At 30.3% G+C, this 57,671-nt stretch carries 45 protein-coding genes and 1 pseudogene (2 of these 46 cut by a window edge); 44 read left to right on the top strand and 2 right to left on the bottom strand.

Annotation, left to right across the window (positions count from 1 at the left end):
• The 3 genes from L1S46_RS01260 to rsmI all read left to right on the top strand — a co-directional run.
• Window positions 1–1,218, top strand: the 3' portion of a protein-coding gene (locus L1S46_RS01260; protein ID WP_012061038.1) for a C40 family peptidase. Its footprint begins 21 nt before the window's first position; only the last 1,218 of its 1,239 coding nucleotides appear in the window; its start codon lies beyond the left edge, outside the window; the stop codon is at window positions 1,216–1,218.
• A gap of 191 nt (window positions 1,219–1,409) precedes the next feature.
• Window positions 1,410–2,159, top strand: coding sequence for a tRNA1(Val) (adenine(37)-N6)-methyltransferase (locus tag L1S46_RS01255; protein ID WP_238898928.1), 750 nt, complete (start codon window positions 1,410–1,412; stop codon window positions 2,157–2,159).
• Between the two features lies 1 nt (window position 2,160).
• Window positions 2,161–3,006, top strand: a complete 846-nt coding sequence (gene rsmI / locus L1S46_RS01250; RefSeq protein ID WP_077829048.1) for a 16S rRNA (cytidine(1402)-2'-O)-methyltransferase — start codon at window positions 2,161–2,163, stop codon at window positions 3,004–3,006.
• A gap of 103 nt (window positions 3,007–3,109) precedes the next feature.
• Here the strand turns inward: rsmI and L1S46_RS01245 are convergent, their stop codons facing one another.
• Complete coding sequence (locus L1S46_RS01245; RefSeq protein ID WP_012061035.1) at window positions 3,110–3,355, bottom strand: AbrB/MazE/SpoVT family DNA-binding domain-containing protein; 246 nt, start codon at window positions 3,353–3,355, stop codon at window positions 3,110–3,112.
• A gap of 550 nt (window positions 3,356–3,905) precedes the next feature.
• Here L1S46_RS01245 and L1S46_RS01240 point away from each other — a divergent pair.
• From L1S46_RS01240 to rlmD, 35 genes are all read left to right on the top strand, one after another.
• The gene (locus L1S46_RS01240) at window positions 3,906–4,496 is read left to right on the top strand and encodes a DUF1836 domain-containing protein (protein WP_012061034.1); all 591 of its coding nucleotides are present in this window, start codon (window positions 3,906–3,908) and stop codon (window positions 4,494–4,496) included.
• 156 nt (window positions 4,497–4,652) lie between these two features.
• A complete protein-coding gene (locus L1S46_RS01235) occupies window positions 4,653–6,938 on the top strand; it encodes an ATP-dependent DNA helicase (RefSeq protein ID WP_238898926.1) in 2,286 nt (761 codons plus the stop codon).
• A 236-nt stretch (window positions 6,939–7,174) separates the two neighbouring features.
• Complete coding sequence (locus tag L1S46_RS01230) at window positions 7,175–8,356, top strand: DegT/DnrJ/EryC1/StrS family aminotransferase (protein ID WP_039773083.1); 1,182 nt, start codon at window positions 7,175–7,177, stop codon at window positions 8,354–8,356.
• 85 nt (window positions 8,357–8,441) lie between these two features.
• Window positions 8,442–9,017, top strand: coding sequence for an acyltransferase (locus L1S46_RS01225; protein ID WP_012061031.1), 576 nt, complete (start codon window positions 8,442–8,444; stop codon window positions 9,015–9,017).
• 112 nt (window positions 9,018–9,129) lie between these two features.
• Entirely contained in the window at window positions 9,130–10,446 is a 1,317-nt protein-coding gene (locus L1S46_RS01220; protein WP_012061030.1) for a nucleotide sugar dehydrogenase, read from the top strand.
• Between the two features lie 231 nt (window positions 10,447–10,677).
• The gene (locus L1S46_RS01215; RefSeq protein WP_012061029.1) at window positions 10,678–11,532 is read left to right on the top strand and encodes a YihY/virulence factor BrkB family protein; all 855 of its coding nucleotides are present in this window, start codon (window positions 10,678–10,680) and stop codon (window positions 11,530–11,532) included.
• A gap of 99 nt (window positions 11,533–11,631) precedes the next feature.
• Complete coding sequence (locus tag L1S46_RS01210) at window positions 11,632–11,973, top strand: single-stranded DNA-binding protein (protein WP_012061028.1); 342 nt, start codon at window positions 11,632–11,634, stop codon at window positions 11,971–11,973.
• Window positions 11,974–12,737: 764 nt separating this feature from the next.
• Window positions 12,738–13,067, top strand: coding sequence for a DUF6514 family protein (locus L1S46_RS01205; protein WP_017212238.1), 330 nt, complete (start codon window positions 12,738–12,740; stop codon window positions 13,065–13,067).
• 72 nt (window positions 13,068–13,139) lie between these two features.
• On the top strand, window positions 13,140–13,511 hold the full coding sequence (gene acpS / locus L1S46_RS01200; protein WP_012061026.1) for a holo-ACP synthase: 372 nt from the start codon (window positions 13,140–13,142) through the stop codon (window positions 13,509–13,511).
• Window positions 13,511–15,019 carry an NAD(P)H-hydrate dehydratase gene (locus tag L1S46_RS01195; RefSeq protein WP_238898924.1) on the top strand — a complete coding sequence of 503 codons (1,509 nt, stop codon included), beginning with the start codon at window positions 13,511–13,513 and terminating at the stop codon, window positions 15,017–15,019. The genes acpS and L1S46_RS01195 overlap by 1 nt, the downstream gene beginning before the upstream one ends.
• A 65-nt stretch (window positions 15,020–15,084) precedes the next feature.
• Complete coding sequence (locus tag L1S46_RS01190) at window positions 15,085–15,717, top strand: germination lipoprotein GerS-related protein (protein ID WP_012061024.1); 633 nt, start codon at window positions 15,085–15,087, stop codon at window positions 15,715–15,717.
• A gap of 226 nt (window positions 15,718–15,943) precedes the next feature.
• A complete protein-coding gene (locus L1S46_RS01185) occupies window positions 15,944–16,201 on the top strand; it encodes a hypothetical protein (protein WP_012061023.1) in 258 nt (85 codons plus the stop codon).
• Window positions 16,202–16,210: 9 nt separating this feature from the next.
• Window positions 16,211–16,564: a type II toxin-antitoxin system PemK/MazF family toxin gene (locus L1S46_RS01180; RefSeq protein WP_009172938.1), complete on the top strand. Its 354-nt coding sequence runs from the start codon at window positions 16,211–16,213 to the stop codon at window positions 16,562–16,564.
• Between the two features lie 228 nt (window positions 16,565–16,792).
• Entirely contained in the window at window positions 16,793–17,614 is an 822-nt protein-coding gene (locus L1S46_RS01175) for a transketolase (RefSeq protein WP_012061022.1), read from the top strand.
• Window positions 17,614–18,558 carry a transketolase family protein gene (locus tag L1S46_RS01170; protein ID WP_012061021.1) on the top strand — a complete coding sequence of 315 codons (945 nt, stop codon included), beginning with the start codon at window positions 17,614–17,616 and terminating at the stop codon, window positions 18,556–18,558. The genes L1S46_RS01175 and L1S46_RS01170 overlap by 1 nt, the downstream gene beginning before the upstream one ends.
• Window positions 18,559–18,720: 162 nt before the next feature.
• Window positions 18,721–19,575, top strand: a complete 855-nt coding sequence (locus tag L1S46_RS01165) for a YitT family protein (RefSeq protein ID WP_238898922.1) — start codon at window positions 18,721–18,723, stop codon at window positions 19,573–19,575.
• A 126-nt stretch (window positions 19,576–19,701) separates the two neighbouring features.
• Complete coding sequence (gene ftsE, locus L1S46_RS01160; RefSeq protein ID WP_012061019.1) at window positions 19,702–20,388, top strand: cell division ATP-binding protein FtsE; 687 nt, start codon at window positions 19,702–19,704, stop codon at window positions 20,386–20,388.
• Window positions 20,378–21,268: a permease-like cell division protein FtsX gene (gene ftsX / locus L1S46_RS01155; RefSeq protein WP_012061018.1), complete on the top strand. Its 891-nt coding sequence runs from the start codon at window positions 20,378–20,380 to the stop codon at window positions 21,266–21,268. Before ftsE ends, ftsX begins: the two co-directional genes overlap by 11 nt.
• A 161-nt stretch (window positions 21,269–21,429) precedes the next feature.
• Window positions 21,430–22,692, top strand: coding sequence for a S41 family peptidase (locus L1S46_RS01150; protein WP_012061017.1), 1,263 nt, complete (start codon window positions 21,430–21,432; stop codon window positions 22,690–22,692).
• Window positions 22,693–22,703: 11 nt separating this feature from the next.
• A complete protein-coding gene (locus L1S46_RS01145; protein ID WP_238898920.1) occupies window positions 22,704–24,062 on the top strand; it encodes a signal protein PDZ in 1,359 nt (452 codons plus the stop codon).
• A 276-nt stretch (window positions 24,063–24,338) separates the two neighbouring features.
• Window positions 24,339–26,312, top strand: a complete 1,974-nt coding sequence (gene uvrB, locus L1S46_RS01140; protein WP_238898918.1) for an excinuclease ABC subunit UvrB — start codon at window positions 24,339–24,341, stop codon at window positions 26,310–26,312.
• A gap of 76 nt (window positions 26,313–26,388) precedes the next feature.
• Window positions 26,389–29,214, top strand: a complete 2,826-nt coding sequence (uvrA, locus tag L1S46_RS01135) for an excinuclease ABC subunit UvrA (RefSeq protein WP_238898916.1) — start codon at window positions 26,389–26,391, stop codon at window positions 29,212–29,214.
• Between the two features lie 366 nt (window positions 29,215–29,580).
• Complete coding sequence (locus L1S46_RS01130; protein ID WP_238858660.1) at window positions 29,581–30,024, top strand: FHA domain-containing protein; 444 nt, start codon at window positions 29,581–29,583, stop codon at window positions 30,022–30,024.
• Between the two features lie 152 nt (window positions 30,025–30,176).
• Complete coding sequence (locus tag L1S46_RS01125) at window positions 30,177–31,397, top strand: FtsW/RodA/SpoVE family cell cycle protein (protein WP_012061012.1); 1,221 nt, start codon at window positions 30,177–30,179, stop codon at window positions 31,395–31,397.
• 3 nt (window positions 31,398–31,400) lie between these two features.
• On the top strand, window positions 31,401–32,870 hold the full coding sequence (locus tag L1S46_RS01120; RefSeq protein WP_012061011.1) for a penicillin-binding transpeptidase domain-containing protein: 1,470 nt from the start codon (window positions 31,401–31,403) through the stop codon (window positions 32,868–32,870).
• Between the two features lie 143 nt (window positions 32,871–33,013).
• Window positions 33,014–34,879 carry an excinuclease ABC subunit UvrC gene (uvrC, locus tag L1S46_RS01115; protein WP_017212229.1) on the top strand — a complete coding sequence of 622 codons (1,866 nt, stop codon included), beginning with the start codon at window positions 33,014–33,016 and terminating at the stop codon, window positions 34,877–34,879.
• Window positions 34,880–35,116: 237 nt separating this feature from the next.
• Entirely contained in the window at window positions 35,117–36,031 is a 915-nt protein-coding gene (gene murB / locus L1S46_RS01110) for a UDP-N-acetylmuramate dehydrogenase (protein ID WP_012061009.1), read from the top strand.
• A 226-nt stretch (window positions 36,032–36,257) separates the two neighbouring features.
• On the top strand, window positions 36,258–37,142 hold the full coding sequence (gene rapZ / locus L1S46_RS01105) for an RNase adapter RapZ (protein ID WP_012061008.1): 885 nt from the start codon (window positions 36,258–36,260) through the stop codon (window positions 37,140–37,142).
• Window positions 37,139–38,491 (top strand): YvcK family protein, encoded by a 1,353-nt coding sequence (locus L1S46_RS01100; protein WP_012061007.1) that lies wholly within the window; start codon window positions 37,139–37,141, stop codon window positions 38,489–38,491. Before rapZ ends, L1S46_RS01100 begins: the two co-directional genes overlap by 4 nt.
• 42 nt (window positions 38,492–38,533) lie before the next feature.
• Entirely contained in the window at window positions 38,534–39,481 is a 948-nt protein-coding gene (gene whiA / locus L1S46_RS01095) for a DNA-binding protein WhiA (RefSeq protein ID WP_017212227.1), read from the top strand.
• 23 nt (window positions 39,482–39,504) lie between these two features.
• Window positions 39,505–39,789, top strand: a complete 285-nt coding sequence (locus L1S46_RS01090; protein WP_238898914.1) for a Dabb family protein — start codon at window positions 39,505–39,507, stop codon at window positions 39,787–39,789.
• Between the two features lie 103 nt (window positions 39,790–39,892).
• Window positions 39,893–43,468, top strand: a complete 3,576-nt coding sequence (locus tag L1S46_RS01085; protein WP_238898913.1) for a DNA polymerase III subunit alpha — start codon at window positions 39,893–39,895, stop codon at window positions 43,466–43,468.
• A gap of 456 nt (window positions 43,469–43,924) precedes the next feature.
• The gene (pfkA, locus tag L1S46_RS01080) at window positions 43,925–44,881 is read left to right on the top strand and encodes a 6-phosphofructokinase (protein ID WP_012061003.1); all 957 of its coding nucleotides are present in this window, start codon (window positions 43,925–43,927) and stop codon (window positions 44,879–44,881) included.
• Between the two features lie 144 nt (window positions 44,882–45,025).
• A complete protein-coding gene (gene pyk / locus L1S46_RS01075) occupies window positions 45,026–46,447 on the top strand; it encodes a pyruvate kinase (RefSeq protein WP_017212224.1) in 1,422 nt (473 codons plus the stop codon).
• 636 nt (window positions 46,448–47,083) lie between these two features.
• Window positions 47,084–48,448 carry a 23S rRNA (uracil(1939)-C(5))-methyltransferase RlmD gene (gene rlmD, locus L1S46_RS01070; protein ID WP_238898911.1) on the top strand — a complete coding sequence of 455 codons (1,365 nt, stop codon included), beginning with the start codon at window positions 47,084–47,086 and terminating at the stop codon, window positions 48,446–48,448.
• Window positions 48,449–48,821: 373 nt separating this feature from the next.
• On the opposite strand, the gene L1S46_RS01065 is transcribed toward rlmD, so the two are convergent.
• Window positions 48,822–49,880, bottom strand: coding sequence for a galactose ABC transporter substrate-binding protein (locus L1S46_RS01065; RefSeq protein WP_238898910.1), 1,059 nt, complete (start codon window positions 49,878–49,880; stop codon window positions 48,822–48,824).
• 601 nt (window positions 49,881–50,481) lie between these two features.
• Here L1S46_RS01065 and L1S46_RS01060 point away from each other — a divergent pair.
• From L1S46_RS01060 to L1S46_RS01035, 6 genes and pseudogenes are all read left to right on the top strand, one after another.
• The gene (locus L1S46_RS01060; protein WP_238898909.1) at window positions 50,482–51,342 is read left to right on the top strand and encodes a MurR/RpiR family transcriptional regulator; all 861 of its coding nucleotides are present in this window, start codon (window positions 50,482–50,484) and stop codon (window positions 51,340–51,342) included.
• 195 nt (window positions 51,343–51,537) lie between these two features.
• On the top strand, window positions 51,538–52,926 hold the full coding sequence (locus L1S46_RS01055; RefSeq protein ID WP_238898908.1) for a 6-phospho-beta-glucosidase: 1,389 nt from the start codon (window positions 51,538–51,540) through the stop codon (window positions 52,924–52,926).
• 73 nt (window positions 52,927–52,999) lie between these two features.
• The gene (locus L1S46_RS01050) at window positions 53,000–54,835 is read left to right on the top strand and encodes a beta-glucoside-specific PTS transporter subunit IIABC (protein ID WP_238898906.1); all 1,836 of its coding nucleotides are present in this window, start codon (window positions 53,000–53,002) and stop codon (window positions 54,833–54,835) included.
• Window positions 54,836–54,851: 16 nt separating this feature from the next.
• Window positions 54,852–56,024, top strand: coding sequence for a mandelate racemase/muconate lactonizing enzyme family protein (locus L1S46_RS01045; protein ID WP_238898904.1), 1,173 nt, complete (start codon window positions 54,852–54,854; stop codon window positions 56,022–56,024).
• Between the two features lie 528 nt (window positions 56,025–56,552).
• Window positions 56,553–56,684: pseudogene (locus tag L1S46_RS01040) on the top strand (hypothetical protein); the annotation flags it as partial.
• 721 nt (window positions 56,685–57,405) lie between these two features.
• On the top strand, window positions 57,406–57,671 hold the start of the coding sequence (locus L1S46_RS01035; RefSeq protein ID WP_238898902.1) for a Gfo/Idh/MocA family oxidoreductase. It continues 835 nt past the right edge of the window; the window shows 266 of its 1,101 coding nt (coding positions 1–266); its start codon is at window positions 57,406–57,408; the stop codon falls past the right edge of the window.

The following is a 57,671-nucleotide window of genomic DNA, read 5'->3' as shown; positions in this document are numbered from 1 at the left end:
ATTATGTTAGCAACCGTAATCGTTGTAGGTAGCTCGATACCAGCGTTTGCGACGCCAGATAATCAACAGTTGAGTGATTCAAGACAGAAATATGCAGAAATTGAAAGCAAGATAACAGATATTCAGAATAAAATTGATGATTTAAATATGCAGATAGAGCCGCTACAATTAACAGTAGATAAGAATAAAAAAGAAATAACTACTATCAATAAAGTTATTGATAGTAGTACAAAAGACATTGAACAATATAAGAAAGAGATTAATACATTAGATTTAGCTTTAGGACAAAGAGTTAAAGCTATGTACATGTCAGGTGATTTAGAATTTGGTTACTTGAATTTTATACTTGAATCAGAATCAACAAGTGATTTCTTTTCTAGAGCAGAGGCAGTTAGTAAAATTATAGGAAAAGATAAATCTGCCATAGAAGATGTTACAAGTAAAAAGGAAGAATTAAATAACAAAATAAAATCCTTAGAAGATAAGAAAGATGAAATAGATAAACTTAATAAAGAAATACAAGTTAGCTTAAGTGAACTCGATGGAAAGAAAAAAGAAGCAGAAACTTTATCAAGTCAAGCTAAGGATGAAAAAAGTAAATTTGACTCACAATACTTATCACAATTAGAAAGAGAACTTGTAAAATCTCAATTTGATGTTATAGGTAACTCTAATAGTTCAGCTACTGATCTTCAAGGAGCAATTAATCAATTAAGAAATATTAGAGATAATCAAATTAAGAGTGAGATTGTTACTTCAGAGATAAATGATAAAATTGAAAAGGCTAAAACAATGGTAGCAGATAAAAAAGCAGCTGAAGTAAAAGTGGCAACGCCAAGTAGAGGCGGAGGCGGAAGAGTAGCTGTACCATCAGCAGGAAATGCTCAATCTATTCTAAATGAGGCATATGCACAGTTAGGAAAGCCTTATGTATGGGGTGCAACTGGAGATGCAAGTTTTGACTGTTCAGGATTTACTCAATATGTTTATGAGCATGCTGCAGGAGTAGATATAACAAGAACAACTTATTCTCAAATTGGAGTTGGACAACCAGTTAGCCAAGATCAGCTTCAACCTGGAGATTTGGTATTTACTCATCCAGGTCACGTTGGGATATATGTTGGTAATGGCCAAATGATTAACGCACCTCAAACAGGTGATGTGGTTAAAGTTGCGCCAGTTTATAGTTTTTATGCTGCAAGAAGAGTTCTTAAGTAGTTAACATAAGAAATTAGTTGTTAATATCTGATTTCAAATTATTGTCCTTCTGTAAAAGATCAGAAGGACTTTTTTTATTTTACTTGTATGATATAATGTGGAATATATACTTTAGAGATTAGGTATATACAAATATTGATATTAGATATTTTAAAGTAGAATATTGTAAAGTTAAGTAGAGGAAGAATAATATGAATAATAAATTGCAATATGTGAGAGATGATGAGACAGTAGATGATTTGCAACTTAAGGGATTAAATTTAATTCAAAAGAAGGAGGGATTTAAATTTGGTATAGATGCTGTTTTATTATCTGATTTTGCTTATATAAAAAACAAACATAAGGTGATGGATTTATGTACAGGAACTGGAATAATTCCATTTTTGATATATGGCAAATATAAGCCTGAGCGTGTATATGGATTAGAAATTCAAGAAGATATGGTAGATATGGCTAAAAGGAGCGTAAAATTAAATGAGCTTGAAGGAAATGTATGTTTTATAAATGAAGATTTAAAAAACATAGATTATCTAAAGACACTTGATAAGTTTGATGCGGTGACAGTAAATCCACCTTATAAACTAAACAATTCAGGAATTATAAATCCAAATGATAAGCTTGCTATAGCTAGGCATGAAATACTATGTAATTTAGAAGATGTGATTTCGGCAGCAAGAATTTTATTAAAGGATAATGGAAGACTCTTTATGATACATAGACCTGAAAGATTAGCGGATATTTTTGTTTTAATGAGAAAATATAAAATAGAACCGAAAAGAGTAAAAATGATTCATCCTAAGGTAGGAAAAGCTCCTAATATTGTATTGGTTGAAGGACAAAGAGATGGGGGAGCCTATTTGAAGTGGGAAGCACCATTGTATGTCTATGATGAAGATGGAAAATATACTAAAGAAATAGATTCAATATATTGGAGGTTATGATATGGAAAATGGAAAGTTGTATTTAGTACCAACTCCTATTGGAAACTTAAAAGATATAACATTGAGGGCTCTAGAAACTTTAAGAGATGTTGATATTATAGCGGCTGAAGATACAAGACAAACGTTGAAATTATTAAATCATTTTGAGATAAAAAAACCATTAATAAGTTATCACAAATTTAATGAGCAAATAAAAAGTGATAAAATTATAGATCTACTAATGGAAGGTAATAATGTTGCTTTAGTTTCAGATGCTGGAACACCTGGAATATCAGATCCAGGAAGTGTTATTGTTGGACGTTGCATAGAAAAAAAGATAAATTTCGAAGTACTTCCAGGAGCGACAGCTATAACTACGGCATTAGTTTATTCTGGATTAGACACAACTAAATTTTTATTCAGGGGTTTCTTACCAAGAGAAAATAAAGAACGTAAGATAGTCACAAATGACTTATTGCAAAGTCAGGAAACTATTATCTTTTACGAAGCACCGCATAGACTGATAGATACGCTTGAATTCTTATTAGATACGTTCGGAGATAGAAAAATTGCTGTATGTAGAGAATTAACTAAGATTTATCAAGAAATATATAGGGGGACGTTAAAAGAGGCTGCTCAATATTTTCTAGAGAATAAACCAAGAGGAGAATTTGTTCTTGTTCTAGAAGGAAAAAGACTTGAAGAGATAAAGGAAGAGCAAAGGGAAGAGTGGATTCATTTATCTATTGAAGAGCATATAGTTAAATATATTAATGGTGGTGCGAGTAAGAAAGAGGCAATAAAGCTTGTAGCCAAGGAAAGAGAATTACCTAAAAGTGAAGTATATAAATTCTCAACTAATATATAATTAAGTTAAGAAAATAGACTATCTCAAATTAACTCTTGAGATAGTCTATTATTTATTGACTATATAATTAATTATATAATAGGAAATTAGAATACATCAAATACTATCTGTTTGTTTTAATTTCATCTAAACATTTAGTACAGATATTCTTACCTTTATAGTTAATTACGTCTCTTGCATCTCCACAGAAGATACAAGCTGGTTCGTATTTCTTTAAGATTATTTGCTCTCCGTCTACATAAATTTCTAATGCATCTTTTTCAGCAATATCTAATGTTCTTCTAAGTTCTATAGGAATAACTATTCTTCCTAATTCATCTACTCTTCTAACTACACCTGTTGATTTCATAAAAAATTCCTCCTAATTCCATGATTCGACATTCTACTATGATATATTACCAAGTATGTAATATAAAGTCAATGTATATTTTTAAATATTTATAAGAAATTACAAATTTCAACTTTAATAAACATCTTATATAAAATATACTACCATATTTTAGAAAAGTCAAGAGGGTTTATTTGTAAAATTATCATATTAATCCAAATTAATAAATTTGAGGAATCTAGATGTACCAATGGTTAGAGAAATGTATATGAATTATATTCATGATTATATAATAGTGAATTTACAAATAAAGTAATATAAGGCATATGTCCGCTTTTTTTGTAGAAATGCAAATACTATAAATAATAATGTCGATTGATTACATAAATTAGATATTTTTTATCAATACTATATTTAAAAAAAATTAGATATGTCGTATAATACTATTATTATACTAAGAGTATAAACTAGTAGAAAAATTTTTATATTACAATGTTTATAATAACTTGTAACAAGTTCATGATTACTATATAATATATAATATAGATTGAGAAAGAATAGGTGCATGATAATGGCAGGAAAATTTGATTCAGATTATATAAAAGAATTGGCTAAAGAAATGTCTAAAAGTACTTCCGTTTCATATGAAGATATTCCTAAATATGATTTGTTTTTATCCCAAGTAATCGATTATTTGAACGATAAGTTTGTTGATGAGAAGTTTACTAACAATATAGTTCAAAATTATACTAAAAGCGAAGTTATAACTAAGCCGGAAGATGGAAAAAAAAGAGGATATACAAAAATGCATTTAGTACAATTAGTACTGCTTAGCCATATGAGGCCCTTATTAACGACGGAAGAAATAAAGAAAGTTTTTCGGCTTGCATTTAATGAAATCAATGACAGAAGCGATGATATACTGTCATGGGAAGAGACATATAAAACTTTCACACAAATACAAAAGGAAAGTTTGGATAACTATTTAGATACGTTTATATCAAATGATGATAAATTAGAAGATATAATAAAGAATTTTGACTTGAAAGATAATGATAAGGAAAGAATTAAAATTTTCCTATTAGTTCTTTCTTTAATAGCAGAAGCAAGTGTTATTAAAAAGTTAGTTCAAAAAATAGTTAAAGAGTATGAAGAAGAATAAATTATATGAGATAAAATATTTACAATAGCAATAAACTAAAAAACACTTACTTAATTAGAACTTGAATTTTGTTAGGCTAATTAAGTAAGTGTTTTATGACTATGTTTATGATTTAATATTGAAAATGTGATTTTAACTATAGTGAGGAATTAATTTATGGATAAAATTCTTATACGAGAGTCTGTGAGAAATTTAGTAGAATTTTGCTTGAAAAAAGGTGATATAGATAATAGGTTTTCTGGAAGTGCTAGGGCAGTAGAGGGAGTAAGAGCACATCAAAAGCTTCAGGAAGATAACGGAAGGGTTTATGAGAACTATGAAAAGGAAGTATATTTAACTCATGAATTCGAGACGAATAAAAGCTTGATCTATATTGAAGGAAGAGCAGATGGAATTATAACAGAAAAAGATAAAGTTATAATTGAAGAAATAAAATCAACTTATAAGAATTTTGCATACATTGATGATTTGAATGAGGTCCATTGGGCTCAGGCAAAGGTGTATGCTTTTATTTATGGAAATCAAAATAATCTTGAAGAAATTTATGTACGATTATCCTACATGCAGTTAGAAACGAATGAGGTTAAGAGTTTTGAAAAAAAATTTACTATAGGAGAATTAGAAGAATTTATATCTGATTTATTAAGAGAATATGAAAGATTTAGTGTTCTAATATTTAAATGGAAAAACATTAGAGATGAAACTATAAAAGTACTAAATTTTCCTTTTGAAAAATACAGAGAAGGTCAAAGGAAACTTATTAATGTTTCATATCAAACTATAAAAGAGGAAGAAATATTATTTGTTCAGGCACCGACAGGCATAGGAAAAACTATATCAACCATATTCCCAGCTGTAAAGGCTATAAGCGAAGGAATTGGAGAAAAAATTATATATTTGACGGCAAAGACGATAAATAGGGAAGTTGCAGAAGAAACTTTTGAAAGATTGCGTCAAGAAGGATTGAAATTTAGGACTATCACAATTACGGCAAAAGAGAAAACATGTATTAATGATGATTTTGATTGCAATCCAGAGAAGTGCATATATGCGAAAGACTATTATGGTAAAGTAAAAAAAGTAATTACAAATGTTATCGAAAAGGAAGAAAGAATTTCCACGGAAATATTGAAGGAATATGCCGAAAAATATCAGGTATGCCCATTTGAGCTATCTTTAGATATAAGTACTTATTGTGATGGAATTATAGGTGATTATAATTACATCTTTGATCCAAGAGTATCTTTGAGTAGAGTTCTAGAAAGCAAAGGAAATATAGTTTTGGTGGATGAAGCACATAATTTAATTGATAGGTCAAGGAATATGTATTCGGCATCCTTATATAAAAGTCAAATTCTAAATTGCAAAAAGATAACTAAGGGTAAATTAAATAAACTACATTCTTTATTGGGAAAGATTAATGATTATTTCATTGATTTAAGAAATGAATGCGACCATAGAGAAGTGAAATCATTTTATGAAGAGGAATATCCTAAGGAATTGAGTAAATATTTGCAGTTATACTTAAAAGAAAGTGAAGAAGTGCTAGTAAGAGGGAATAGATTTGATGGTTATGAAGATATATTGAAATTATATTTTGATATGAATGCTTTTACTTCTACGACACAGCTCTATGATGAAAATTATAGGACTTGTATAGAAAAGGATTCTCAAGAAATCAAGTTGACTTTATATTGTGTAAATCCAGCTAAGAATTTAAGAGAATACTTAGGGAAATGCTACTCAGTAATATTTTTTTCTGCAACTATATCACCAATAAAATACTATGTAAATATGCTGGGCGGAGATGATAATACATATAGGCTAAAGCTTCCATCTCCTTTCAATAAAGAAAACTTAAAAGTTCATATTAGTCCTATTAATATTAGATATTCATATAGAAAAAGGACCTTATCATCAGTGAAAGATAAAATTTGTGGCTTTATAAAGCAGCAAATTGGAAACTACATGATTTTTTCACCATCATATGCATATATGGAAGAGTTATATAGCCATATGGAGGAGTCGAAGCTAGAAGAATTTAATCTTATGAAACAGAAACCTAATATGACGGAGGAAGAAAAAAGTGAATTTTTAAGAAGATTTAAGAATAGCAATAATTTATTAATGTTTTGTGTGCTTGGAGGGATGTTTTCAGAAGGAATAGATTTGCCTGGTGATCAGTTAATTGGAAGCATAATAATTGGAGTAGGATATCCTATGGTAGATATGACAAATGAAGTTATAAAGGATTTTTATAAAGAAGATGGTTATGACTATGCGTATGTATTTCCAGGAATAAATAAAATTCAGCAGGCTGTAGGAAGAGTTATAAGAACTGAGACGGACAAAGGAAGAGTTCTGCTTATTGATGATAGATATATAAATAATAAATATAGTGTTCTTTTACCAAATGAGTGGTATCCTATAAATAAATATTAAATTATCTATAGTTGTATGAAATAAGCTACTAGATTGTATTGTGCATTGTGAATTAAAAATAAGTATGTTAAAATATTCATGGTAGTTTTATGAAATAGTATATCTACATATAATTTTAGTATTTACACTACAATTTAAAAATATTTAGTTATTGATATCGTCAGTCAGAAGTTTGAATCGGAGATATATTGGTGATGATTAATAACATATTAAAGTAGAATTAAGGAGCGAGGATAATGAATATTCCATTAATTGATTTAAAAGCTCAATATAAGTCTATTGCTGAAGATTTAGATAGAGTAACTAAAGAAGTGCTTTCTTCTGCGAATTATATTATGGGCAAGAATGTAATTGAATTTGAGAGAGAATTTGCAGAATATATAGGAGTTAAACATGCGATATCAGTGGCGAATGGAACTGATGCATTGGTTATTGCATTAAAATCTTTAGGAATAGGGAATGGAGATGAAGTAATAACTTCGACATTTACTTATTTTGCTTCAGCTGAAGCTATTTCAGCAGTAGGTGCAACGCCTGTTTTTGTTGATGTTGAAAAAGAAACATTTAATATAGATCCAACTAAAATAGAAGAAAAAATTACAAATAAAACAAAGGCTATTATACCAGTTCATATATTTGGACAATGTGCTAAGATGGATGAAATAAATGAAATAGCTAAGAAGCACAATTTAAAGATCGTAGAGGATGCTGCTCAAGCATCAGGTTCTAAATATAAAGGAAAGATGGCGGGAACTTTAGGTGATGCAGCATGTTTCTCATTCTTCCCAACTAAGAATCTTTCGTGTGCTGGCGATGGCGGCATGATAGTGACAAATGATGATAATATAGCAACAATAGCAAAAGCTTTAAGAACACATGGAAGTGGAGAAACTGGACAAAAAGCTTATAATTTGCTAAATAATATAAATGATGAGATAGAGACGTCTAAAGATGGTGACGATACTGTATATAATGCTTTAAAATACTATAATTATTTAATCGGGTTCAACTCTAGGTTAGATGCTATTCAAGCAGCAATTCTAAGAGTAAAATTACCACATTTAGATGATTGGAATAGTAGAAGAAGAGAAGTAGCCAAAATATATAATGAAAAATTAAAAGATTCTAATGTAGTTGTACCTACTGTTGATGAAGAAAATGAAACTATATATCATCAATATGTGTTACAATGCGAAAATAGAGAAGATATGATAAATAAACTTAAAGAAAATGGCATAGCAACTGGAGTTTATTATCCAGTCCCATTACATTTACAAAAAGTATATAAAGATCTAGGATATAAAGAAGGGGATATGCCGGTTGCAGAATATTTATCACATAGAACATTTGCAATACCAGTTTATCCAGAATTAACAGAAAATGAAATAAATTATATAGTTGAAAATATAAAGGCATAATATTAATATTGTAATATGCAAATTCCTATATATTTTGAACTTGAAGTTTACTTAAGGAAAATATTGATAAGTGCGAGGATTAATTATGGATAAGAATTATTTTGTACATGAATCAAGTTACATTGATAACGACGTAGTGATAGGTGACGGAACGAAGATTTGGCACTTCTCTCATATAATGAGTAATTCTGTAATTGGAGAAAAGTGTAATATAGGTCAAAACGTTGTAATATCGCCTGGTGTAAAAATTGGAGATGGGGTAAAGATACAAAATAATGTGTCTGTATATACAGGAGTTATTTGCGAAGATTATGTATTCTTAGGACCGTCTTGTGTGTTTACTAATGTAGTAAATCCAAGAAGCTTTATTGAAAGAAAAAGCGAGTATAAAGAAACTATAATTGGAAAAGGGGCTTCTATAGGTGCTAATGTAACAATTGTGTGCGGTCATAATATAGGGAAATATGCATTAGTAGGTGCTGGAGCAGTAGTTACTAAACACATACCTGATTATGCCTTAGTAGTAGGCAATCCGGCAAGTATCATAGGATATGTATGTGAATGTGGAGAAAAGTTGAACTTTAAAGATGAGCATGCAACTTGTAAAGCTTGTGGGAAAAAGTATAGCAAAGATAAAGAAAAAGTAGAATGTATAGATTAGAAAAACAGATTTTTATTTATTAACATTTCATTGTATAATTTGTTAATAAAACTTTTTAGTAAATTATGTTCTGTGGATAAAATTTTAGGCCGTAAATTACAGGAGGTATAAGATGTCATTATTAAAACAACAATTATTAGATAAAATAAATAATAAAACTGCAAAAGTTGGTGTGGTTGGTCTTGGATATGTTGGATTACCATTAGCTGTGGAAAAGGCTAATGCTGGTTATCAAACTATTGGATTTGATGTTCAAGATCAAAAGGTAAATATGGTTAATGAAGGAAAGAACTATATTGGGGATGTAGTGGATGAAAATTTAAAGAAGATAGTAGAAGAAAATACTTTAAGAGCTACTACTGACTTTAGTTTTGTTAAAGATGTAGACACTATTTGTATTTGCGTTCCTACACCATTAGATTTATATAAGCAACCAGATTTATCATATGTTGTAGATTCAACAAAAAGTGTTGCACAATATCTACATAAAGGTATGCTTGTTATTCTTGAAAGTACTACATATCCAGGAACAACTGAAGAGGTTCTTAAGCCAATACTAGAAGAAAGTGGACTTAAATGTGGAGAAGACTTTTTCTTAGCCTTTTCACCAGAAAGAGTTGATCCAGGTAATAAGGACTTTAATACTAAAAATACTCCTAAAGTTGTTGGGGGGTGTACACCTGATTGTACAGAAGTTGCAGCAGCATTATATAGAAATATATTAGAGGGAGATATCCATACTGTATCATCTCCAGCCGTAGCTGAAATGGAAAAAATATTGGAAAATACATTTAGAAATATAAATATTGGATTAGCTAACGAAATGGCTATTTTATGTAATAGAATGGGAATAGATGTATGGGAAGTTATAGATGCAGCTAAGACCAAGCCATACGGATTTATGCCGTTTTATCCAGGTCCAGGCTTAGGTGGACATTGTATTCCTCTTGATCCATTTTACTTAGAGTGGAAAGCAAAAGAATATGATTATCATACAAGATTAATAGAAACTTCAGGAGAAATAAATGATTCTATGCCTGAATTTGTATTAGATAATGTAATGAAGATTTTGAATAAGAATAAAAAGGCATTAAATGGTGCGAAAGTTCTTTTATTAGGAGTTGCATATAAGAATGATATCGATGATTATAGAGAATCTCCAGCATTCAAGGTAATAGAGCTATTAGAAAAGAATGGCGCTGACTTAATGGTAAATGATCCGTATTGTCCGATTTCTAAATATAAGGGTAAGGTTTATAATTCTGTTGATTGGAAAGAGGTTATAGACGAGTCTGATATAGTAATTATAACTACAAATCATAGTTGTTACGATTACGAATCAATTGTGTCTAGAGCTAAAGTTATTTATGATACTAGAAATGCAACTAAAAATGTTGTTAATAATAGAGAGAAAATTTATAAATTATAAGTTTTTCAAGGTGTATATAAGCTGATTCTATGCAAGAATGGTATATTAATTCCAATGAGTTACTATTAGTTAGAATATACTGTTTATAAAAAGAGCACCTCCATAATTTTATGGAGGTGTTCTTTTATTTACATTTATTAATAGTACATATAATTTCTGAAAAGCGAATAAAATAAGTACTGCATAAAATAAATAGATATTTAATTAATATAAATAGAAATTGGTGATTAAATGAAATATATAAAATTAAGTAGCAAAGTTAATTTAATTATACATCTTATAGTAAAAATTAAGAGGGACGATGTGTTTGCATTAGCATCTCAGTTAGCATATTATTTAATATTATCATTTTTCCCATTTATGTTATTTTTGATGACTTTAGCTGGATTTAGCAGCATAAGCTCTAAACAAATACTGGGACAATTAAATGTTATGCTTCCTAGGAGTGTATTGGAATTAACTCAGTCAACTGTTGTAGAGATATTTGACAATCAATATACTGGATTGTTAGGAATATCTATATTGTTAACGCTATGGACAGCGTCATCTGCATTTAAGGCTATAATAAAAAGCATAAATAAGGCGTACAACTTTAAAGAAGAAAGGTCATTTATTAAACTTTCAATTATTTCTATGTTAGGAATATTAGCATTAGCTGTAACTATAATTCTAGCTTTAACAGCGTTAGTATTTGGAAATGTAATAGGCGATTATATTAAAAGTATCAATCCATTTTATGAAATAATATTGATTATTTGGAATATATTCAGATATACTTTTATATTAGCGATAATGATATCTATATTTATTTGCGTTTATAAATTTGCTCCTGCTAAAAAGTTGGTATGGAAAGAGGTGATCGCAGGGTCCATATTTAGCACAGTGGGCTGGGTGCTAGTGTCCTTTGTTTTTTCATTTTATATCGATAATTTTAATAATTATTCTAGGTTTTATGGAAGTCTTGGTGCAGTATTTATACTTATGACATGGTTATTTTTAATATCAATAATATTCATCTTAGGAGTAGAGATAAATTTTGTTACATCTGAGTTAAGAGGTAGAAATCGAATGATTAGAAACAGGTAGACAATGATATTAAATTTTATTATAAAGTTTGATTTTTTATTGAATAGAAATTACCGAAGTGGGTATAACTTTAGAAGAAAAATATTCAGGAGGTAAAAGATGAATAAGATAATATTATTAGGAAGATTAGTTAAAGACCCTGAACTTAGGCACACTGAAAATGGAGAAAAAATTTATACCAAGTTTACAATTGCTGTGCAACGAAATTTTAGATTACCTGATGGAATTAGAGAAGCGGATTTTATACCTATAAAAGTTTGGGGAAAAAAAGCTGAAGTTATAGTAAAATATATGAAAAAGGGAAGCCTTATTACTTTAAGCGGTAGATTAAGAACTGGTAGTTATGAGGATAAGGAGGGAAATAGAAAGTATATAGCAGAGGTTATAGCAGAAGATTTTAAGTTTCTTGAGAATAAGAAAAGTCAAACTGAGGCGTTGTAAAAATATTAGCCTAGTTGATTTTAATAATATAAGCTATATGGATAGATAAGTATATAACTATAAATATACTTATTTATAGAAGAGGTTATCTAATTGTTAGATATTATCAATGCGTTTAGATAACCTTTGTGATAACATAAAAAGTATATTTTTACTTACAAATAAAAGTATACTTAAAATAAATATTCTTTTAATAAAATGCTTGATTATAAAAAACGCTGATGATATTAGTTTAATTTAATAGAACTAAAAATGAATACTAAAGTCATTAAAGTAAGATAAGTAGTATTTATATAGAAATGAAAAAAATGTTTTTTATATTGTAATAATAAATGAAAAATATTTGTAGAAAAAGTGTTGTATTTATGTGGATATGTGTTATAATAATATTGTAAACGATATCTATTATATATTTTTCAATTATGGTGAAACAAAAAAAGAGATTATGAGGTGAAAAAAGAGCTATTGGCTCTTTTTTTATTTCTTTATGATAATTAATAAGGTTTCAATTGTAAATAAAAGCCATATTAGGTTTTTAAAAAATATATACAGTACATTATTCGTCTGATTTCGACAAAAGACTTTTTTTATATGAAAATTTAAAGAATGTATATGTTGTAAAAAATAAAGGAAGAAGTTTTATTGTCAATAAAAAAAATATAAATCTTGAAAAAGAGGACATGCTTTGACAATTTATTGATACATTATGTGATACTATAGGTTTGTAAACAAGGAATTACTATCTTGAGGGAGTTGAAAGGGTTATGAATTTGGTTGAGGAATATACATCAATTAATAGTGATGCTGATGTAGAGTATAGATATGCATATAGGCTTATAAAAAAGGATTATAAGGGGATAACTGCATATGGAATTGAAGTTGAAAGAAAAGATTATATTGGTTTAAAAAATGTAAATTTAGAGAGAGAAAAGATAGATATAATATCAATTCATAGGTACAAAGTAAAACAGTTACTTATGAAATTGTTTAATAATCAGGTATCACCACTTCACTTAATTGATATTATAGGGACGTATGTGGATGAGCATGCTTATGAGTTTGATATTGGTATGGGAGAGAAAGTTATAAATTAATATTAAGGTATAGAAATAATTAAATATTTACGCTAGTATATGGTAAGAGATTACTAAGAAAGGCGATAAATCATGATTATTGGAATTGGAACAGATATAATAGAGATAAGTAGAATAGAGCGTGCGATACAAAGAACAAATACTTTTATTGAAAGATCATTTACTTGTAATGAGATTGCATATTTCAAATTAAAAGGATTTAAGGGGAATGTAGTAGCAGGAAATTTTGCTGCTAAGGAAGCGATTAGTAAAGCAATAGGAACTGGATTTAGAGGATTTGGATTAAAAGATATTGAAATATTGAGAAATGAGTTGGGAAAGCCAATAGTGAATTTAAGTGATAAAATATATAACCTATTGGAGATAAAAGAATTTAATATGCATGTTAGTATTTCACATAGTAATGAAAATGCGATAGCTTATGCAGTTATGGAGGCAATATAATGTTAGAAATTTTTTCGGCTAAACAATGTAGAGAAATTGATAGAGAATGCATTGATTATATTGGAATTCCTAGTATCGTATTGATGGAAAATGCTGCGATAAGTTTATTTGGGGAGATTTCAGATAAAGGTGAATCGTTTTTAATATTATGTGGAAAAGGTAATAATGGGGGGGACGCCCTTGCATTAGCTAGACATTTGATATTAGATGGGAAAAAGGTAAGGGTTTATATTCTAAGTAAAGACGAAAATTACAGTCAAGATTTTAAAATTAACTTTGGGATATTAGAAAAAATAATTGAAAAGAATGACATATTATTTATAAAGTCAGAGAACGATATAGATGAAAACGTAATAAGTGATATTAAAGACTATGACCTATTAATAGATGGAATTTTTGGTGTCGGCCTTAACAAAGATTTAGTGGGAATGTTTAAAAGTATTATAGAATGTATAAATTTATATGCAAAATTTGTGGTGGCGATTGATACGCCATCGGGTTTAGACTGTGACTTAGGTATTGAGAGAGGAATCGCGGTTCATGCTAATATAACTTATACATTTGAGGTCGTCAAACAGGGCTTTTTAGATTATAAAGCTATTGATTGCGTCGGAAAAATTAAAATATTAAAAATAGGCATTCCAGAGTATATAAAAAAGAAAAACTCTAATAATTTTTATATACTAGAAAAAAAGGAATATAGTAAGATGCTTTTAAAAAGGCAGGTTTATGGTCATAAAGGAGATTACGGTAGAGGAGTAGTTGTAGCTGGAAGAATCGGATTTACTGGAGCAGCCTTTATAACTACGGAATGTACGGTTAGAGCAGGTGCGGGATTGACTACACTAGCATGCAGCAGTGAGGTGCAAAAGATACTATCAAGCAGATTAACAGAAGCTATGACATTAGACTATGAAGATAATGATAACTTTATAGAACTTATAAAAAGAGCAAGTTCTATTGCTTTTGGTCCTGGAATTGGGGCTGGAGAAAGAGAAAAAAGCTTGTTGGAAAAGATAGTAAGTAACAGTAAATGTCCTATTGTGATTGATGCGGACGGGATATCTATTATAGGGGAAAATAAGTACTTGCTAAATAATTTAAAGGGTAGGGCAATTATTACTCCACATCCAGGTGAAATGGCACGGTTTCTAGGAATGAGTATTGAAGACGTGGAGGCTAATAGAGTCAGCATAGCAAAATCAGTTGCCATGCAGTATGGAATAATTGTTTTATTAAAAGGGTATAATACCGTAATTTCGAACGGAAAAGAAGTTTATATAAATCCTACTGGCAACAGTAAGATGGCATCAGGAGGCATGGGAGATGCATTGACCGGAATAATAAATGCATTTCTGTCACAAGGAGCTAGCATAAATCAGGCTGCTCTTTTAAGTGCATATATTCATGGGAATATAGCTGATAAATTAAGCAAACAAGTTTACATAGTAAATGCAAGAGATATTATAGCCGAATTACCTAAAGAAATTAACAGTATTATTGATTAATTAAGAATAAAGTCACTAAGATTTTCATAAATAGTAATATGTAGTAATAAATCTTAGGAGGCCTTATGGATTTTAGAAAAGTATTGTTCAATAAAAAAATAATTATAGGTATTTTGGTGCTTATTCCAGTACTTATGATTTTGTTAGTTATTTTATGTAGAGACGTAATTACCCCTTCAAATGAAGATATAATTAGTGAACTGAAAGATACAAAGTATTACAGTAGTAAAGTTGATTATTTGTTTAAGAATTCTAAGTCGGAATTCGAGGAAAATACAATGCAATACTATAGTTTTGATAAGGGGTCAAGAATAGAATTCGGAAATGACTATAACAGAGTTAAGGTTTATAACGGTTCAGAGATAAAAGTTGAGGGTGACGAAGATAAAGAGGGATATACACTTGATAAGGATATAGACGTAATTTATCCTTTGGCATTCATAGAAAATATACTATCTAATAAGCAAGCTGATGAAATAAAAGAGGTTAAAGCAGATTGGGGACCAGGAGTATATTTACAAATAGATATAGAATTTAACAGCAAGAATAAGCATTTAAATAAAGCTGAATTCTATGTAGATAAGGATAAGAAGGTTCCAGTATTATTAAAGATTTTAGATGATGATAATAAAGAGAGAGTAATAGTAAAGTATAGTGATTTTAAAAAAGAAAAAACATTAAGTGATGATTTATTTTGATTTAAATAAATTTATTAATTAGAAATCAAGCCAACATTAATATTAAAAAACGATATACTAAATCTAAATATAAATTAAAGTACATATTAGAAATTTTGTAGAGAAAACATTTAATAAGAATTATCTAGAGAATGGTAAAGAAGTAATACAAATCCTTTGACAAATTGACATAATTTGCAATATAATCATAGTTATAAGAACTTTTTACTGCTATGGAGGCGAAAAGATGTCAATAATTAATCTAAATAACATGAAAAATAAAAAAATAGTTAACTCAGGGAATAATAAAATTAAAAAAAATAGTGGAATTATGGAGAAATCGTTAATACAATATATTAACGAAGGATTTTCAGCTGATTTTGAAAAACTAATGAAAAATGGTTATCAAGAAATGGCTGAAATAAACTTGGAATATTCTAAATTAGGTTTTGAATATATGTTAGATGATGTTAATGAGTATGAGGCATGGATTTGCGGAGTGTGATTATTTAGAATGGCAAACATTGTGGTAAAAAGAGGGGAAATTTTCTATGCGGATTTAAGTCCAGTTATAGGATCCGAACAGGGCGGGATAAGACCTGTTATTATAATACAAAATGATATTGGAAATAGATATAGTCCTACTGTTATTGTAGCTGCAATAACATCTCAAATAAATAAGGCTAAGCTTCCTATTCATGTTGAAATTTCATCAGAAGAGTATGGATTAAATAGAGATTCTGTTGTCTTATTAGAACAGATAAGAACATTAGATAAGAGAAGACTTAAAGAAAAAATTGGACATATGACTGAAGCAGACATGAAAAAGGTTGATAAAGCATTAGCGGTTAGCTTGAATTTAAGCTAAAGAGAAAACAAAAGGGTTTTATATCTATTAATATTAGGAGTGGTATAGATAATTTTTTTTATTTGTACTACTCTTTTTGTGCGTGAGAATACTCTATATTATATGAATATGCTTAAAAGTATATCACATTAATGAATGAGGTATACAAAATATATTTTGTATGCTAGAATAAATATGTTAAAATAAAACATAATATAAATGAATAAATTAATAATAGGGGGTTGTATAATGAATAATGAATACAAACTTGAAGAAATCTCAAAGTTAATGAGAAAAGATATAGTTTCTATGCTTACAGAATCATCATCAGGTCATCCAGGAGGTTCTTTGTCAATAGCTGATATTATGTCTGTATTATTCTTTAAAGAAATGAACATAGATGTATCTAACGCAAAAGATCCAAATAGAGACAGATTTGTTTTATCAAAAGGCCATGCGGCACCAGCATTATATAGTGCTTTAGCTAGAAAGGGATATTTTGAAGTAGAAGAGTTAAAGAGCCTAAGAAAAACAGGTTCAAGATTACAAGGACATCCTAATATGAATGATTTACCAGGAATTGATATGTCTACGGGCTCGCTAGGACAAGGAATTTCTGCGGCAGTTGGAATGGCATTAGCGGGAAAGCTTGATAAGAAGGATTATAGAGTATACGCAATTTTAGGAGACGGAGAGCTTGAAGAAGGCCAAGTTTGGGAAGCATCAATGTCTGCAGCTCATTACAAATTAGATAATTTAACTGCATTTATAGATAATAATGGACTACAAATAGATGGAAACATAGAAGATGTTATGAATCCTGGTCCTATAGATAAAAAATTTGAAGCTTTTGGATGGAACGTTTTGACTATAAATGGTCATGATTATGATGAAATCATAAATGCTATCGCAAAAGCAAAGGAAGTTAAAGGAAAACCAACTGCAATTATATGCAACACAGTAAAAGGTAAGGGTGTTTCATTTATGGAAAATCAAGCAGGATGGCATGGAACTGCTCCAAATAAAGAACAATGTGAGCAAGCATTAAAGGAAATTGGAGGGGAAAACTAATGGGAAATAAAGTAGCAACTAGAGAAGCTTATGGTAAAGCGTTAGTAAAACTTTCAAATTTAAATAAAGATGTTGTAGTACTAGATGCTGATTTATCAAAATCAACTAAAACAGCTGATTTTAAAGCTGTTTCACCAGAAAGATTTATAAATATGGGAATAGCAGAATCAAACATGATGGGAGTTGCAGCAGGGCTTTCAACTTGTGGGAAGATTCCGTTTGCTAGTACTTTCGCAATGTTTGCAGCGGGAAGAGCTTTTGAACAGATAAGAAATTCTATATGTTATCCAAAGTTGAATGTTAAAATTTGTGCAACCCATGCAGGATTAACAGTTGGAGAAGATGGAGCGACTCATCAATCCATCGAAGATATATCGCTAATGAGAAGTATTCCCAATATGACTGTAATTAATCCGGCAGATGATATAGAAACTGAAGCAGCAATATTAGCCATAGCAGAATACAATGGACCTTGCTATGTTAGATTAGGAAGGTTAGCTGTTAGTACTGTAAATAACATAGATAATTATAAGTTTGAAATTGGAAAAGGTGTGACATTAGCACAAGGTAACGATGTTACTATAGTTGCAACAGGACTAATGGTTGAATTAGCGTTAGAGGCTAAAAAAGAGTTGGCTAAAGATGGAATTGATGCTAGAATAATAAATATACATACAATAAAACCAATTGATAAAGAACTATTAGCTACTGCAGCGAGAGAAACAGGAGCAATAGTTACAGCAGAAGAACATAGTATAATTGGTGGTTTAGGTTCAGCAGTCGCTGAAGTTTTAACAGAAGAATGTCCAGTACCAGTATTAAAAGTTGGGATAAAAGATACTTTTGGTGAAAGTGGTAAGCCAAACGAACTATTAAAAGCGTATGGATTAACAGTAGAAGCCATAGTAGAGCATAGTAAGAAAGCTATTTCATTAAAGAAATAATCAACCCAGAATAATAGAATATAACATACCGAAAATGCAAGATACAAAGCTTATGAAATAGCTGAGGATCTTGCATTTTCTATTTTTGAATAATCAAAAATAAACAAGGAAAACTATGAGAGAAATTCTAATATAAATAAAAATTAAAAGGGGAAGATGACAATGAAAAAATCAAAATTTAGAGAATATTTAATAATAACATTTGGGATAATTCTGGTTGCGCTTTCTATTGAGTACTTTTACGCTCCAAACAATATTGCAGCAGGTGGAGTAACAGGAATAGCAATAATTATTAATGCGGTCATACCATCTTTTTCAATAGGTGTAGTGAGCTTTATTTTAAATGGATTGTTATTTATAGTTGCACTTATATTCATTGATGGAAAATTTGGTGTGAAGACGATTTATGCTAGTTTAGGATTATCAGTTATAATATGGGCAATTGAGAGGTTCTTAAAGCCAGTGGCAATCACAAATGACTTAATGATGGCAACTATTTTTGGAACATTAATTTCAGCATTCGGAATGGCTATCATATTTAATGAAAATGCATCAACAGGAGGAACAGATATATTAGCAAAAATGCTAAATATATTTTTTCATTTAGATATAGGAAAATCTTTATTGGTAGTAGATTTTGTAATAACCTTAGCAAGTGCGTTTGTATTTGGAGTGGATGTTGCGTTGTATTCTATGCTAAGTATAATACTACTTGGTTTAATAGTTGATAGAGTTATAGAAGGATTTAATGTTTGTAAAAGTATATTTATTATTAGTAAAAGTAATTATGAGATAAGTAGATATATAATAGATACATTAGATAGAGGCTGTACATTTATAAATGGAGTAGGGGCATTTACAGAGAAGGAAACTAATATACTTTATGCCGTTTTAAGTAGGAATCAATTCATAAAATTGAAGAAGTTTATAAAAGATGTAGATCCTGATGCATTTATAACAGTGGGGGAAGTTCATGAAGTATTAGGTGAAGGATTTAATGATATAAAACAACATTAATTACCAACAAATGGCTCCAAATTTAATAAAATTGTATAACATTAGAAAGTATTCTTATGTTATAATTAATTTTGTAGGTTTTGCAATTAATTTGCGGAATATACAATAAAGAAGGAGTGTTTGAGTATGATCGAGTTTAGAGGAGTATCTAAAATTTACAATAATAATGTAAAAGCCTTGTCAGATATTAATGTTGAGATAGAAGCAGGAGAATTTGTATTTTTAGTAGGCCCAAGTGGATCTGGGAAATCTACTTTTATAAAAATGCTTTTGAAGGAAATTGAACCAACCAACGGAAAAATATTAATAGGGGATAAAGATTTATCATCTATTACTAGGCAGCAAATACCTTATTACAGAAGAAAGATAGGAATGGTATTCCAAGATTTTAGATTGATACCAACTCTTAACGTATATGAAAATGTTGCATTTGCTATGAGAGTAGTAGAAGCATCTCAAAAAGATATAAGAAGAAGAGTTCCAATGGTATTATCGTTAGTTGGATTATCTCATAAATATAAAATGTTTCCTAATGAATTATCAGGAGGAGAACAACAGAGAGTTTCTTTAGCACGGGCACTAGTTAATAATCCATCTGTTTTGATTGCTGATGAACCTACTGGTAACTTAGATCCAGATACAGCTAGAGAAATAATGTCATTACTTGAGGATATAAACAAGTCTGGAACTACAGTTCTTATGGCTACACACGCAAAGGAAATTGTTGACTATATGAAAAAAAGAGTTATAGCTATTGAAAAAGGAGAAATCGTTAGAGACGAGAAAAGAGGTAAGTACGAGGATGAAAATTAATACTATTGCACATTTTATTAAGGATGCATTTACAAGCTTAAAAAGAAATAAGACTATTAGTATTGCTTCAGTAATTACTGTTCTTATAACTTTCTTTGTTTTGGGAATATTCGTATTAGTTGCTAATAATATAAACAAAGGAATAAATACTGTTCAGAATAAAGTAGAACTAAAGATATTTCTTAAGGATGATATAAAACTTATTGACCAAAGGGAGATAGAAATAAAATTACGAGAAATTGAAGGCGTTAAAGATGTAATTTACCAATCAAAAGAAGAAGAGTATAAGAATTTTCAAAGTACTACGAATGAAAATGAAGGATTACTAAAAGGATATACATTGCAAAATAATCCTTTTTCAGCATCATTTACAGTAAAATTAGAATCTCCAGAATATGCGTCAGCCGTAAGTGAAGGAATAAAAGACTTCGAAGGTGTTGAGACTATAGGTGATCAACAAGAATTAGTAGACAAGATTGTAGGGATAGTGAATGGTGTAAAAGTAGTTGGTTTTGGGTTATTTATAATATTAGTAGGTGTTTCAATATTCTTAATAATGAATACTACAAAACTAACTGTATATTCAAGAAGAAGAGAAGTTGGAATTATGAAATTTGTAGGGGCTACTGATTGGTTCATTAGATGGCCATTTGTAATAGAGGGAATGGTAATAGGGTTTATTGGAGCAACATTAGCATGTGGAGCTTTATTTGCAGCATATAATGGACTAGTTAGGTGGATTGCTTCGCAATTGGTATTTGTAAGCCTTGTACCAGCAACGTTTATATTCTCAACTCTATTATGGCAATTTATGCTTGGTGGTATTATAGTTGGTGGAATTGCTAGTATAATTTCATTAAGGAAATTTTTAGTGGTATAATTTTTGCAAATAAGTGTAAATATAATAAAAATAGGAATAAAGAAAAATAGTATTTTATACTATGAAATCTTGAGAAAAACTTTACAATATAATCCACTTTAATCTATAAAGATATATATTGGGATTATATGTATGATGCATATGAAAGGGAGTCTTTATAGGTGAAGGAATCAAGAAAATACATATTTGCAAATAGAAGGCAAAATAGAAAAATAATTTTAATACCAACAGTAATCTTTATAGTATTTCTTATATGTGTATCCTTTTTAGGAGGAAACTATATTGCTACTAAAGGGATATTTCTAGTAAGAACATCGCCAGAAGTCAAGAGTACAGCTTCTCAGATAAATGATAAGAGTAAATATTCAGCACTTTTTACAGTTAGAGATAAATTAATTGAAAAGTTTGATGGTGAAATTGATGACAATGCTCTTTTAGAAGGAGCGATCAAGGGAATGACTAATTCCTTAAATGATCAATATACTGTATTTATGAATCAAAGCGAATTTGATGATTTAATGAAACAAAGTAGTGGAAGTATGACAGGAATAGGTGTTACTGTAACGTTAAAAGATAAACAGGTAACAATTTTAGATACTGTTAAAGGAGCACCTGCTGATAGGGCTGGACTACAGGAAAATGATATAATAGAAAAGATAAATGATATCGATGTGTCTGGTGACGATTTAAAAAAAGCAACGTCTATGATTGCAGAGGCAAATAATTCAGAGTTAAAACTGACTATTAAGAGAGCAGATACTAATGAATTTGATGTTAATGTAACACCTGAAAAAGTAAAGATTGAATCAGTAAAAGGGAATATGCTAGATTCTTCAATAGGGTATATTCGTATAAAAACTTTCATGAATGAAAATACGGCAGAAGATTTCAAAAACACAATTGATGAATTGAAATCTCAAGGGATGAAAGGCTTGATAGTAGATCTGAGAGAAAATCCTGGTGGGCTATTAACAGAAGCAGTAGGCGTTGCATCACAGTTTATTCCGAAAGGAAAGATAATAACTTACACAATTGATAAATATGAAAACAGAAATGATTCATTATCAATTGGTGGAGATGCTGAAGGCATGCCATTGGTTTTACTAGTTAATGAAAATAGCGCTAGTGCATCAGAAGTTGTTACAGGTGCTTTAAGAGATTATGGCGCAGCAACAATTGTTGGAAAAACTACTTTTGGGAAAGGTATAGTTCAGCAAACAGTTAAATTTGATGATAATATTGGTGGACTTAAAGTAACTATTTCTAAATATTATACTCCAAATGGAGAGAATATTCATAAAAAAGGGATAGCCCCGGATTTTGATGTTACAACACCTGTTGGTATTGATGAAAAGAGCTATGATAAAAATGCTGATGAGCAGCTAAAGACAGCGGTTGAAAAAATAGGAGAAAAGATTAAATAGGGAGGGATTAAATGGGTTTATTTATATATACGCTACGGAGCGTATCAGGTGCTATAGTAACCCCTCCATTAGTATTCTTATTAATACTCTTAATAATGGTACTACATTCAAAGAACAAAAAAGTAGTAACTATGCAAAAAATAATTTTAGGAGGTAGTGTAAATTCATCTATTGAACTTACACTATCTCAACTTGTTTTAGGAATTATAGGTGGAATTATAGGAAGCATAATACTTACAAGTTTAGGTGTAGTTTTTAGTGAAAATTCTGGAATATCGTATTTGTTTGTTATATCAATATTATTAATGCTTATAAGACCAAGGTTAATATGCTTTTCTTATTCGGGAGCAATTCTAGGTGGTATAGTAATTATAATTAAATTGATTAATATATTCATTCATTATAGTTTAGGAGTTTTTGATCTAAATATATTTTATTTAGCAATTCTTATAGGAGTATTCCATATTATTGAGGGGATATTAGTAATTGTCGATGGAGATAGAGGAGCTGTACCTGTATTTACAAATAGAGATAATAAAATTTTAGGTGGATATGCATTAAAAAGATATTGGGCATTGCCAATAGCAATAATTATTGCTATGAATGGGAATAATTCGATGTTGAGTTATATGACAGAATCTATATCTAATCCAGATTGGTGGCCATTAATTAAACTACCATATGGACTCGCATTAATAGCTGGAAGTATTATTTCTATAGTTCCTTTTTATATGGTATTAGGTTATTCATCAATTACATTTACAAAAAGTAAAAGAGAAAAAGCTATATCTTCAGGAGTACACATACTAGCTTATGGAATTCTTCTGACAATTTCGGCTCAGATTGCTAGGTTTGGAATTATTGGTGAAGTATTTGTTGTGATTTTTATGCCAGCAGCTCATGAGTTAATGCTTAAGCTTCAGACAGATCGAGAGAAAAAGCAAGTGGCTAAATTTGTTAGCGATGAAGAAGGTCTGGTAGTTTTAGAAATGTCAGCGGATTCTAGGATGCGGGAATTTGGAGTTGATATTCAAAGTAAAATTTTATCAGTGAATGGTAAAAAGATTAATTCCGAAGCGGAAGTGTATTCTATTTTAAAGGAAAACTTATATAATGCAGTTTTAAAGATAAAGGATTCTCATGGAATGGTAAAAGATATTCAATTTAGGCATAATAAAAATACTAGGCTTGGAATTTTAGTAGTACCTAGAAATGTAAGCAAGGAAGATATTGTGCCAGTCGATGGAGGAAATTTTAAAAATGTTTTGAATTCATTAAAGGGGTCTGAAAATAAAGTTGAATATAAAATAGAAAAAGAGAATGATGGAAAACATGATAAGGATGTTAAGAATAAAGATGATAAAATGTAATTAGAAGGTGGCTTGGCCACTTTTTTCTTTAACTAATAATAATATTTTTATTTAAGCGATATTTAAGATGAATTTTATCTTTTTTAATAAATAATTTTAATTACAACTGATTTAAATAAAGTAAACATCTAATAATTATAATATTTTAGATATATGGAGAGTATTAAAGACATGAGTAAGCATTTAAAATAAATAGGATAATTTATTGACTTAATACTTAAGGAAAAGTAAAATAGATATATAATACGAATGTCTGTTCGGATTGGAGGTAATATAATGGGAGAATTTAAAATACAATCGAGATTTAAACCTACAGGGGATCAACCACAAGCAATCGATAAATTAGTGAATTCCATAAAAAGCAATAATAGAGCTCAAACTTTGCTTGGAGTAACAGGTTCAGGAAAAACATTTACTATGGCAAATGTTATAGAAAAATTACAAAGACCTACTATAATATTAGCTCATAATAAAACTTTAGCAGCGCAATTATGTTCGGAATTTAAGGAGTTCTTTCCTGATAATATAGTAGAATACTTTGTATCTTATTATGACTATTATCAACCAGAAGCATATGTGCCTCAAACAGATACATTTATAGAAAAAGATGCATCAATTAATGATGAAATAGATAAATTAAGGCATTCAGCTACTTCAGCTCTTTTTGAAAGAAGGGATGTAATAATTGTCGCATCTGTTTCCTGCATATACGGGCTAGGTAATCCAGATGAATATAAAAAGTTAACTATAAGTCTTAGAACTGGAATGGAAAAAGAGAGAGATGAGGTTATAAAGAAACTTATAGAAATTCAATATGAAAGAAATGATATAGATTTTTCAAGAGGAACCTTTAGAGTTAGAGGAGATTCTTTAGATATAATTCCCGCTTCGTATTCAAATAAAGGGATTAGAATTGAATTTTTTGGAGATGAAATTGATAGAATAAGAGAATTTGATGTATTAACAGGAAGTATCCTAGGAGAAAGAAATCATGTAGCCATAACTCCAGCATCCCACTTTGCAACATCTAGAGAGACTGTTGATAAAGCAATTGGCATAATTGAAGGAGAATTAGAGGAGAGGCTTAGAGAACTTAATGCCCAGGATAAGCTTTTGGAAGCTCAAAGATTAAGGCAAAGAACTAACTTTGATATTGAGATGATAAAAGAAATGGGATATTGTAGTGGGATTGAGAATTATTCTAGAATATTAGATGGTAGAGCTTCAGGAACACCACCTAAAACATTAATAGATTATTTTCCGGAAGATTTTCTTATGTTCATAGATGAGAGCCACGTGACATTACCTCAGGTTAGAGCAATGTATGCAGGAGATAGATCAAGAAAAAATACATTGGTAGACTATGGATTTAGATTACCTTGTGCATATGATAATAGACCGCTAAAATTTGAGGAATTTGAAAAGAAAATTAATCAAGTAGTGTTTGTAAGTGCTACTCCATCGGCTTATGAAATAGATAATTCTGAAGAAATAGCTGAACAAATCATAAGACCTACAGGATTGTTAGATCCAGAAATCATTATAAGGCCTATTAAAGGACAAATTGATGATTTATATGGAGAGATTAATAGAACGATAGAGTGTGGATTTAGAATATTAATAACTACATTAACCAAGCGTATGGCAGAAGATTTAACTAAATATTTAATAGAACTTGGTGTTAAAACAACTTATATGCATTCAGATATTGATACGATAGAAAGAATGAAAATAATAAGAGATTTGAGGCTTGGTGAGTACGATGTACTTGTAGGAATAAATCTTTTAAGAGAAGGATTAGATATACCGGAGGTAGCTTTAGTTGCAATTTTAGACGCCGATAAAGAAGGGTTTTTAAGATCAGAAACATCATTAATACAAACAATAGGAAGAGCGGCTAGAAATTCAGAAAGCAAGGTTATAATGTATGCTGACAATATAACAAAGTCTATGGATAAAGCAATGAAGGAAACGGAAAGAAGAAGAGCTATACAAAAAGATTATAATGAAAGACATGGAATGGTACCAACAACAATAATTAAAGATGTAAGAGATATTATTGAAGCAACAAAGGTTGCAGAAGAAGTCGAAGAATATAAAGCTGCGGATAAGAAAAAACTTACTAAGAAAGAAAAAGATAAGTTAATTAAAGATCTTACAGAAGAAATGCTTTTAGCGGCAAAAAATCTTCAATTCGAAAGAGCAGCTGAGCTTAGAGATATTATTAATGAAATTAAAGATGGAAAGTAATGGGTAATAATCAATATATGATATATTGCATAAAACTATGAATTATGTATTGTCCATTAAGTAGGAGGTTAGTTTAATGAACGATAAGATAGTAATAAAAGGCGCGAAAGTTAATAATTTAAAGAATGTAAGTTTAGAAATACCGAGAGATAAATTAGTTGTACTTACAGGATTATCAGGCTCAGGTAAGTCATCTTTGGCCTTTGATACATTATATGCTGAAGGGCAAAGAAGATATGTGGAATCTTTATCTTCTTATGCACGGCAATTTTTAGGACAAATGGATAAACCGAATGTAGAATATATAGAAGGATTATCACCGGCAATATCAATAGATCAAAAGACTACAAGTAAAAATCCGAGATCAACAGTTGGAACAATAACTGAAATATATGATTATTTGAGATTATTATATGCAAGAGTAGGAATTCCTCACTGTCCAAAGTGCGGTAAAGAAATTACTAAACAATCTGTTGATCAGATTGTTGATAAAATTATGGGTTATGGAGATAAATCTAAACTTCAAGTATTATCACCTGTAGTTAAAGGGAGAAAAGGAACTCATGAAAAGATATTAGAACATATAAAGAAGAGCGGCTTTGTTAGAGCAAGGATTGATGGGGAAATTTATGACTTAACTGAAGAGGAAGTAAAGTTAGATAAAAATAAAAAGCATAATATTGAAGCTGTTATTGATAGAATTGTTATAAAGGAAGGGATTGAAGGTAGACTTACGGAATCTGTAGAAGCGTCTTTAAAGATGGGCGAAGGATTAGTTATAATTAGCGTTATTGGAGGAGAAGAAACTTTATTTAGCGAAAATTTTGCTTGTCCAGATTGCGGAATAAGTATTGATGAGCTATCGCCTAGATTATTTTCATTTAATGCTCCATATGGAAAGTGCGATCATTGTGATGGGCTTGGAAGTCTTATGGAGATAGACGAAAAGCTTGTTATACCTAATAGAGAGTTGAGTGTTATGGAAGGCGCTATAGCAAGCTGGGGAAGTGGAAGACTAAAAGAAGATTCTTGGACATATGCAATACTTCAGGCTCTAACTAAAGAGTATGGATTAGATTTAAGCAAGCCTATAAAAGATTTGGATAAAGAACATGTTGATTTATTGTTGTATGGAACAGGTGGAAAAAAACTTAAAATTGAATATGTGAAAGATGGAGTTAAAGCTATTTATAGTTATGCATTCGAAGGGGAAATTAATGCATTAAGCAGAAGGTATAGAGAGAGTAATTCAGATATTATAAAGGGCGAAATAGAGCAATACATGAGCAATGATTCATGCCCAAAATGTAAAGGCGCTAGATTAAAAAAAGAAGTGCTAGCAGTTACTGTTGGTGGAAAAAATATATATGAATTTACAAGTATGTCAATAAAAGAAGAATTAGAGTTTATAAATGGAGTAGAATTTTCAGAAAAAAATAAACTTATAAGTGAGCAGATTATAAAAGAGATTAAAAATAGATTGCAGTTTTTGCTAGATGTTGGTTTAGATTACTTAAGTTTATCAAGAAATTCTGGAACCTTATCAGGTGGGGAATCACAAAGAATAAGGCTTGCAACACAAATTGGTTCAGCACTTATGGGAGTTCTATATATATTAGATGAACCAAGTATTGGATTGCATCAAAGGGATAATGATAGGCTAATACATACTTTAAAAAATCTAAGAGATGTTGGAAATACAGTAGTAGTTGTAGAACACGATGAAGATACTATGAAGGAAGCAGATTACATTGTTGATATTGGACCGGGTGCAGGAGAGCATGGAGGAGAAGTAGTTGTTTCTGGAACACTTGATGAAGTTAAGGCATGTGAAAAATCAATAACAGGTCAATATTTAACTGGAAGAAAATCAATTCAAATTCCGGCAGCGAGAAGCAAAGGTAATGGACAAAAAATAAAAATTGTAGGCGCTAAGGAAAATAATTTAAAAAATATAAATGTTTCAATTCCTCTTGGTACTTTAACTATGGTCACAGGAGTTTCTGGGTCCGGAAAAAGTACTCTAGTAAATGAAATACTTTATAAAGGGTTAAATAGATTAGTAAATAAGAGCAAAAATCCAGTAGGAAACCATAAAGAAATAGTTGGTTATGAGAATATTGATAAAATAATAGATATAAATCAAAGTCCGATTGGGAGAACACCTCGTTCTAATCCAGCAACTTATACAGGCACATTTGATATAATTAGAGAGTTATTTTCACAAACTACGGAAGCTAAAATGAGGGGGTATAAGCAAGGCAGATTTAGTTTTAATGTTAAAGGTGGAAGATGTGAAGCTTGTTCTGGAGATGGAATAATAAAAATAGAAATGCAATTTCTATCGGATGTTTATGTTCCATGTGAAGTGTGTAAAGGAAAGAGGTATAATAGAGAAACTTTAGAAGTAAAGTATAAAGGGAAGAATATAGATGATGTATTAAAAATGACAGTTGAAGAAGCATTGAAGTTCTTTGAAAATATACCTAGAATTGAGAATAAGTTGAGGACATTAAATGATGTAGGACTTGGATATATTAGATTAGGTCAGCCTTCAACTCAATTATCAGGTGGAGAAGCTCAAAGAATTAAGTTAGCATATGAATTATCAAAGAGAAGCACAGGAAAAACTCTATATATATTGGATGAGCCAACAACAGGATTACACGTAGATGATGTTAGTAGATTAATAGAAATACTTCAAAGTTTAGTTGAAACAGGAAATACTGTAGTAGTAATTGAGCATAATTTAGATATGATAAAATGTGCAGATTATTTGATTGATTTAGGTCCAGAGGGCGGAGATAAGGGTGGAACCATCATAAAATGTGGAACGCCAGAAGAATTATGTAAGGTTCAAGAATCTTATACAGGCAAATATTTGAAAGATGTGCTTAAATAAAACTTATGAATATTAATGAATAGGTACTCATATTTAGAACTATATAATATTAAAACCTATAATTGGTAGTTATAATGCTCAATTGGCAATATATATATAATATAAAATTAAAAATAATAAAGTTTTTATGAAGAAATTATATTGAAAATTGACAATTGGGGCATTATAGGACAGAATATGATAAGTAGATATTAAAATAATATAGATGATATAATAATATATATTAATTAAGTGGCACTTTTGCATGCCATACTTACTTTTTTATTGTATAATCATTAATGAGGTAAATGTAAGTTATAACTTATAAATTTCTGAAAGTTATTTTACATATATAATGGATACAGGAATGAATATTGAGGTGAAAATATGAGTTTTTCGAGAATAATTGCTGGTTTTTTTGGAATTGTTTTTATTATTATACTGTATGTAATAATATACTATGCGCTAAAGATAATGTATAGGGATGTTAAAAACGGAGGGAAGAAAAGAAGGCCTACTTCAGCAAAAGGAAGTTATGGCTTAGAAATTATAGATTCTGGAAGTAGCAAAGATTTAAAAGATGGATCTATTATTCCTATCAGATCGGATTTGACAATAGGAAGAAAAGATGATAATTCTATTGTATTATGTGATCAACATGTTTCTGGAAGTCATGCGAGAATTATCATAAGGAATAGTAGCTTATTTATAGAAGATTTAAATAGCACAAATGGTACCTACTTAAACAAGAATAAGATAAGTGGCAAAGCAAAACTGTCTAATAAAGATGAGGTAAGAATTGGTACGGCAATTTTTAAGATTTTAATTTAGAATATTCGAATAAAGAGAATATTAAAAGAATTTTTTATTGAAAAAATTAGGCTCAGCGGGGAAGTATTGTAAAGCTATATTTTCCGCTGGGCTTTACAAAAGTATTTTAGAAATCTAAATATCAAAGGAATAGCACGGTGGGGTGATATGGATTGAAGATAAAAAGAGATGAAATAAAGCTATTACTGTTAACTTATTTGTTATGTATAGCGCTTTTTACAAATTTAGCAATATTGAAAGATGACATGGATAAAGGCGCTATATACATGGGGTTGATAGTATGTGGCTTAATAACTGCTACCCAAATATTAATACGGAAGTTTTATCCCCATGGGGATAAATTTTTGATTACATTTGCATGTATATTGTCAGTAATAGGTATAGCTGTACTATATAGATTGGATACTGATATTGCTATTAAACAGTTAATGTATTTTGCAGCTGGAATAGTTGTATTTATTGCTCTAGTAGTGATAATTCCAGATATAAGAGATTTTGTTAAGTACAAGAAGGTATATCTGATAGCAACTCTGCTTATAATGCCTCTAGCATTGTTCGCGCATCAAGAAGTTTATGGTGCAACTAACTGGATTAGAATTGGTGGATTTAGTATTCAACCATCGGAATTTGGTAAGATAACATTTGCCATATACTTAGCGGCAGCTTTACATGATTATGAAGACAAAAATAATATAATAGAAGATTTCAAACAACTTTGGCAACCTGCACTGGTTGTTGTATACTCATTAGGATGTTTAGTTGGGCAAAAGGATTTAGGATCTGCGTTAATATTTTTTGGTATTTCATTAACAATGTTGTATGTTGCAACTGGAAAGAAAAAGTATGTGGTAATAACATTTATATTATTTGTGTTGGGATCTATTTTTGCATATAAACTGTTTCCGCACGTACAGCAAAGAGTATTAATATGGAGGGATCCGTGGAAGTATAAAGATACTACGGGATATCAGATAGTTCAAGGATTATATTCGATTTCTTCTGGTGGAATGTTTGGAAGTGGACTTGGTCAAGGATACCCAGGATTTATGCCAGTAAATACATCAGACTTAATCTTTGCAGTAATTTGTGAGGAATTGGGAATGGTATTTGGACTTGGAATTATGATAATATATTTCTTGTTTTTCTATAGAGGAATGAGGGCTTCATTTAGAATCAAAGATAGATTTTCACAACTTAATGCCATAGGCCTCAGTGCTATGATAGCATGTCAGGTTCTAGTTATAATAGGAGGAGTGTTCGCAGTAATACCTTTGACAGGGATTACATTGCCTCTTATTAGTGCTGGAGGTTCCTCAATAATAACTATGTTTTTTGCACTAGCAATACTTCAAAAGATATCGGAGGAGGGCTAAAAATTGAAAAATGTTTCTAATAGTATAAAACAGGTAATGGTAGTTTTTTTATTTTGCTTTGTAGCTCTTATCTCGTATATTGCATATTTTCAAGTTTTTTCGGCGCCTACTATAGCTGAAAGTGAAGGTAATCAAAGGCTTTGGGCAAGAAGAAATGAAGTTTTGAGGGGAACCATATATGATAGAAATAAAAATCCGCTTACAACAAGTGCAAGGGTAGATGCGCTAACACAAAAAAGAACTTATGTTAACGGAGATTTATATGTTCACGCACTAGGATATGTAGATCCAAGATATGGATTGACAGGATTAGAGGCAAATTATGATAGTGAGTTAACCACATACAACAAGCTTACTAACAATATTTTAAATCTAACTAAAGATTTTAGCATAGATAAGTTAAAATCAATGTTTAAGAATAGAAAAGAAGATGAGGTTAAAGTTGGGAATGGTGTTATAACTACATTAGATCCAACACTTCAAAAAATAGCATATGATGCACTTGGAAGTAATAAGGGTGCAGTGGTAGCCTTAAATCCAAAAACAGGAGAAGTATTAGCTATGGTTTCTAAGCCAACGTACAATCCAAATGATTTGGAAGGCTCAATGAAAGCTTCTAATGAAGATAGTCCGTTTATAAATAGAGCAGTATCAGGAAAATACCCGCCAGGATCAACATTTAAAACAGTAACTCTTAGCAGCGCATTAGAAAATATGCCTGGGGTTACAAATAGAACTTTTAATGATACAGGTAAAATAGTATTTAACGATAAACAGTCATTGAGCAATGATAATGGAGAAGTTAATGGTGAAATAGATTTAAAGGATGCTTATAGATTATCAAGTAATTTTGTATTTGGTACATTGGCAATGGAGCTAGGAAATGATAAGTTAAAAGCTACTGCGGAGAAGTTTGGTTTTAATAATACAGTAGAATCTGATGGATTTAAAATAGATCAGAGTCAATTTCCAAAGTTATCTAAAGCGGAAATTGGTAGCATAGCTCAATCTGGAATTGGCCAAAGTAGTATTTTAGCTACGCCTATGGAGATGGCTTTGGTTGCAAGTACAGTGGCTGATGATGGCAAGATGATGGAGCCAAGACTCGTTAGCCAAGTGGTGGATAAGGACGGTAATGTAGTTAAGACAGTGGAGCCAAAGGTGAATAAACAAGTTATAAGTTCAGCTAATGCTGCAATTATAAAAGACTATATGAAGAATTTAGTTGATTCAAGAATCGACTCTACTTGGAGTTATTTCCAAGGAACTGATGCAGCAGGTAAGACTGGTACAGCTGATTATAATCTTGCTAATGGAGAGAGCGCTAAACCGCATTCATGGTTTATTGGGCTTGCACCAGCGAGCAATCCTAAGATTGCAGTTGCTGTAATAGTTGAAAATGGAGGATACGGAGCGAGTGCGGCAGCACCGATAGCAGGAAAATTAATTAGGCAAGCGGTTATTGGAAATTAAAATTAAATATGGTAGATAAAAAGTGAATAGTTATTGGAGAACCGTTGAAATTTCTTAAAAGTACTGAATTGGAAATAATAAAAGGATTTTCCTTATAAACTCTTCACTTTTTTATATTTGAATTTAAAGGAAGGAGTGTTGGAATGTTTGATTTTAAAGCCCAATTAAAAATTCTACCAAATGAACCAGGGGTTTATTTAATGAAAAACTCACTTGGAGAGATTATCTATGTGGGAAAAGCAAAAATATTGAAAAATAGAGTGCGCCAATACTTTCAAAATTCTAAAAATCATTCGGAAAAAGTAAAGGCAATGGTTAAAAATATTGCTGAGTTTGAATACATAGTGACAGATTCTGAAATGGAGGCTCTAATATTAGAATGCAATCTAATAAAAAAGTATAGCCCTAAATATAATATTTCACTAAAGGATGATAAATTTTATCCATTCATAAAAGTGACTACTAATGAGGATTTTCCTAGAGTTTTTATAACAAGAAATTATGCCAAGGATGGAAATAAGTATTTTGGGCCTTATCCAAATGCAGGAGATGTACATGAAACAATAAATTTGATTAGAAAAATTTTTCCATTAAGAACTTGTAAAAAATCTATTATAGAAGGCGAAAAGCCGACAAGAGCATGTTTGAATTATCATATAAAAAAATGTAATGCACCCTGTGAAGGGCGTATTTCTAAAACTGAATACAAAAAAATGATAGATGAAATAATGGAAGTTTTAAGTGGGAAGGATAGGAGCCTTCTAAATAAGTTAAAAGAAGAAATGCAAAGTGCATCAGGAAATTTAGAATTTGAGAAAGCTGCATCATTAAGAGATAAAATGATTGCTATAGAAAATATAGCAGAAAAACAAAAGGTGTTTAAATCTCAAGAGAATGATGAAGATTTTATTAATATCTATAAAGATGAGAAAGATTGCTGTATTCAAGTATTCTTTTTAAGGGATGGAAAAATAACTGGAAGAGAACATTTTATGATTGAAAATAGTTCCCATGAGGAAGATACAACAATAATTTCACAATTTATAATTTCATTTTATGGAGGAACACCAAAAGTTCCAAAGAATATATACATTCCGGAAAGTGATGAAATTGAAGCTTTGGAAGAATTTTTAAGTATAAAGCGTGGCTCAAGGGTCTTCGTTAAGGTGCCAATAAAAGGCGAGAAAAAAGAAATGTTGGAGCTAGTTAAAAATAATGCGAAAGTCACTTTAGATCAATTTAAGGATAAGATTTTGAGAGATAAAGAGATTAATATGATTTCGCTAAAGGAAATTCAAGAATTATTAGAACTTGATAGTATACCACTTAGAATTGAAGCTTACGATATATCCAACATACAAGGGGTAGATTCCGTTGGGTCAATGATTGTATTTGAGAATGGTAAAGCTAAGAATAGCGATTATAGAAGATTTCGTATAAAAACTGTAAAAAGTGCTAATGATTATGATAGTATGAGAGAAATTTTAGACCGAAGATTCACTCATGGATTAAAAGAGATCGAAGAGATTCAAAATAAAGAAATTAAATTTTCTAGTGGAAAGTTTTCGAATTTTCCAGATTTAATTATGATGGATGGTGGAAAAGGTCAGGTTAATATAGCTCTTGAAGTATTAGAGAAATTAGGAATAGATATACCTGTATGTGGATTGGTTAAAGATGATTATCATGCAACTAGAGGGATTATTTATAATAATAATGAATTAATAATAAATAGAAATTCTAATTTGATGCAAATGATAAGAAGAATTCAGGATGAAGTTCATAGATTCGCAATAACTTACCACAGAAGTTTAAGAGATAAGAGAACGCTTCATTCAATATTAGATGATATACCTAATATTGGGCAGAAGAGAAGAATGTCTCTTTTAATGAAATTTGGAAGTATCGATAATATTAAAAAAGCTACATTAGACGAACTTCTTGAGACAGAATCAATTGATACGAAAGCAGCTAATAGTGTATTAGAGTATTTTAGAAATACAAAATAAAAGAAATCAGGTTGGGGTATCTCAACCTAATTTTTAGCCTTAGATTATTGTACCAATGATGTATAATTAAAATACATTATGTTATTTTTTGAATATATATTAAAAACATGAACAAAATAAATAAATTATGCTATAATAGTACGGAATAAAAATTTACTTGTCTTAGATTAATATTTAAATTATTCTATATCATGTAAACAAAAAGCAGATTAATATAAATGTTTGAGGAGTTTTGGCATGAAGCACTATGGAGAATATAAGAATTTGTTCAGCAAATTATACGAAGAGTCACAAATTCAATTAGATGCGAAAATGAGTGAACATATATACTTTAAAGTTGGAGGACCAGTAGACATACTTTTAACTCCAAACAGTATACAACAGGTAAAAGAAACTATTACTATTTGTAAAGAAAATAATATACCATTTTATGTAATAGGAAATGGGTCTAATATCTTAGTTAAAGATGGTGGTATTAGAGGTGTTGTTATAAAGTTATGCGAGCTCAATAAAATAGAATGTATAGGTAACAAGATTATTGCAGAATGTGGAGCATTACTTAAAGACGTTTCGAAGGCAGCTACAGAAGGATCACTAGCAGGATTTCAATTTGCTTGTGGTATTCCGGGTAGCGTAGGTGGAGCTGTATTCATGAATGCAGGAGCTTATGACGGAGAAATTTCATTTGTTATTGAAAGTGCAGAAGTACTTGATGACAATCAAGAAATTAGAATAATTCCTAAATCAGAGTTGAATTTAGGATATAGGCAGTCTGTAGTTATGCAAAAGGGATATATAGTATTACGCGCAACTTTTAATTTAGTTAATGGCGATAAAGAAAAGATTCAAGCTAGAGTTGATGAATTAACTAAAAGAAGAGAAGAAAGACAGCCGTTAGAGTATCCTTCAGCAGGTAGTACATTTAAAAGACCAGAAGGCTATTTCGCAGGAAAATTAATTGAGGATGCAGGATTAAAGGGATTTGCTATCGGCGGAGCGTGTGTTTCGGAGAAGCATGCTGGATTTGTTATTAATTGTAAGAACGGAACAGCTAAGGATGTATTAGATGTAATATATCATGTTAGGGATGAAGTGAAAAAACAATTTGGAGTAGATTTATATCCTGAAGTTAGAATTTGGGGTGAAGATTAAGCATTTTAGTGATTATATTAGTTTTGAAAATATAAATAAAAATAGAAGTTGAAGATGTTAAATATATCTGTAAAATAAACACTAAATTATATAAAACTCAAGAGTTTAGAGACTTTTGGGTTTTTTATGATTTAATTATAATAGTGTGATATAATTTTGATGTTAAGGTAAATTAGAAGTAATAGTTGTGCCTAGAAGACGTCTTTGGCAAAAGGGAGTGTGTAGTATGAGATTTGTTATTGTTACAGGATTATCAGGAGCAGGAAAGACACAAGCAACAAGAACATTGGAGGATTTAGGATATTTTTGTGTTGATAACCTTCCACCAAAGTTAATCTCTAAGTTTGCAGAAGTATGCACGCAAAGTGGCGGAAATATTGAAAAAGTAGCATTAGTTATAGATATTAGAGGCGGAATTTTCTTTGATGATTTTTTTGAAGCCCTAAATTACTTAAAGAAAAATGAATTTAAATACGAAATATTATTTCTAGAAGCAACTGATGAAGTGCTTATTAAGAGATTTAAGGAGACAAGGAGAAGCCATCCATTATCTCCAGATGGAAGAGTTTTGACTGGGATTACTCAGGAGAGAGAGAAATTAAGAGAAGTTAAAAATATAGCTGATATTATCATTGATACATCTAAATACGAAATAAGGCATTTAAGAGAAAAAATAAACAAGAATTATGGAGATCATACTTATCCTGAAAAGCAATTATCAATTACTGTATTAAGCTTTGGGTTTAAATATGGAATACCAGTGGATTCAGATTTGGTTTTTGATGTTAGATTTATACCAAATCCATTTTATATACCTGAATTAAAGCAGTATTCTGGTAATGATGAACCAGTTAAAGATTATGTCTTAAAACAAGAGGAGACTGTGAATTTTATAGAAAAGTTAGTAGATATGTTAAGATATTTAATACCTAATTATATAAAAGAAGGAAAGAGTCAATTAATTATATCTATAGGATGTACAGGTGGAAGACATCGCTCAGTTGCAATAGCAAATGAAGTTTATGAAAGATTAAATAAAGAAAACTATAATTCTAAAATAGAGCATAGAGATGTAGCTGAAGATCTTCATAAAGGAGAAAAGAAGCTATGAGGATAAAAGATTGGCTTAAGGCTGGAATTAAAGTGAAACGATGGCTAGCGTTTGGTATTTTCGGAATATTATTAATATCATTTGGATTTACAGAACTAGTTAACCATAGGGTTTACAATTTATATTACCAGGTTTTTTATGTGTTTTTAAATATTACAGGAATATTTGTTTTATATATATCAATTACTGAAACGATGAAATCAATAATTGCTTTAGTAAATAGAGGCTATATCAAAGTTTCTCTAGATAGCAGAAAAATTGAAAGTCTAATATATGAAAAAAGATTATTAGTAAAGGGTCCTAAGATAGTTGTAATTGGTGGAGGAACTGGTTTATCTACAATGCTTCGAGGGTTGAAGTACTATACATCAAATATAACTGCAATAGTTACGGTTGGAGATGATGGGGGCGGATCTGGAGATCTAAGAGAAGATTTAGGAATGTTGCCTCCTGGAGACATAAGAAACTGTATTTTGGCATTAGCTGATACGGAGCCAATAATGGAGGATTTACTTCAGTATAGATTTGCTGATGGAAGGTTAAAGAATCAAAGCTTTGGAAATTTATTCTTGGCAGCTATGGCTGGAATATCTGACAATTTTGAGGAAGCAGTTCAGAAAATGAGTTCTGTATTAGCTGTAACAGGTAAAGTTATACCTGTTACTTTGGATAATATGCAATTAGTTGCAAAACTACAAAATGGTAATATAGTAAAAGGTGAATCGCAAATTCCAGAAGAAGCTATTGAACAAAAATCTAGAATAGAAGAACTAAAAATAGTTCCTGAGAATGCAAAAGCTCTTCCAGAGGCATTAGAGGCTATAAAGGAAGCAGATGCTATAGTAATGGGACCAGGTAGCTTATATACAAGTATAACTTCTAATTTGCTTGTTAAAGATATTGCAAAAGAAGTTAGGAAGAGTAGTGCTATCAAAATATACATTTCAAATATAATGACTCAACCTGGAGAGACTACGGGTTTTAAAGTGTCAGACCATTTAAAGGTTTTATTCAAATATGGTGGGAAAGATATTGTTGATTATGTAATTGCTAATACAGGAGAAATAACAGAGGAATTAAAAGAAAAATACCAAAAAGATGATGCGGAGCTTGTTAAATTAGATAGAGAAGACATTAATAGTCTAGGTGTAAAAATAGTTGGGGACGATTTAGTAAAAGTTAAAAATGGATTGATAAAGCACGATTCAGATAAGTTGGCAGAAATATTAGTAGATACAATAATGGAAAAGAAACTTTTATATGATAAGAAAAAGATAATTGAATATATGTATTTATCGCAACGTATTAAGGAAAGAGTCAGAGAAGAAAAAGGAAAAGTAATTGATTAATTATAAACTATAAGAAAATTTATAGATAAGGAAGGAAACAGAATGTCATTTTCATCTAAAGTTAAAGGAGAGATATGCAGATATATAGATATTTCGAAAGAAGAGGCGTTAGCAGAAATATCGGCTATTATGAAGGTTAGTGGTACATTAGCTTTTAGTGGAAGTGGACTTAGTTTTAAAATGACCACAGAAAACCCAGCTAGTGCTAGATTGATTTTTACACTTTTAAAGGATCACTTTAATATACATTCAAAGTTAATGGTGAAAAAGAGTAACTCCTTAAAGAAGAATAATATCTATATGGTAGTAATTTCTGAAGAAATGGGTGTTAGGGGACTATTAAGTGATACAGGAATACTCAAAGAAATTGATGGAATAATGAGCTTAGATTATAGAATAGAGGAGTATATTTTTAAAGATGAAGATATAAAAAGAGCATATATAAGAGGCGCATTTATCGGCGGAGGAAGCATAAGTAATCCAGAAAAAACTTATCATCTAGAATTTGTAACTCATAGTGAAGAATATGCAAAAGATTTATCGAATTTAATCAATACTTTCAGTTTAAATTCCAAGGTTATACAGAGAAAAAATAGTTTCATAGTATATATCAAAGAAGGAGAACAAATAGTAGATTTGCTTAATGTAATAGGAGCTCATTCATCGCTTTTAGAGATTGAAAATATAAGAATAATGAAGGAAATGAGAAATAATGTAAATAGACTTGTGAATTGTGAGACAGCGAATCTTTCTAAAACTGTAAATGCAGCTGTAAGGCAGGTTGAAAGCATAAAACTTATCCAATCACAGATTGGGCTGCAAAGATTGCCAGATAATTTAAGAGAAATTGCAGAGCTTAGATTGAATTATCCAGATGAATCTCTGAAGGAATTAGGAGAAATGCTAGATCCTCCAGTAGGAAAATCGGGAATAAATCATAGATTAAGAAAGATAGAAAAGATAGCAGAGGAATTACGAACAAGCAAATAATAAAATTAAAGGGAGAGGATATTATGTTTACACACATTGTATTATTTAAATTGAAAAAGCCAACAACAGAAAATTTGAAATTTGTAGAAAAGACTTTATTATCTATGAATGGAATGATCAAGGAATTAAAGCAGCTAGAAGTAGGGGTAGATGTAATAAAAAGTGATAGAAGTTATGATGTTGGAATTATAACAAGATTTGATAACAAGGAAGATTATTTATCTTATGACGTGAACGAATTTCATGTTGAAAAAGTTAAAAAGGTTATAGGGCCATATATGGAAGGCAGTAAAACTTTAGATTTCTAAATAACATATGGTTTAAGATTTATAGTTTAGTTAGAAAAATTCTAAAGAAACTGTAAATTTTAAACTATAAATTAACTGTTAATTTAAAGAGGAGGTGAGGATAATGGAAGAAAAACAATTTTGTCATTTACATTTGCATACAGAATATAGTTTACTTGATGGATCAGGAAAAATAGGAAAGCTCATGAAGAAGGCAAAAGAATTAGGCATGAAGAGTATTGCTATTACTGATCATGGAGTTTTATATGGGCTTGTAGATTTCTATAAGGCAGCAAAAGAAAATGATATAAAACCTATTTTAGGATGTGAAGTTTATGTCGTACCAAAGTCTAGACATATAAAGCAGCCAGACAAAGAGAATTCAACTTATCATTTGGTTTTATTAGTAAAGAATCAAATTGGATATGAAAATCTAATGAAAATAGTATCAGTTGCATCTATTGAAGGATTTTATTATAAGCCCAGAATAGATTATGAATATTTAAGAAAACATAGTGAAGGATTAATTGCTTTGAGTGCATGTTTAGGTGGTGAAGTACAATCTTACCATCTTAAAGGTAATTATGAAAAAGCAAAAGAGACAGCCTTAACATACAAAGAAATTTTTAACGGTGACTTTTATATTGAGTTACAAAATCATGGAATGGAAGAACAAAAGAGAGTAAATGAAGAAAATATAAAGTTATCTAATGAAACTGGTATACCACTAGTTGCTACTAATGATGTTCACTACATAAGCAAGGAAGATTCTAGATCACATGACGTACTAATGTGTATACAAACAGCTAAAACCATTGATGATCCTCATAGAAGAAGATATCCTTCAGATCAGTTTTATTTAAAATCAGCAGATGAAATGTGGGATATGTTTTCCTATGTTCCTGAGGCTTTGGAGAATACCATTAAGATAGCCAATGAGTGTAGCTATGAATATAAGTTTCACGAATCTAAGCTTCCAAAATTTCCGCTAGAAGAAGGTCAAGATCCTTATGACTATCTTAGAGATACTTGCTATAAAGGTTTGATAGATAGATATAGTGTATTTGAAAATCTTAGAAATCAGAATTTGGATTATAGTAAAATTGAAGAAGTAGTAGCAAATTATGAAGAAGCTAAACAATATGTTGATAGACTAGAATATGAGCTTCAAGTAATAAAGCAAATGGGATATATTGACTACTTTTTAATTGTATGGGATTTTGTTAGATTTTCCTATGAAAGTGGAATACCTACAGGGCCAGGTAGAGGATCAGCAGCAGGCTCAATAGTTGCATATACGTTAGGAATTACCAAAATAGATCCGATTAAGTATAGTTTAATCTTTGAACGTTTCTTAAATCCAGAGAGAGTATCCATGCCTGATATAGATAGTGATTTTTGTTATGAAAGAAGACAAGAAGTCATTGATTATGTAGTTGAGAAGTACGGAGCAAGTAATGTTTCGCAGATAATAACGTTTGGTACAATGGCAGCTAGACTATGTATACGAGATGTTGGAAGAGCTATGAATTATAGTTATGCAGAGGTTGATAGAATAGCTAAGATGATACCAACAATGCTTGGAATAACTATAGAGAAGGCGTTAGACTTAAATCCAGAGCTTAAATTAGCCTATGATACAGATGAAAGAGTAAAGGCGTTAATAGATGTTTCGAAGGATTTAGAGGGGCTTCCAAGGCATTCTTCTACTCATGCTGCTGGTGTTGTTATAGCATCAAAGCCATTAGTTGAATATGTTCCATTACAGAAGAATGAAGAAATGATAGTAACCCAATTTGGAATGACAACATTAGAAGAGCTTGGGCTACTTAAGATGGATTTCTTAGGACTTAGAACGTTAACGGTTATGAATGATGCTATTAACATGATTAGAGAAAATAGAAGGATAGATATTGATTTAGATAAAATAGATTTTGAAGACAAAGAAGTATATAAAATGATAGGGGAAGGTAAGACTGCTGGAGTGTTCCAGCTTGAATCGCCAGGAATGACTTCATTCATGAAGGAATTAAAACCTGATTCATTGGAAGATATTATTGCGGGAATATCGCTCTATAGGCCAGGGCCTATGGCTGAAATTCCTAGATACATAGAAGGAAAGAAAAATTTAGAAAAAGTTACGTATTTAACTAAAGAATTAGAGCCTATATTAGGTGTTACGTATGGATGTTTAGTATATCAGGAACAAGTAATGCAGGCTGTTAGAGATTTAGCTGGATACTCCATGGGACGTAGTGATATGGTTAGAAGAGCTATGTCAAAGAAAAAACATAAAGTCATGGAGGAAGAAAGAAAAAATTTCATTCATGGTATTGTTGAAAATGATGAAGTAATAGTGCCAGGATGCGTGAGAAATGGAATTTCAGAGGAAATAGCTAATAAAATTTTCGATTCTATGATGGACTTTGCTTCGTATGCATTTAATAAATCCCATGCAGCAGCATATGCAGTTGTTGGATATCAAACAGCATATCTTATGAAGTACTATCCTGTAGAGATGATTGCAGCAATGCTTAATTCAATCATGGGAATCAGTGAAAAGGTAGCATACTATATCGGTATAGCAGAAGAACTTGGAATACAAGTTTTACCACCTAATATAAACGAAAGTTTTTCTAAATTCACTGTTAAAGAGAACAAGATTAGATTTGGATTAGCAGCTATAAAGAATGTTGGAACTAATGTTGTAGCAAGCATAGTGAAAGCAAGAGAAGAAAAGGGTAAATTTGAATCGTTAGTTGATTTTATAAATAAAATGGATCCATCATCAATAAATAAGCGTGCAGTTGAATGTTTAATAAAGGCTGGGGCTCTAGATGATTTTGATGTTTTTAGATCTAAGATGTTAGCTGTTCATGAAAAATTAATTGATAATATATCTAGTGATAAGAGAAGAAATATTGATGGGCAAATAAGCTTATTTGCAAGTGAAGAATTAAAAAATCCAGAAGTAAACTATCCTAATATTAAGGAATTTACTAAGCGTAATTTATTAGCTATGGAAAAGGAGATGACGGGGCTTTATATTACTGGGCATCCTCTAGATGATTATTCTCAAAGTCTGAAAATGCAGACAACAAATGAGATCTCTAAAATATTTTTAGTACAGGAAACTTTAGATGATTCTCTAGAGAGCGATATGGGTGAAATTAATATGTTTAACAGACAGGATGCCTTACAAGATAATGATAGAGTAATCCTTGGAGGAATACTTGCTAGTGTTAATCAGAAGGTAACAAGAAATAATTCTATAATGGCATTCCTAAAACTTGAAGACTTAACTGGAACGATTGAAGTAATAGTGTTCCCTAAAACTTTGGAGAAAGTAAAAGAATTATGCGTAACAGATAGTTTGGTAATAGTTAAAGGAAGATTAAGTTTGAAAGAAGATGAACCACCAAAACTTATTTGTGAAAGTATAGAACCTTTAGAGAAGGTCAATACTTCAAAAGTATATTTAAGAGTTGATGATAAGGTGGCAGCTACTGTTTTAAGTAAAAAATTAAAAGAATTATTGATAAAGGAATATATTGGAGATACGCCTATTTATATATTTGAGAGCAAAGGAAAACAAAAGTTCAGAGTGCCAAGAGATAGATGGATTTCCCTAGAGAGCGATGTTATGAATTTATTGAGACAAACTTTAGGAGATGAGAATGTTAAAGTATTAGATTCATAATTAGAAACGAGATGCGATTAAAAATTTAGTAAATATACAAATGAAAAATATTACAAAAATTAATATCACAAAAATTATATTATTTTATATAAATTTATCGATTATTGGTTATAATAGAGAAGACAAATTACGTTCATTGTTTTATAACACTAAAACTATTATAAAAATGCAGTTACTATCCTTGTTATAAATGAAGATAGCTTATATGAAAAAATATGATATTTAGTGGTGTATAGTCATAAATTCAGTAAAATAATTTTCAAATTATTTGTATTGTGAAATTTTTCATAAAATTTAGACATTTATTTTAGAATAATATCAGAAAATGGTTAAATATCATTGATAATTGGTTCAAATTTATGTACAATAATTCTTGATTAATAAATTATGGTTATATTATGTACACAAGGGTCATTTAAGGTCCCTTTGCGGTATTTTAAGGAGGAAATATATATTATGAAAAAGATAGCTGTGTTAACAAGTGGTGGAGATGCACCAGGCATGAATGCTGCAATTAGAGCAGTAGTAAGAACTGCGCTTCATAACGGAATTGAAGTTATGGGAGTACAAAGAGGTTATAGTGGACTTATTAATGGAGAATTATTCAGCATGGATAGAAATTCAGTATCTGATATAATCCAAAGAGGTGGAACAATTTTAAGAACTGCTAGATGTCCTGAATTCAAGAATGAAGAAGTAAGAAAAAAGGCTGCAAAAATATTACAAGCTTATGGTGTTGAAGCTCTAGTAGTTATAGGTGGAGACGGTTCATTTATGGGTGCAAAATTATTATCAAAGCTTGGAATTAAAACAATAGGTTTACCAGGAACAATTGATAATGATTTAGCTTACACAGACTTCACTTTAGGGTTTGATACAGCCTTAAATACCGTTGTAGATGCTATAAATAAAATTAGAGATACTTCAACTTCACATGAAAGAGTTTCAATTGTAGAAGTTATGGGTAGAGACTGCGGAGATTTATCTTTATATGCAGGTATCTGCGGAGGCGCAGAAGCAATTATAATTCCTGAAATGGAATTTGATAAAGATGCACTTTGTAGAACTATCTTAGAAGGTAAAAATAAAGGAAAAATGCATAATCTAATAATGCTTGCAGAAGGAATTGGAGGAGCATTTGAACTTGCAAAGTACGTTGAAGAAGTAACTGGAATTGAAACAAGAGCAACAATCTTAGGTCATATTCAAAGAGGAGGAAGTCCTACTGCTACAGATAGAGTTTTAGCTTCAAGAATGGGAGCAAAGGCTATAGAAGTATTATTAAAAGGTGGAACTTCAAGAGTAATAGGAATTAGAGATAATAAAATAATAGACCAAGATATAGATGAAGCTCTTGATATGGAAAGCAAATTTGATAAAGAACTTTATGATATTGCTCAAGTATTATCATAATAATTTAGCTTATAGTTTATTTATATAAATTTTATAAATAAGGTACAATCAAAAAATAATGAATCAACATGCTTGCTTATTTTGCATATTTGTAACATTATTTTATTTTATGTGCCTAATCGAAGAAAGAGGAGTGTTAGTTTAATGAGAAAAACTAAAATGATTTGTACTATTGGCCCTGCAAGTGAAGATATGGAAATATTAGAGAAGGTTGTTCTTTCAGGAATGAATGCTTCAAGACATAACTTTTCACATGGAGACCATGAAGAACACGGTGGAAGAATTAAGAAAGTTAAAGAACTATCAAAGAAGTTAAATAGAGAAATTGCAATAATTCTTGATACAAAAGGACCAGAAATAAGAACTGGTAAATTTGAACCAAAGAAAGTTGAATTAGCTAAGGGTTCTGAATTTACAGTATATGCTGGAGATATGGATGTAGTTGGTGATACTACTAAATGTTCAGTTACATATGCAGGACTAGCAAATGATGTTAAGCCAGGAAATACAATTTTAATAGATGATGGTTTAGTAGGATTAACTGTTAAATCTGTTGAAGGTAACGCTATTAAGTGTGAAGTTCAAAACACTGGATTCGTTGGAACTCATAAAGGAGTTAACGTACCAGGAGTATCAATCCAATTACCAGCTCTTACTGAAAAAGATAAATCAGATTTAATCTTCGGTTGTGAAGTTGGAGTTACTATGATAGCTGCTTCATTCATAAGAAAAGCATCTGATGTAAAGACTATCAGAGAAATACTTGATGCAAATGGTGGAGAAAGAATCCTTATCTGTTCAAAGATAGAAAACCAAGAAGGTGTTGATAACTTAGATGAAATCTTAGAAGCTTCAGACCTTATAATGGTAGCTAGAGGAGATCTTGGTGTTGAAATTCCAATAGAACAAGTTCCAGCAGTTCAAAAGATGATCATCAAAAAATGTAAAGCAGCTGGTAAACCAGTTGTAACTGCAACTCAAATGTTAGATTCTATGATGAGAAATCCAAGACCAACAAGAGCAGAAGTTTCAGACGTTGCTAATGCTATCTTAGATGGTACTGATGCAATCATGTTATCAGGAGAAAGTGCTAATGGAGATTATCCAGTAGAAGCTGTAGCTACAATGGCTAAGATTGCTGAAGAAACTGAAAAATCTTTAGAATATAAAGTAGCAGTTTCTCAAGCTAAAACACATATTCCAGCTATAGCAGGAGTTATTTCAAGAGCAGCTAGTAATGCAGCTAATGAATTAGAAGCAGCAGCAGTAATTACTTCAACTCAAACTGGTGCAACTGCTAAGAGAATTTCTCAATGTAGACCAGAATGCCCAATTATAGCTGTTACTCCAGATCCAATAGTTGCTAGACAATTAGCATTCTCATGGGGAGTATATCCAGTAGTTGCTGATAAAATGGAATCTACTGATGAAATGTTAGAAAGATCAGTTGAAATAGCTAAAAATAATGAATTTGTTAAATCAGGAGATATAGTTGTATTAGCAGCTGGAGTTCCTGTAGACCAAGTTGGTGCAACAAATCTTTTAAAGATTAGCGAAGTAAAATAATATTTGAAACATAATTTTTTAATATATATAAAGGGACTTTGGTAAGAATCTTACCAAAGTCCCTTTTTACATGGAAGGTTTTAAATGATCGATAAACATAAAATCCAATATATACATGCACTCAAGATAATAAATATGTAATCAAATTTTAAAGAATATATAAAGTTAACAAAAAATTAACATTTAAAGATATGATATTTAATATATAATGTATATTATTGCTCTAAAAGAGAAATAATAATTTAATGATTATGGAATTAAATGGCAACTGATTCTGTATTAGCACCGCAAGGTGCTCTTTTTTTATTTTAGGAAAATTATATGATTTAATGGCGCTAAGAGGTTGATTAAATCGGATATCATAATTATCATTAATTATTTATTACCTGATAAAATAAATTCTAGCATGAGCAAATTATTTGATTTTTATGGGAAGTTATTGAAATGTTAAGTCTAAATATAATATCCATTATAAATGAGAATTTAATAGTTTAGAGTTTGTTCTTAATTGTATATAAGAATTTATAAATATCTTAAATAAATGAATAAGATATGATAAAATGTAGAAAGTATTTTTAAATATTGATTTGAAAATTATAGTTAGGAAATGATACTAACAATGAAGGATGTGTACATGTGTTAGAGAGAAATAAAGAGTATATTGTAAAAATAGATTCCTTAGGATATGAAGGTGAGGGTGTCGCAAAGATAGATGGATATCCAATATTTATACCAGGAGCTTTAATAGGGGAAACTGTAAAGACAGAAATAATCAAGAACAAAAAGAATTATTCTTATGGAAAGCTTATAGATATAGTGGAAAAATGTGACGAAAGAATTATACCTGAATGTAATTATTATGAAAAATGTGGTGGTTGTACTTTAATGCATTCTAATTATGATTCACAATTAAAATTTAAATACAATAGAGTTAAGGATTGCACAGAAAGAATTGGTGGATTATCGGGGGATATAGTTAAAAATACTATAGGGATGGAATTTCCGTACAGATATAGAAATAAGGGAATATATTCAATTGCATTGACAGACAATGAACTTTCAATGGGCTTTTTTAGTGAAAAAACACATGAAGTAGTCGATATGGATAAGTGTCTAATTCAAGATGAAGAAACTGATAAAATCATAAAAATAATAAGAAATTGGATGAAAAAGTATTCTATATTACCTGCTAGGAAAGATAATTTATTTTTTAGTGAAGGACTAATTAGAAATGTAATGGTGAGAAAGGGTTTTAAAACTAATGAGATTATGGTAGTTTTGATTACTACCGATAAGGAAATTCCAAAGAAAGAAGAACTGATAAAGGATATTAGGTTAGAGGTTGAAAATTTAAAGGGAGTAATTCAGAATATAAGTACTAAAAATAATAGTCTAGTTCTCGGTGACAAGTGTATAACTTTGTGGGGGCAGGATTATATATCTGATTATATAGGTAAATATAAATTTAATATTTCGCCATTATCTTTCTTTCAAATAAATCCTATTCAAACAGAAGTACTTTATAATAAAGCTTTGGAATATGCAGATCTGAGCGGAGACGAGATTGTTTTTGATGCATATTGCGGTGCTGGCACAATAACATTATTTTTATCTCAGAATGCAAGAAAAGTCTATGGAGTTGAAATAGTAGAACAGGCGATAGATAATGCGATAGATAATGCAGAAATAAATGGAATAGACAACTCGGAATTTTATGTGGGAAAATCTGAAGAAGTGATTCCAGAGTTAATAAAAAATGGAATCAAACCAGACATAATAGTTGTGGATCCCCCAAGAAAGGGATGTGATATCAATTTGCTAAATGCTATAGGAGAAGCTAAGCCTAAAAGAGTAGTGTATGTATCGTGTGATCCTAGTACTTTAGCAAGAGATTTAAAACATTTAGAAGGTTTAGGATTTAAAACAATAGAAGTACAGCCTGTAGACATGTTTCCAAATACAAAGCATGTGGAAACTGTCGCATTACTAACTAAGAGATAAAGCTATTCTTTAAAATAATATAAGCTCAAAAACTTCCGATTTCCGACATTCTTCCGACGGGAGATTTAGTTGATTGGAAGTTGAGTACTTATTAAATTTTCAAAAATGTTAACGCTAGTATTTGACATTGTTTTAATAACATGAGAATAAACATTCATAGTGATTGAAGATTTTCTTTGACCAAGTTTTTATTGAATATATATTATGTTTATAAACTGTTCATTAATGCTAACTTTAATTATAGCTAGCATTGGGCAAACATCTGTTGAAGATGTCATAAACAAGCTATATGAGGGGGTAGGTCATAAAGTATTTAAATAACCGACTTTTTGAATAGGAATTCAAAAAATAATCTAAATTAAAGATTTTATTATCATTTTTTAATATATTTATCATCTGGATATGGAATTATAATTTCTCCATTAACAATTTTATAATTAGTATTTTCTATAGGATTTAAGTTGTGAATTAAGTTCATCGCAATATTATAAATTAGCTCAGCTTCAATCTTTGGATCAAGAACAATTGTGCCAGTCATAAAGCCTTTATCAATTAAATCTTTAGCTTCGAGTAGCCCATCGACTCCAACAACGGCTATAGTTTTAGATTTATCACCTTTATTATAGTTATATTTTTGCAATGCTTCAATTGCTCCAATTGCCATAGCGTCGTTATTTGCAACTATTGCTTCAATTTTGCCATCATATTTAAGAAATAAGGAATCCATTGACTCTTTGGCCAATTCCCTTAACCAATTTCCATTTACTAGCGCAAGCTGCTGTGTTTTTATTCCTGAATCATTAATTGTTGAAATAGCATATATTGTTCTATTAATTGCTGCAGGATTAGCTTTTTTACCTTGTAGCAAAACATATTGTAATATATTATCATTATTTTTATCTAGAGCATTTTTATTATTATTCCATAAATCAACAAGCATTTTACCTTGAGATATACCCTGTTGCTTATAATCAGATGATATAAAAGCAACTTTGTTATAATAGTTCGAAATTCTTGACGCAGCTTCTGGACTAATGCCAGCTAAAATTATTGGAACATTTTTTTGCTTGACCATGAATATGACATTTTCTATTACATCTTCGCTTGTATCAGCTAAGCTTGCTATAATTAGATCAATATTACTTTTAAGAATTGAATCTAATGTCTCATATTGTAGGGAAATGTTATCTTTTCCATAATAGAAGGTAAATTGAATATCCTTATGTTCTTTTTGAATATCTTCTAAACTTTGTTTTAGTTGTAATAGAAATAAATCATCGGAATTAGAGAATAATACTGCAGCATTAATTACAGAGGTAGTATTAAGATTAAAAATTGGGTTAGCAAATGCATTAAATTTAACATTAATCATTAGGTTTAAGGCATTTGATATTATTATAATAAATAAAATTATTCTTTTTAATGTTTTCATTAATAATCCTCCAATTCGTTGTTTAAAAGTTAATAATAAATATTAGTTTTTCTATTAATATAAAATTTATCCTAATTGATGTATATATGAATTAGTAGATCAATAGAAAGGTATTTATAATGAAGAATAAGGATAGGAGATTTATTGAATGAATGGGCAAAGAAGAGTTATATATAAGCAAGTGTTAAAAAATTATTAAGTAAAGAACGGAATAATGGAAAAGCGTAATTCATGTTGCGGCGATATAGGTGTTTGTGAAAAAATTATTTGAAGTTGTGTTGAGAAGTATAGAGAACATTGATAGAATATTTTTATTGATAATAGAAATCTAGTAATAGAAAATGGAGAAATAAGAAAACTTATAAAAGACTAATATATATGGAGAAAATGCAATATGAAAAAAGGGATACGAATCTTCTTTGAAAAAGAGAAATAAAATAGTAAAGGAACATTTACTGTATTGAAAAAGCACTTTCTCAGAAACTTGAGAAGATCAAATTTATTTATTATAGATAATGGCGGAACTGTTGATCTTACTTGTTATGTAAATAGATACTAGTAAATCTGTTCACTTACAACTTAAATAATTTGGAGGTTAAATATGACAATTGAAAATATGATAAAATGTTGTGATAAATTAACTCAAACAGAAAATATTCTTGCACAGTATATTATTAAAAACAAAAACGAAATAAGTACATTATCTATTCAGCAACTTTCAGAAAAAACGTTTGTATCTAAATCTGCAATTCACAGGTTCTGCAAGAAAATAGGTGTGGATGGATTTAATGAACTCAAGGTAAAAGTTGTTCAGGACATAGCAGAGGAAAGTAAAATAGAAAATGATATTGATGTTAATTTCCCTTTTTTAGAGGGTGATACTCAGGGAGTAATTGCACAGAAACTTATAAAATTATATGAAACAACTATAAGAGATACATATAAATATATTGATGTTGAGAAGCTAAACACATGTGTGAGTATTCTTCATAAAGCTGATGTTATAGATATTTATACTCATGCACATAACAGTAATGTAGCAGAGAATTTTATGGATAAAATGCGTTCTATTGGAAGGATGGTTAATTGTACAAAATCTTTTTATGATCAGAGATGTACTGCAACTGCATCAAAAAAGAATCATGCAGCATTGCTACTATCATATTCAGGAAAGTCCAATTTTCTTAAGCCTATTTCAGAGGTACTTTATAAAAGAGGTATTGAAACAATTTGGATAGGCAGGGTTGGAAGTTCGAGTGTTCCAGAATATATAAAGCATCGATTATATATAAGTGACAGAGAAAATTTTAAAAATAGAATATCTCAATTTTCATCTCATATTGCAATGCAGTATATGCTTGATCTTATTTATAGTTGTATTTTTAAAAGAGATTATAATGATAACATAAAATATATTAAGGAAATTGCGAATATAGTTGATAATAGAGATATTACTGAATAAAAGAACTCATCAGAAGAAAATTCTGATGAGTTTTTTTATTAAAGTTTCAAAAAGTGTCAGAAAAAAGAGCTGAGATAGAAAAGTTTTAGAAAAAAGTATCAGATTATATCACTTTTATTGAATTAAAACGTTTAAAATTGTATATTAGTCACAAGACAAGAGAAAAATATATAATTTTTAATGGAGGCATATGGTATGAAAAAAACTTTAAAAATAGCAACAATAGGTGGAGGAAGTAGTTATACACCAGAGCTTATGGAAGGGTTCATAAAAAGATATAGTGAGCTTCCAATAGGAGAAATATGGCTTGTTGATATTGAAGATGGGAGAGAAAAACTTGAAATAGTAGGTGCGTTGGCACAGCGTATGTGGGATGCAACGCCTTATAAGGTAAAGGTAGTAACAACATTAAATAGAAGAGAAGCATTAAAGGATGCAGATTTTGTAACTACGCAGTTTAGAGTTGGTCTTTTAGATGCAAGAATTAAAGATGAAAGAATACCATTATCACACGGAATGCTTGGACAAGAAACAAATGGAGCTGGAGGTATGTTCAAAGCTTTTAGGACAATTCCAGTGATGAAAGAGATTATACAAGACATGAAAGAATTATGTTCTGATGCATGGCTTATTAATTTTACAAATCCGAGCGGAATGATTACAGAAGCGGTTATTAAGGAGTTTGGATGGAAAAAGTGTATAGGATTATGTAATGTTCCAGTAATGGCTATGATGAAAGAAGGAGCAACAATTGGAGTTGATGCGTCAAAATTAAGTTATCAGTTTGCAGGGCTAAATCATTTTCACTGGCATAGAGTTTTTGACGAAAAGGGAAATGAAGTTACAGAGCAGATAATAAACCGTATTAATGATAAAGAAAGTGGTTTGCCAAAGAATATTTTCTCTGCAGATCTTCCATTAGAATTGCTTCATTCTACGAAAGTGATTCCTTGCGCATACCATCGTTATTACTACTGTGAAAAGGAAATGCTTAATCATTCCATAGAGGAATTTAAAAAAGAAGGAACACGTGCAGAGCAGGTTAAAGAAGTTGAAGAATCTTTATTCAAATTATATACAAACAAAGATTTAACTATAAAGCCAGAAGAGTTATCAAAACGTGGTGGAGCATATTATAGTGATGCTGCATGTGAATGCATAAGTGCAATTTATAATAATAAAGGAATCCATATGGTTGTAAGTACTCAGAATAATGGTGCAATTCCATGTCTTGATAGTGATTCGATTGTTGAAGTATCAAGCATAATTTCTTCAAGAGGAGCAGAGCCTATAGCATGGGGGGAAATGAGTTCTTTTGAGAAAGGCTATATTCAGATTATGAAAGCAATGGAAGAATGTACAATTAAGGCTGCTTTGACTGGAGATTATGGAACTGCGTTAGAAGCGTTTTCTATAAACCCATTAGTACAGCATGGCAATGAAGCAAGGATTGTATTAAATGAACTTCTTGTTGCTCATGAAAAATATCTTCCACAGTTTAAAAATAAAATTGAAGAATTAAAAAAAGAGGGTGTTCACTCAACAGATTCTGTTGTTATAGATTTAATGATGAATGGATACTAAGATGTAATGAAGAATTAATATTTAAGAGGCGTAGAGTATGAGAAAAAGAATTTGCGTATAGGAGTGGATTAATATGGATCAAAAAGATATATCCAATTTAATTATTAAGCATGTAGGTGGATCTGACAACATCAAAGATTTATATCACTGTATGACACGACTAAGGTTTAAACTAAATGATAAATCTAAATTTGATGTGGAAGAATTGAAAAAGGTACCAGGGGTTATTAATACTGTTCAAGCTGGGGATGAATTTCAGCTAATAATTGGCGCTGAGGTGGATAAATATTACAAAGATTTACTAAAACATGGGGCTGGGAAAAATGTGGAAAGAAAAAGCATAGGCGGGAAATTTGATTTTAAAAGTGCACCAAAAGCTGCTTTAAATATGATTGTTGGGATCATGGCACCTATTATTCCGATCATTATTGCAGGTGGTATGGTTAAAGTTATTCTTTCTTTATGTGTACTTTTTGGAATGGGTAATAATACACAAAATTATAAAATTTTATCTTTAATTTCAGATGCTCCATTTTACTTTTTACCATTTTATATAGCGAATAGTGCTGCAAAGAAATTTGAAACAAATCAGTTTATGGCTATGGCAATTGCAGGAGTAATGTTACATCCCAATTTCTTGGATTTGGTTGTTTCTGGTAACGGTATTGCATTATTTGATTTGCCTGTTAAAGCAGTAAAATATGGATCTACTGTTATACCTATTATTCTTGTAGTTTGGTTTATGAGCTATCTTGAAAAGTTTATTGAGAGAATAATACCACAAGTGTTAAAAACTATGTTAAGACCAATGTTGTTACTGATCATTACAGCTCCATTGGCTTTAATCGTTATTGGGCCATTAGGAGCATATATGGGAAATTGTATCTATGTAGTCATTAAGACCCTTAATGAAAACGTTCCTTGGTTAGTACCAACTGTTATGGGAGCTTTTTCTCCTCTCTTAGTTATGGTAGGGATGCATGTATCAATTACTCCTTTTGCAATATTATCTGTATCCCAATTTGGATATGAAACATTCATGGGTCCAGGAATGCTTGGAAGTAATGTTGCACAAGGTGGAGCAGCTTTAGCAATAGCTTTAAAAGAGAAGAAAGAGAAACGACAAGTTGCAATTTCAGCTGGTATTACTGCATTATCTGGGATTACAGAACCTGCGTTGTATGGTGTAACATTGAAATACAAACGTACATTAGTATGTGTAATGCTCTCTGGTGCAATCGCTGGATTATATGCAGGTGTTACAGGAGTAGTTAGATATGCAATTGCTTCGGCAGGATTCTTGTCATTGCCTGTATTTATAGGTGCTAATCCACGTAATATCATCAATGCAGTTATTACTGCAATAATAGCATTAGTATTGTCATTTACTTTGACTTATATATTTGTAAAAGTAGAGAATAGTTCAGAATCCGTTGTAGATAAAGAAACTGACAAAGCTAATGAAATATTTACAAGTGTTGCTTGTGGCAAAGTGATTCCTTTGGAAGAAGTAAAGGATGAAGCATTTTCATCAGGAGCATTAGGATACGGGGCAGCTATTATACCAACAAAGGGAACTATTTATTCTCCTGTAGAAGGAAAAGTAGCTTCTATTTATCCAACTGGTCATGCGATTGGGATTATAAGCAATAGTGGAAAAGAGATTTTGATTCATATCGGCATTGATACTGTAAAGTTAGAAGGGAAAGGCTTTAGTACTTATGTAGAGGAAGGCACAATTATTCATCCAGGTGATCGATTAGTTGATATTGATTTAGATTTTATAAAAGAAAATGGATATGATACCAGTGTTATTGTTGTAGTTCCAAATTCATCAAAAGAAGATATTAAAGTGATAGAGAAAGATGAATTGTCTATAAATGATGAATTTTTGCAGATAATTAATTAAAAGGAGGAGTTAATAAATGAAAATAACAAGTGTAGAAATATTTTGTGCAGATTATGATAAAAATGCACCTAATGAACCAGTATTTGTAAGAATAAATACTGATGGAGGTATTTGTGGATTTGGAGAAGCAGGTGTGGCTTATGGAAATTCCAAGTTGGCAGCAATTGGTCAAATTCAGGATTTTGGTAAATTGATTATTGGAGAGAATCCAATGAATATAGAAAAAATATGGAATAGGCTTCAGAAAGAGACATTCTGGGGACTAGGTGGAGGAACAGTAATTTTTTCTGCCATAAGTGCAATTGATATAGCACTATGGGATATTAAAGGAAAGTTACTTGGAGTTCCAGTGTATGAACTGTTAGGCGGAAAAGTACGTGATAAAGTAAGAGCATATGCAAGTCAAATTCAGTTTGATTGGGACAAAGATTCACGCCCATTATGTGGAATTAAAGAATATGGAGAAGCAGCAAGAAAGGCTAGAGCAGATGGATATACAGCACTCAAAGTTGATCCTTTACAGAGAGATGAATTTGGAAAGAAGAATTTGCGTAACGATGGATTGCTAACAAATCACAAATTGAAATTGTGTAAAGATAGATTAGCGGAAATAAGAAATGCCGTTGGAGATGAGATGGACATTATCTTAGAACTCCATGCAAAGACAGATTTTAATGCTGCATTGCAGATTGCTAAACTTGCTGAAGAATTTAATATCTATTATTTAGAAGAACCATGCGGGCCATTAAATCCACAGTTGATGTCATCACTAAAAGAAAAAACAAATATTCCTTTGGCTTCTGGTGAGAGAATCTACTCAAGATATGGATATCTTCCGTTTTTACAAAGCCGATCTTTGGATGTAATCCAGCCAGATGTAGCTAATTGTGGTGGAATCTCAGAGGCAAAAAAAATATGTGATATGGCACAAATTTATGACGTATTAGTTCAAATGCATGTTTGTGGAGGACCAATTTCTAATGCAGCTGCGCTTCAAATAGAAGCAGTAATTCCAAATTTCTGCATTCATGAATATCATGTTGGGAATATGTCTGACTTTACTAGAAGCTTAGGAGCATATGATGATACACCAGTTGATGGATATATTACTATATCTGACCGTCCTGGAATTGGACAAGATATTCCTGAAGAAATTCTAAATAAATGTACAAAATTTATAGTAGATTAGCAGGTAATCAACATATATTTAGAGCATTGTAGAGAAATAACGATTTTATTGAAAAAAGTATAGATTTGAAAACTTAGATAAGCGGTTAATAATTTTGCCAATGTGATGAGTTATTAACCGCTTATTATTATTTGGTTTATCATTAAATATTGAGAATTCTATAAGGATTATGCTATATAATATATTGTATTTTAAATTAACTAGTGATTTTAACCACAATACCTTACTTTTATTGAACTTAAAATTATAGAATTTTCAAGAATTGAGAGAAAAACTTTACTAACTTCAAGACTATTAATGTATAGTAATGGAAAGTTGAAGAAAATATCAAAAATTGAATATTGAGATGTTACTTTTTGATAGGATTAATTTGTTTATATATGTGCTCATATAAATGAATCAATGATTCAAGATAATAAATATAATATTTGAGTTTTATGAATCATTTATCCTATTGAATAAAGACTATATTATATTTTGTTTAAGTCCATACTATAATGAAGGTGTAGAGTTCATGAATTAAGAAATGCATGTGAATGTATTAGTGCAATTTATAATGACAAAAGAACTACAATGGTAGTTAGTACTCAAAATAATGGAGCAATAGCTGGCTTACCATATGATAGTATCGTAGAAATATCCTCTATAATAAGTGGAAAATGAGCTATGCCGCTTAACAGGGGAAAATTTAATTCAGCAGAAAGAGGCTGGGTGTATTTTTAAATTACAATAGTATAATCTCTTAAGAATAAGTGTAAGCAAATTAGTATAAGAATAGTTCAAAAGCTTATAGAGTGTAAATAAAATTTATATTTAGGATTTAAATAATGTAATTGAGCAGTATTGGAATTTTTAAATAATGAAATTCGGTGCGTTCATTTGTACTTGTTAGCCCAAAATTCAAACCTGCAAAAATATAACACTAAGCGAAAATTATAAACAACATGTTTTTTATATATTAATAAAGTTATTAAAGCAAAGGCCCATGAACAGATGGAAAATCTGATTATGTGCTTTTTTATGGTTTTTAAATAATGGATTAGGAGAAGGAAGAAGGCTGGGATGAGGAGGGAGGAAAAAGTTTTTTGGAATTAACCAATCTATTAATATTTATAATATCGATAACAAACGTTCAAGTTTTAACTTAATGGGGAAAATTAATGTATCATAGCATTCAAAGAATATGCGCAAAACAATATTTGAGAATAACTAAGCAATTAATGGCGAGTAAATAGACAAAATTAAGTATAGAATTATTTATGAAAGACAATGATACGTATCATTCATAAGAGTAATAAATTATGATAATTTACTATGAAAGGAAGTGAAAAACTGACTTCAAACTTTAAGGTTTAATAAGCTATGAAAGTCGGGAATGGTTATGGAGAATACATGTAATAAAAAGAAATTAAAGGTTGCTATTATAGGATGTGGAGGTATTGCAAATGGAAAGCATTTACCAGCAATAAAAAAGAATCAAAATATAGAAATAGAAGCATTTTGTGATTTGATAGAGGAAAAGGCTATAGAAGCAAAAGCTAAATATGGCAAAGAAGAAAGTAGGATTTATACTGACTACAAACTTCTTTTAGCAAAAGAAAAAGATATTAAGGCCGTTTACGTCTTAACTCCAAATAAATCACACAG

Origin of the sequence: Clostridium sp. YIM B02500 (genome assembly GCF_022324665.1) — a bacterium.
In the GTDB taxonomy this organism is placed as follows: domain Bacteria; phylum Bacillota; class Clostridia; order Clostridiales; family Clostridiaceae; genus Clostridium; species Clostridium beijerinckii.
Note: the sequence above shows the minus strand (reverse complement) of the source record. Positions and strands in the feature narration are given on the sequence as shown.

Coding starts and splice junctions, on each gene's coding strand:
- L1S46_RS01255 (WP_238898928.1), top strand. CDS start 1,410: ATGAATAATAAATTGCAATATGTGAGAGATGATGAGACAGTAGATGAT.
- rsmI (WP_077829048.1), top strand. CDS start 2,161: ATGGAAAATGGAAAGTTGTATTTAGTACCAACTCCTATTGGAAACTTA.
- L1S46_RS01245 (WP_012061035.1), bottom strand. CDS start 3,355: ATGAAATCAACAGGTGTAGTTAGAAGAGTAGATGAATTAGGAAGAATA.
- L1S46_RS01240 (WP_012061034.1), top strand. CDS start 3,906: ATGGCAGGAAAATTTGATTCAGATTATATAAAAGAATTGGCTAAAGAA.
- L1S46_RS01235 (WP_238898926.1), top strand. CDS start 4,653: ATGGATAAAATTCTTATACGAGAGTCTGTGAGAAATTTAGTAGAATTT.
- L1S46_RS01230 (WP_039773083.1), top strand. CDS start 7,175: ATGAATATTCCATTAATTGATTTAAAAGCTCAATATAAGTCTATTGCT.
- L1S46_RS01225 (WP_012061031.1), top strand. CDS start 8,442: ATGGATAAGAATTATTTTGTACATGAATCAAGTTACATTGATAACGAC.
- L1S46_RS01220 (WP_012061030.1), top strand. CDS start 9,130: ATGTCATTATTAAAACAACAATTATTAGATAAAATAAATAATAAAACT.
- L1S46_RS01215 (WP_012061029.1), top strand. CDS start 10,678: ATGAAATATATAAAATTAAGTAGCAAAGTTAATTTAATTATACATCTT.
- L1S46_RS01210 (WP_012061028.1), top strand. CDS start 11,632: ATGAATAAGATAATATTATTAGGAAGATTAGTTAAAGACCCTGAACTT.
- L1S46_RS01205 (WP_017212238.1), top strand. CDS start 12,738: ATGAATTTGGTTGAGGAATATACATCAATTAATAGTGATGCTGATGTA.
- acpS (WP_012061026.1), top strand. CDS start 13,140: ATGATTATTGGAATTGGAACAGATATAATAGAGATAAGTAGAATAGAG.
- L1S46_RS01195 (WP_238898924.1), top strand. CDS start 13,511: ATGTTAGAAATTTTTTCGGCTAAACAATGTAGAGAAATTGATAGAGAA.
- L1S46_RS01190 (WP_012061024.1), top strand. CDS start 15,085: ATGGATTTTAGAAAAGTATTGTTCAATAAAAAAATAATTATAGGTATT.
- L1S46_RS01185 (WP_012061023.1), top strand. CDS start 15,944: ATGTCAATAATTAATCTAAATAACATGAAAAATAAAAAAATAGTTAAC.
- L1S46_RS01180 (WP_009172938.1), top strand. CDS start 16,211: ATGGCAAACATTGTGGTAAAAAGAGGGGAAATTTTCTATGCGGATTTA.
- L1S46_RS01175 (WP_012061022.1), top strand. CDS start 16,793: ATGAATAATGAATACAAACTTGAAGAAATCTCAAAGTTAATGAGAAAA.
- L1S46_RS01170 (WP_012061021.1), top strand. CDS start 17,614: ATGGGAAATAAAGTAGCAACTAGAGAAGCTTATGGTAAAGCGTTAGTA.
- L1S46_RS01165 (WP_238898922.1), top strand. CDS start 18,721: ATGAAAAAATCAAAATTTAGAGAATATTTAATAATAACATTTGGGATA.
- ftsE (WP_012061019.1), top strand. CDS start 19,702: ATGATCGAGTTTAGAGGAGTATCTAAAATTTACAATAATAATGTAAAA.
- ftsX (WP_012061018.1), top strand. CDS start 20,378: ATGAAAATTAATACTATTGCACATTTTATTAAGGATGCATTTACAAGC.
- L1S46_RS01145 (WP_238898920.1), top strand. CDS start 22,704: ATGGGTTTATTTATATATACGCTACGGAGCGTATCAGGTGCTATAGTA.
- uvrB (WP_238898918.1), top strand. CDS start 24,339: ATGGGAGAATTTAAAATACAATCGAGATTTAAACCTACAGGGGATCAA.
- uvrA (WP_238898916.1), top strand. CDS start 26,389: ATGAACGATAAGATAGTAATAAAAGGCGCGAAAGTTAATAATTTAAAG.
- L1S46_RS01130 (WP_238858660.1), top strand. CDS start 29,581: ATGAGTTTTTCGAGAATAATTGCTGGTTTTTTTGGAATTGTTTTTATT.
- uvrC (WP_017212229.1), top strand. CDS start 33,014: ATGTTTGATTTTAAAGCCCAATTAAAAATTCTACCAAATGAACCAGGG.
- murB (WP_012061009.1), top strand. CDS start 35,117: ATGAAGCACTATGGAGAATATAAGAATTTGTTCAGCAAATTATACGAA.
- rapZ (WP_012061008.1), top strand. CDS start 36,258: ATGAGATTTGTTATTGTTACAGGATTATCAGGAGCAGGAAAGACACAA.
- L1S46_RS01100 (WP_012061007.1), top strand. CDS start 37,139: ATGAGGATAAAAGATTGGCTTAAGGCTGGAATTAAAGTGAAACGATGG.
- whiA (WP_017212227.1), top strand. CDS start 38,534: ATGTCATTTTCATCTAAAGTTAAAGGAGAGATATGCAGATATATAGAT.
- L1S46_RS01090 (WP_238898914.1), top strand. CDS start 39,505: ATGTTTACACACATTGTATTATTTAAATTGAAAAAGCCAACAACAGAA.
- L1S46_RS01085 (WP_238898913.1), top strand. CDS start 39,893: ATGGAAGAAAAACAATTTTGTCATTTACATTTGCATACAGAATATAGT.
- pfkA (WP_012061003.1), top strand. CDS start 43,925: ATGAAAAAGATAGCTGTGTTAACAAGTGGTGGAGATGCACCAGGCATG.
- pyk (WP_017212224.1), top strand. CDS start 45,026: ATGAGAAAAACTAAAATGATTTGTACTATTGGCCCTGCAAGTGAAGAT.
- L1S46_RS01065 (WP_238898910.1), bottom strand. CDS start 49,880: ATGAAAACATTAAAAAGAATAATTTTATTTATTATAATAATATCAAAT.
- L1S46_RS01060 (WP_238898909.1), top strand. CDS start 50,482: ATGACAATTGAAAATATGATAAAATGTTGTGATAAATTAACTCAAACA.
- L1S46_RS01055 (WP_238898908.1), top strand. CDS start 51,538: ATGAAAAAAACTTTAAAAATAGCAACAATAGGTGGAGGAAGTAGTTAT.
- L1S46_RS01050 (WP_238898906.1), top strand. CDS start 53,000: ATGGATCAAAAAGATATATCCAATTTAATTATTAAGCATGTAGGTGGA.
- L1S46_RS01045 (WP_238898904.1), top strand. CDS start 54,852: ATGAAAATAACAAGTGTAGAAATATTTTGTGCAGATTATGATAAAAAT.